Annotated in this window: 56 protein-coding genes and 4 pseudogenes (1 of these 60 cut by a window edge); 36 read left to right on the top strand and 24 right to left on the bottom strand. The window is 69.8% G+C overall.

The annotated features are described in order from the left end of the window. Window positions 1-7 precede the first annotated feature (7 nt). The 4 genes from ACZ5DS_RS07760 to ACZ5DS_RS07745 all read left to right on the top strand — a co-directional run bounded on the left by ACZ5DS_RS07760 (window position 8) and on the right by ACZ5DS_RS07745 (window position 2438). Window positions 8-421, top strand: a complete 414-nt coding sequence (locus ACZ5DS_RS07760) for a hypothetical protein (protein WP_468235006.1) — start codon at window positions 8-10, stop codon at window positions 419-421. Window positions 422-665: 244 nt separating this feature from the next. Further along, window positions 666-1088 carry an SsgA family sporulation/cell division regulator gene (locus tag ACZ5DS_RS07755; RefSeq protein ID WP_468235005.1) on the top strand — a complete coding sequence of 141 codons (423 nt, stop codon included), beginning with the start codon at window positions 666-668 and terminating at the stop codon, window positions 1086-1088. A gap of 40 nt (window positions 1089-1128) precedes the next feature. Beyond that, window positions 1129-1458, top strand: coding sequence for an NIPSNAP family protein (locus ACZ5DS_RS07750; protein ID WP_468235004.1), 330 nt, complete (start codon window positions 1129-1131; stop codon window positions 1456-1458). Window positions 1459-2048: 590 nt separating this feature from the next. Continuing rightward, a complete protein-coding gene (locus ACZ5DS_RS07745; RefSeq protein WP_468235002.1) occupies window positions 2049-2438 on the top strand; it encodes an SsgA family sporulation/cell division regulator in 390 nt (129 codons plus the stop codon). 380 nt (window positions 2439-2818) lie between these two features. Here the strand turns inward: ACZ5DS_RS07745 and ACZ5DS_RS07740 are convergent, their stop codons facing one another. The 5 genes from ACZ5DS_RS07740 to ACZ5DS_RS07720 all read right to left on the bottom strand — a co-directional run bounded on the left by ACZ5DS_RS07740 (window position 2819) and on the right by ACZ5DS_RS07720 (window position 8175). Beyond that, window positions 2819-3166: a hypothetical protein gene (locus ACZ5DS_RS07740; protein ID WP_468235001.1), complete on the bottom strand. Its 348-nt coding sequence runs from the start codon at window positions 3164-3166 to the stop codon at window positions 2819-2821. A gap of 22 nt (window positions 3167-3188) precedes the next feature. Next, window positions 3189-4256, bottom strand: coding sequence for a S1 family peptidase (locus ACZ5DS_RS07735; RefSeq protein ID WP_468235000.1), 1068 nt, complete (start codon window positions 4254-4256; stop codon window positions 3189-3191). Window positions 4257-4896: 640 nt separating this feature from the next. Beyond that, window positions 4897-5493, bottom strand: coding sequence for a TetR/AcrR family transcriptional regulator (locus tag ACZ5DS_RS07730; protein WP_468234999.1), 597 nt, complete (start codon window positions 5491-5493; stop codon window positions 4897-4899). 120 nt (window positions 5494-5613) lie between these two features. Further along, window positions 5614-7122: an MFS transporter gene (locus ACZ5DS_RS07725; protein ID WP_468235125.1), complete on the bottom strand. Its 1509-nt coding sequence runs from the start codon at window positions 7120-7122 to the stop codon at window positions 5614-5616. 399 nt (window positions 7123-7521) lie between these two features. Further along, window positions 7522-8175 (bottom strand): TetR/AcrR family transcriptional regulator, encoded by a 654-nt coding sequence (locus tag ACZ5DS_RS07720; protein WP_468234997.1) that lies wholly within the window; start codon window positions 8173-8175, stop codon window positions 7522-7524. 250 nt (window positions 8176-8425) lie between these two features. Between ACZ5DS_RS07720 and ACZ5DS_RS07715 the strand changes: the two genes are divergently transcribed. The 3 genes from ACZ5DS_RS07715 (at window position 8426) to ACZ5DS_RS07705 (ending at window position 13613) form a co-directional block, all read left to right on the top strand. Further along, window positions 8426-11647: a bifunctional cytochrome P450/NADPH--P450 reductase gene (locus ACZ5DS_RS07715; RefSeq protein ID WP_468234996.1), complete on the top strand. Its 3222-nt coding sequence runs from the start codon at window positions 8426-8428 to the stop codon at window positions 11645-11647. 160 nt (window positions 11648-11807) lie between these two features. Beyond that, window positions 11808-12854: a zinc-binding dehydrogenase gene (locus ACZ5DS_RS07710; RefSeq protein WP_468234995.1), complete on the top strand. Its 1047-nt coding sequence runs from the start codon at window positions 11808-11810 to the stop codon at window positions 12852-12854. A gap of 108 nt (window positions 12855-12962) precedes the next feature. Next, window positions 12963-13613: a TetR/AcrR family transcriptional regulator gene (locus ACZ5DS_RS07705; protein ID WP_468234993.1), complete on the top strand. Its 651-nt coding sequence runs from the start codon at window positions 12963-12965 to the stop codon at window positions 13611-13613. On the opposite strand, the gene ACZ5DS_RS07700 is transcribed toward ACZ5DS_RS07705, so the two are convergent. Continuing rightward, window positions 13579-14217, bottom strand: a complete 639-nt coding sequence (locus ACZ5DS_RS07700; RefSeq protein ID WP_468234992.1) for a TetR/AcrR family transcriptional regulator — start codon at window positions 14215-14217, stop codon at window positions 13579-13581. The genes ACZ5DS_RS07705 and ACZ5DS_RS07700 overlap by 35 nt on opposite strands. 138 nt (window positions 14218-14355) lie before the next feature. Between ACZ5DS_RS07700 and ACZ5DS_RS07695 the strand changes: the two genes are divergently transcribed. The 6 genes from ACZ5DS_RS07695 to ACZ5DS_RS07670 all read left to right on the top strand — a co-directional run bounded on the left by ACZ5DS_RS07695 (window position 14356) and on the right by ACZ5DS_RS07670 (window position 21205). Continuing rightward, entirely contained in the window at window positions 14356-15501 is a 1146-nt protein-coding gene (locus tag ACZ5DS_RS07695; protein WP_468234991.1) for a VOC family protein, read from the top strand. Further along, the gene (locus tag ACZ5DS_RS07690) at window positions 15498-16436 is read left to right on the top strand and encodes a fumarylacetoacetate hydrolase family protein (RefSeq protein WP_468234989.1); all 939 of its coding nucleotides are present in this window, start codon (window positions 15498-15500) and stop codon (window positions 16434-16436) included. The genes ACZ5DS_RS07695 and ACZ5DS_RS07690 overlap by 4 nt, the downstream gene beginning before the upstream one ends. Beyond that, window positions 16433-18034 (top strand): bifunctional 3-(3-hydroxy-phenyl)propionate/3-hydroxycinnamic acid hydroxylase MhpA, encoded by a 1602-nt coding sequence (gene mhpA / locus ACZ5DS_RS07685; protein ID WP_468234988.1) that lies wholly within the window; start codon window positions 16433-16435, stop codon window positions 18032-18034. Before ACZ5DS_RS07690 ends, mhpA begins: the two co-directional genes overlap by 4 nt. A 16-nt stretch (window positions 18035-18050) precedes the next feature. Then, window positions 18051-20084: an acetoacetate--CoA ligase gene (locus ACZ5DS_RS07680; protein ID WP_468234987.1), complete on the top strand. Its 2034-nt coding sequence runs from the start codon at window positions 18051-18053 to the stop codon at window positions 20082-20084. Then, window positions 20081-20428, top strand: a complete 348-nt coding sequence (locus tag ACZ5DS_RS07675) for a DoxX family protein (RefSeq protein WP_468234985.1) — start codon at window positions 20081-20083, stop codon at window positions 20426-20428. Before ACZ5DS_RS07680 ends, ACZ5DS_RS07675 begins: the two co-directional genes overlap by 4 nt. 72 nt (window positions 20429-20500) lie before the next feature. Continuing rightward, entirely contained in the window at window positions 20501-21205 is a 705-nt protein-coding gene (locus ACZ5DS_RS07670; RefSeq protein ID WP_468234984.1) for a hypothetical protein, read from the top strand. A gap of 81 nt (window positions 21206-21286) precedes the next feature. Here ACZ5DS_RS07670 and ACZ5DS_RS07665 read toward each other — a convergent pair. Both ACZ5DS_RS07665 and ACZ5DS_RS07660 read right to left on the bottom strand, forming a co-directional pair. Next, window positions 21287-21558: pseudogene (locus ACZ5DS_RS07665) on the bottom strand (4-hydroxy-2-oxovalerate aldolase); the annotation flags it as partial. Between the two features lie 295 nt (window positions 21559-21853). Then, window positions 21854-22174 carry a transposase gene (locus tag ACZ5DS_RS07660; RefSeq protein ID WP_468235123.1) on the bottom strand — a complete coding sequence of 107 codons (321 nt, stop codon included), beginning with the start codon at window positions 22172-22174 and terminating at the stop codon, window positions 21854-21856. A 61-nt stretch (window positions 22175-22235) separates the two neighbouring features. Here ACZ5DS_RS07660 and ACZ5DS_RS07655 point away from each other — a divergent pair, with 61 nt between their 5' ends. Beyond that, entirely contained in the window at window positions 22236-22589 is a 354-nt protein-coding gene (locus ACZ5DS_RS07655; RefSeq protein WP_468234983.1) for a hypothetical protein, read from the top strand. A 287-nt stretch (window positions 22590-22876) separates the two neighbouring features. On the opposite strand, the gene ACZ5DS_RS07650 is transcribed toward ACZ5DS_RS07655, so the two are convergent. The 4 genes and pseudogenes from ACZ5DS_RS07650 to ACZ5DS_RS07635 all read right to left on the bottom strand — a co-directional run bounded on the left by ACZ5DS_RS07650 (window position 22877) and on the right by ACZ5DS_RS07635 (window position 24909). Then, window positions 22877-23446, bottom strand: coding sequence for an HNH endonuclease signature motif containing protein (locus tag ACZ5DS_RS07650; protein WP_468234981.1), 570 nt, complete (start codon window positions 23444-23446; stop codon window positions 22877-22879). A gap of 62 nt (window positions 23447-23508) precedes the next feature. After that, window positions 23509-23997, bottom strand: coding sequence for a GNAT family N-acetyltransferase (locus ACZ5DS_RS07645; RefSeq protein WP_468235122.1), 489 nt, complete (start codon window positions 23995-23997; stop codon window positions 23509-23511). Between the two features lie 135 nt (window positions 23998-24132). Further along, window positions 24133-24594, bottom strand: a pseudogene (locus ACZ5DS_RS07640) (cation transporter); the annotation flags it as partial. Beyond that, window positions 24594-24909 (bottom strand): annotated as a pseudogene (locus tag ACZ5DS_RS07635) (ArsR/SmtB family transcription factor). The pseudogenes ACZ5DS_RS07640 and ACZ5DS_RS07635, both read right to left, overlap by 1 nt. Window positions 24910-25343: 434 nt before the next feature. On the opposite strand from ACZ5DS_RS07635, the gene ACZ5DS_RS07630 reads away from it, so the two are divergent. After that, complete coding sequence (locus tag ACZ5DS_RS07630) at window positions 25344-26918, top strand: S8 family peptidase (protein WP_468234980.1); 1575 nt, start codon at window positions 25344-25346, stop codon at window positions 26916-26918. 326 nt (window positions 26919-27244) lie between these two features. On the opposite strand, the gene ACZ5DS_RS07625 is transcribed toward ACZ5DS_RS07630, so the two are convergent. Further along, window positions 27245-27643 carry an ArsR/SmtB family transcription factor gene (locus ACZ5DS_RS07625; protein WP_468234979.1) on the bottom strand — a complete coding sequence of 133 codons (399 nt, stop codon included), beginning with the start codon at window positions 27641-27643 and terminating at the stop codon, window positions 27245-27247. A gap of 96 nt (window positions 27644-27739) precedes the next feature. Here ACZ5DS_RS07625 and ACZ5DS_RS07620 point away from each other — a divergent pair, with 96 nt between their 5' ends. The 7 genes from ACZ5DS_RS07620 to ACZ5DS_RS07590 all read left to right on the top strand — a co-directional run bounded on the left by ACZ5DS_RS07620 (window position 27740) and on the right by ACZ5DS_RS07590 (window position 33418). Beyond that, entirely contained in the window at window positions 27740-29716 is a 1977-nt protein-coding gene (locus ACZ5DS_RS07620) for a heavy metal translocating P-type ATPase (RefSeq protein WP_468234977.1), read from the top strand. A gap of 206 nt (window positions 29717-29922) precedes the next feature. Continuing rightward, window positions 29923-30399, top strand: a complete 477-nt coding sequence (locus tag ACZ5DS_RS07615; RefSeq protein WP_468234976.1) for a Fur family transcriptional regulator — start codon at window positions 29923-29925, stop codon at window positions 30397-30399. Between the two features lie 8 nt (window positions 30400-30407). After that, complete coding sequence (locus ACZ5DS_RS07610) at window positions 30408-30617, top strand: hypothetical protein (protein ID WP_450868766.1); 210 nt, start codon at window positions 30408-30410, stop codon at window positions 30615-30617. Window positions 30618-30626: 9 nt separating this feature from the next. Continuing rightward, entirely contained in the window at window positions 30627-31649 is a 1023-nt protein-coding gene (locus tag ACZ5DS_RS07605) for a CobW family GTP-binding protein (RefSeq protein WP_468234975.1), read from the top strand. Further along, window positions 31646-32671: a WD40 repeat domain-containing protein gene (locus tag ACZ5DS_RS07600; RefSeq protein WP_468234973.1), complete on the top strand. Its 1026-nt coding sequence runs from the start codon at window positions 31646-31648 to the stop codon at window positions 32669-32671. Before ACZ5DS_RS07605 ends, ACZ5DS_RS07600 begins: the two co-directional genes overlap by 4 nt. Then, complete coding sequence (locus tag ACZ5DS_RS07595) at window positions 32668-33069, top strand: (2Fe-2S) ferredoxin domain-containing protein (RefSeq protein WP_468234972.1); 402 nt, start codon at window positions 32668-32670, stop codon at window positions 33067-33069. The genes ACZ5DS_RS07600 and ACZ5DS_RS07595 overlap by 4 nt, the downstream gene beginning before the upstream one ends. Continuing rightward, complete coding sequence (locus ACZ5DS_RS07590; RefSeq protein ID WP_468234971.1) at window positions 33056-33418, top strand: ArsR/SmtB family transcription factor; 363 nt, start codon at window positions 33056-33058, stop codon at window positions 33416-33418. Before ACZ5DS_RS07595 ends, ACZ5DS_RS07590 begins: the two co-directional genes overlap by 14 nt. Before the next feature lie 24 nt (window positions 33419-33442). On the opposite strand, the gene ACZ5DS_RS07585 is transcribed toward ACZ5DS_RS07590, so the two are convergent. Next, window positions 33443-33823: a hypothetical protein gene (locus tag ACZ5DS_RS07585; protein WP_468234969.1), complete on the bottom strand. Its 381-nt coding sequence runs from the start codon at window positions 33821-33823 to the stop codon at window positions 33443-33445. 162 nt (window positions 33824-33985) lie between these two features. On the opposite strand from ACZ5DS_RS07585, the gene ACZ5DS_RS07580 reads away from it, so the two are divergent. Both ACZ5DS_RS07580 and ACZ5DS_RS07575 read left to right on the top strand, forming a co-directional pair. Further along, complete coding sequence (locus tag ACZ5DS_RS07580) at window positions 33986-34948, top strand: ATP-binding protein (protein ID WP_468234968.1); 963 nt, start codon at window positions 33986-33988, stop codon at window positions 34946-34948. A gap of 44 nt (window positions 34949-34992) precedes the next feature. Beyond that, entirely contained in the window at window positions 34993-35385 is a 393-nt protein-coding gene (locus tag ACZ5DS_RS07575; RefSeq protein ID WP_468234967.1) for an SCO5389 family protein, read from the top strand. Between the two features lie 13 nt (window positions 35386-35398). Here ACZ5DS_RS07575 and ACZ5DS_RS07570 read toward each other — a convergent pair whose 3' ends face one another. The 4 genes from ACZ5DS_RS07570 to ACZ5DS_RS07555 form a co-directional block, all read right to left on the bottom strand. Then, window positions 35399-36163, bottom strand: coding sequence for a class I SAM-dependent methyltransferase (locus tag ACZ5DS_RS07570; RefSeq protein ID WP_468234966.1), 765 nt, complete (start codon window positions 36161-36163; stop codon window positions 35399-35401). A gap of 101 nt (window positions 36164-36264) precedes the next feature. Continuing rightward, window positions 36265-37467 (bottom strand): aminotransferase class V-fold PLP-dependent enzyme, encoded by a 1203-nt coding sequence (locus tag ACZ5DS_RS07565; RefSeq protein WP_468235120.1) that lies wholly within the window; start codon window positions 37465-37467, stop codon window positions 36265-36267. Between the two features lie 11 nt (window positions 37468-37478). Continuing rightward, the gene (locus ACZ5DS_RS07560) at window positions 37479-38798 is read right to left on the bottom strand and encodes a pyridoxal-phosphate dependent enzyme (RefSeq protein ID WP_468234965.1); all 1320 of its coding nucleotides are present in this window, start codon (window positions 38796-38798) and stop codon (window positions 37479-37481) included. Further along, window positions 38795-40261: an alanine racemase gene (locus tag ACZ5DS_RS07555; RefSeq protein WP_468234964.1), complete on the bottom strand. Its 1467-nt coding sequence runs from the start codon at window positions 40259-40261 to the stop codon at window positions 38795-38797. The genes ACZ5DS_RS07560 and ACZ5DS_RS07555 overlap by 4 nt, the downstream gene beginning before the upstream one ends. A gap of 284 nt (window positions 40262-40545) precedes the next feature. On the opposite strand from ACZ5DS_RS07555, the gene ACZ5DS_RS07550 reads away from it, so the two are divergent. Genes ACZ5DS_RS07550 through ACZ5DS_RS07530 form a run of 5 tightly spaced genes read left to right on the top strand, consistent with a single transcriptional unit; the run spans window position 40546 to window position 44710 of the window. Continuing rightward, window positions 40546-41523, top strand: coding sequence for a metal ABC transporter solute-binding protein, Zn/Mn family (locus ACZ5DS_RS07550; RefSeq protein WP_468234962.1), 978 nt, complete (start codon window positions 40546-40548; stop codon window positions 41521-41523). Window positions 41524-41532: 9 nt separating this feature from the next. Next, complete coding sequence (locus ACZ5DS_RS07545; protein ID WP_468234961.1) at window positions 41533-42474, top strand: metal ABC transporter ATP-binding protein; 942 nt, start codon at window positions 41533-41535, stop codon at window positions 42472-42474. Then, window positions 42461-43372: a metal ABC transporter permease gene (locus ACZ5DS_RS07540; protein ID WP_468234960.1), complete on the top strand. Its 912-nt coding sequence runs from the start codon at window positions 42461-42463 to the stop codon at window positions 43370-43372. Before ACZ5DS_RS07545 ends, ACZ5DS_RS07540 begins: the two co-directional genes overlap by 14 nt. Further along, window positions 43369-44238, top strand: a complete 870-nt coding sequence (locus tag ACZ5DS_RS07535) for a metal ABC transporter permease (RefSeq protein ID WP_468234959.1) — start codon at window positions 43369-43371, stop codon at window positions 44236-44238. The genes ACZ5DS_RS07540 and ACZ5DS_RS07535 overlap by 4 nt, the downstream gene beginning before the upstream one ends. Window positions 44239-44251: 13 nt before the next feature. Further along, window positions 44252-44710 carry a Fur family transcriptional regulator gene (locus ACZ5DS_RS07530; RefSeq protein WP_468234957.1) on the top strand — a complete coding sequence of 153 codons (459 nt, stop codon included), beginning with the start codon at window positions 44252-44254 and terminating at the stop codon, window positions 44708-44710. Between the two features lie 34 nt (window positions 44711-44744). On the opposite strand, the gene ACZ5DS_RS07525 is transcribed toward ACZ5DS_RS07530, so the two are convergent. Both ACZ5DS_RS07525 and ACZ5DS_RS07520 read right to left on the bottom strand, forming a co-directional pair. Continuing rightward, on the bottom strand, window positions 44745-45449 hold the full coding sequence (locus ACZ5DS_RS07525; protein WP_468235119.1) for a cation efflux transmembrane domain-containing protein: 705 nt from the start codon (window positions 45447-45449) through the stop codon (window positions 44745-44747). A gap of 20 nt (window positions 45450-45469) precedes the next feature. Continuing rightward, the gene (locus tag ACZ5DS_RS07520; protein WP_468234956.1) at window positions 45470-45805 is read right to left on the bottom strand and encodes an ArsR/SmtB family transcription factor; all 336 of its coding nucleotides are present in this window, start codon (window positions 45803-45805) and stop codon (window positions 45470-45472) included. A 113-nt stretch (window positions 45806-45918) separates the two neighbouring features. Between ACZ5DS_RS07520 and rpmF the strand changes: the two genes are divergently transcribed. The 4 genes from rpmF to infA all read left to right on the top strand — a co-directional run bounded on the left by rpmF (window position 45919) and on the right by infA (window position 48394). Next, window positions 45919-46089, top strand: coding sequence for a 50S ribosomal protein L32 (gene rpmF / locus ACZ5DS_RS07515; RefSeq protein WP_468234955.1), 171 nt, complete (start codon window positions 45919-45921; stop codon window positions 46087-46089). Between the two features lie 6 nt (window positions 46090-46095). Then, window positions 46096-47277 (top strand): GTP-binding protein, encoded by a 1182-nt coding sequence (locus tag ACZ5DS_RS07510; RefSeq protein WP_468234953.1) that lies wholly within the window; start codon window positions 46096-46098, stop codon window positions 47275-47277. Window positions 47278-47384: 107 nt separating this feature from the next. After that, window positions 47385-48104 (top strand): GNAT family N-acetyltransferase, encoded by a 720-nt coding sequence (locus tag ACZ5DS_RS07505; RefSeq protein ID WP_468235118.1) that lies wholly within the window; start codon window positions 47385-47387, stop codon window positions 48102-48104. A gap of 65 nt (window positions 48105-48169) precedes the next feature. Then, window positions 48170-48394 (top strand): translation initiation factor IF-1, encoded by a 225-nt coding sequence (gene infA / locus ACZ5DS_RS07500; RefSeq protein WP_468234951.1) that lies wholly within the window; start codon window positions 48170-48172, stop codon window positions 48392-48394. A gap of 85 nt (window positions 48395-48479) precedes the next feature. Here infA and rpsR read toward each other — a convergent pair whose 3' ends face one another. Both rpsR and ACZ5DS_RS07490 read right to left on the bottom strand, forming a co-directional pair. Continuing rightward, window positions 48480-48722: a 30S ribosomal protein S18 gene (gene rpsR / locus ACZ5DS_RS07495; RefSeq protein ID WP_468234950.1), complete on the bottom strand. Its 243-nt coding sequence runs from the start codon at window positions 48720-48722 to the stop codon at window positions 48480-48482. A 20-nt stretch (window positions 48723-48742) separates the two neighbouring features. Next, window positions 48743-49312, bottom strand: a pseudogene (locus tag ACZ5DS_RS07490) (CobW C-terminal domain-containing protein); the annotation flags it as partial. 95 nt (window positions 49313-49407) lie between these two features. Between ACZ5DS_RS07490 and rpmB the strand changes: the two are divergent. Both rpmB and rpsN read left to right on the top strand, forming a co-directional pair. Beyond that, a complete protein-coding gene (gene rpmB, locus ACZ5DS_RS07485) occupies window positions 49408-49644 on the top strand; it encodes a 50S ribosomal protein L28 (RefSeq protein WP_468234948.1) in 237 nt (78 codons plus the stop codon). Next, the gene (gene rpsN, locus ACZ5DS_RS07480; protein WP_468234947.1) at window positions 49644-49949 is read left to right on the top strand and encodes a 30S ribosomal protein S14; all 306 of its coding nucleotides are present in this window, start codon (window positions 49644-49646) and stop codon (window positions 49947-49949) included. The genes rpmB and rpsN overlap by 1 nt, the downstream gene beginning before the upstream one ends. A 202-nt stretch (window positions 49950-50151) precedes the next feature. Here the strand turns inward: rpsN and ACZ5DS_RS07475 are convergent, their stop codons facing one another. After that, a complete protein-coding gene (locus tag ACZ5DS_RS07475) occupies window positions 50152-52146 on the bottom strand; it encodes a putative Ig domain-containing protein (protein WP_468235117.1) in 1995 nt (664 codons plus the stop codon). A gap of 797 nt (window positions 52147-52943) precedes the next feature. Here ACZ5DS_RS07475 and ACZ5DS_RS07470 point away from each other — a divergent pair. Further along, the gene (locus tag ACZ5DS_RS07470; protein ID WP_468234946.1) at window positions 52944-54524 is read left to right on the top strand and encodes a YibE/F family protein; all 1581 of its coding nucleotides are present in this window, start codon (window positions 52944-52946) and stop codon (window positions 54522-54524) included. A 288-nt stretch (window positions 54525-54812) separates the two neighbouring features. Here ACZ5DS_RS07470 and ACZ5DS_RS07465 read toward each other — a convergent pair whose 3' ends face one another. Beyond that, window positions 54813-55016, bottom strand: the final stretch of a protein-coding gene (locus tag ACZ5DS_RS07465; RefSeq protein ID WP_468234945.1) for an isochorismatase family protein. Its footprint extends 381 nt past the window's final position; only the last 204 of its 585 coding nucleotides appear in the window; the start codon falls outside the window, past its right edge; it ends in the stop codon at window positions 54813-54815.

Genomic DNA, 55016 nt, shown 5'->3' with positions numbered 1-55016 from the left:
AAAGATCATGAACAAGCTTGCGAAGCGCATCGCCCTCACTGTCTCCTCCGTCGCGGTTGCCGGTGCCGCCGTCCTCGGTGCCGGTGGCACCGCTTCGGCCGCGCCCCTTGCGTCCACGCACACCCAGCACCCGACCGACGGGGCCGTGGCCGCTGATTACAGCTGGGACCACGGTGTCGGCTACCTGCTCGAGCGGGGCTACTCCTGCGACGAGACCCGCGGCTGGCACCAGGACCGCCACGGCACCGATTCGACCCGGCACGACTGCGACGGGCTCTACTACCGCGATGGCCACTTCTACCGCTGGGAGGGCGAGGGACACGGCTGGACGTCCGACAGGTCCTACCGCCACGACGGGAACCGCTGCGAGCACGACGGCGGGGGCAGGCACCACCACGACCTGAGCCGCGACGACCGGTGAGACGGGTATCGGCCATGCGCGCAAGCAGTCCCCCTCGGCCCTGTCCCTGCCGACGGCGGAGATCCATCTGGCGGTCCGGGGGCGGCGTCCCCGACTGCCGGCCGAGTGAGTGCAGCGCCACCCATCATGCGGTGCGCCGGTGCCGTCCGGCGCCCGCGCCCTGCTGTACCGCCTCCGCCCGCGCTGCCTCTTCGCCACAGGCCGGAGTGAGGCACCGCCGAGCCATACCCAGGAGCGGAAGCCGATGAAGAAGTCCTTGAGAGCCGTAGAACGGCGGGTGACCGTGCAACTGGTCGTCTCGCACGTCGACTCGTTGCCCCTCTGCGTACGTCTGCGCTATGAGCCCGCTGATCCCTATGTCGTCCGTGCCGCCTTCTTCGTCGACTGTGACGAGCCGGTCGAATGGATCCTGGGGCGGGATCTTCTGGCTGACGGGCTGGAGGGTTCCGCAGGCCACGCGGACGTCCGGATCCGGTCGGCCGCAGGGCGGGGTGACGAGTCGATCTACATCGCCCTCGGGTCTGCCGCAGGCACCGCCTTGCTCGAGGTCCCCGTGCAGGACATCTCGTCCTTCCTTCAGGACACCCAGGCTCTGGTGCCACGGGGTACCGAGTCCGGACTCATCGACTGGGATGCCGAACTGGCACACCTCCTCCCCCAAGGCTGACCGCCCACCATCCATGCTCAGAAGTAAAGGAACCAGTGTCATGTCCCAGTACCAGCTTCGCGTCTACACCCTGCGCAGCTCCGACTCGCTCGCCGCCTACGAGAAGATCTGGGCCCAGCACATTCCCGGTATGGCCAAGCACCGGATCACCACCCACGGCGTCTGGACGGTGCCCGCGGCGCCCGGAAGCGACACTCCCCGGCTGTACGCCCTCGTTTCCTACAAGGACGCCGACGACGTACAGGAGCGGCTGGAGGCATACCTGTCGAGTCCTGAATTCCGCGCGGACATGGAGGGCTTCGACATCAGCCAGATCGTCGGCCTCGACGAGACCCTCCTGACTCCCACCGTGGACTCACCCTTGCGCTGACGGTCGGCCTGCGACGAGTGACGCGGCCAGAAGGGCCGGTATCCGGCGGCCCTGCGATGGTGGTTCCGGTGTCGTCGATGACGACCCACCAGTGGTGGCCCTTGCTGGCATCGATAACGACCCATGAGCAGGGCACCTGTGTGGTCATGTGCGTCTCCTCGGACTCGGACAGCGTGCCGTTCCGGTCCAAGGACGGCTCTGCACTGCGTGACCGGGCCCCGGCAACCAAGGCCGGCGTCGAGGTGGGGACGGCGACGAGTCGGTTCACTACAACCACGACCGGTACAGCGTCGATCGCTGAGGCCAAGGGCGCCCTTTGTCCGGCAACCACCGTTGGCCACATCTCCGTGATGGCCCCGGCCGGCAGTGGCCTCGCCTGCTCCCGTCGGCCGGGCGCCCTCGCGACGGCACGAAGAACTGCTCCTGCGGGTGTCCTCGTGCCGACCGCCACCGGTCCTCGCAGTAACCGCGTCTCTGTACAGCCCCTTTGAATCCGACGACAGCCCTTCCGATGACCCTCCCCGAATGACTCGAAGCACCAGGAGTAAGACCCAATGAAGTCATTGAGAACTGTGATCCAGGGGCTACCTGTGAAGCTTGTTGGCGTGCATGCGACGTCCTTGCCCGTGATCATGAATCTGCGGTACGAGCCGAGTGATCCCTATGTAGTCCATGCCGCATTCACCACCGAGGTCTACAGCGACGAGCCGGTGGAATGGATCATCGGGCGCGATTTGCTGATCGACGGCCTGGAGGGCCCTGCCGGCGAGGGAGACGTTCGCATATGGCCCACCGGCGAGGAGGGCTGCCGCGACTTGTACATCCTTCTCAACCCGCCGTCCGGTACGGCCCTGCTCAAGGCCCCAGCGCAGGAATTCAAGGCGTTCCTGCAGGAAACGGAGGCAGTGGTGCCCCGGGGGGCCGAGCTCGGCCACAGCGAATGCGACCGCTTGCTGGCGCACTTCCTCGCCGAAAGGTGAGTCCTGTCAGGGTGCGACCTGAGGCAGGCACACGGACGTCTGCGCCTCGGTGTTCACCGCCATGATGAGTGGCTGTCCGCAGTCGTGGCGTCGAGGCGGCCGGGCCGAAGCCGGCCTCGGTCAGGATGTTCGCGCGACTCCGCGGCCGACCCGCCCCGGTGAGACCAGCCGCCACGCGGCACCCCGCTACCTGCGTCGCGTCGCCCACCTTCCCGCGCTCCGTAGCTCGCCGCTCATCGGCAGGCTCTGCCGCAGGGACGCACCTGAAGGCGTTTACGTGGTCGTGGTGCGACCTGCAGCGGAAGTCTGTCGGCGGTCTTCGAAAGCTGGTTCTGGATCACTTTCCGTGCCATGGCCACGCAGGGTCACCGCAACCGCGATCATGAACGGCCGTGGGTCATGTGCTCCTCCAAGACCTGTGGTTTCACCAGGTCGAAGGTGTCCTGATCGAAAACGTCGTGGCCAGCGAGGAGTCGGTGGTCGTGCGGGGCCGCGGTGTTGGCGAAGTACTGCGAGATCAGGTACGCGGGCTCAGGCGCGATCGAGCCGTCCTGCAGATCGCTGCCGTCGTCCCCGTCGTCCCAGGCCCAGGGCGTGTGCGCGGCGTTGTCCTCACCGTTGCCGCCCGCGAACGTCCCCCAGGAGGCGTAGGGCGGGTTGGCCGAACGGCGCACCCACAGGCCGCGTGTGACCGCCGCCTTCCGGGCGGCGGTCACGTGCGTCGTCAACGCTCGGGAGAGGGAGGAGGACCTAGTACACGCTGACGCCGTACGCGCTCAGCGCCTCGGTCACCGGCTGGAAGAAGGTCGTACCGCCGGAGGTGCAGTCGCCGCTGCCGCCGGAAGTCAGACCGATCGCCTTGGTGCCGTCGAACAGCGAACCGCCGGAGTCGCCGGGCTCGGCGCAGACGTTGGTCTGGATGAGGCCGTAGACGACGTCGCCGCCACCGTAGTTGACCGTGGCGTTGAGGGCTTGGACGGTCCCGCCGTGCACGCCGGTGGTGGAACCGCTGCGCTTGACCGACTCGCCGACGTAGGCGTTGGCGGCGGACGTGATGTCCTGGCTGGTGCCGTTGTAGAGGTTGACGGTGCCGGGGTGGCTGACGCCGGTGTTGTCGTAGCGGACGATGCCGTAGTCGTTGGTGGGGAAGCTGGAGTCGATGGTCGGGCCTACGTAGGTGCTCAGGCCGGAGTTGGTGTACCAGTTCGGGTAACCGTCGGTGCAGTGACCGGCGGTCAGGAAGTAGTAGGCGCCGCTGCTGCTCCGGACGTTGAAACCGACGGAGCAGCGCCAGCCGGCGTCGGCGTAGATGGCGGTGCCGCCGTTGAGCAGCTTCCTGAAGGTGCCGCTGACTCGTTTGACGGTGACCGCGTCGCCGTAGGAGGCGGTGGCGGACTTGAGCTCGGCAAGGTCGGCGCGCGAGACGTTGCTGTCGGCGCTCACCACGAGTTTGTTGCTCCTGGGGTCGACGACCCAGGCGGTGCCGGGGATGTCGGCAGCCTTGGTGGCGGCGCCGGCCTTGGCCAGCTGCGCTGAGCTGTGGGTGACGAGCCTCGGCACGGCACCGGCCTCGCGGACGGCCTCCGCGGCCTTCCGCGTGGTGACGTTGACCACCACGGACTTGGTCTCGGCGTCGTAGTACGAGCCGGCCGTCGAGGTGGTGCCGAGGGTCTTGGTGAGCGTGGCCGCGGCCTCGGGCGAGGCCTTGGCCGAGGGGGCGGCCTGGGCGGTGGGCGTGGTGAGCGACACCGCGAGGAGCCCGGACGCCAAGGCGATCAGCCCGGAGCGTCTGGCGGTGCGGAGGGTCTTGACCTTCACTCGTTCCTCCTGGGTGGGGACAGGGGAGACCCGTCAGGGCGGCACACGAGCCCTCGCGGACAGCGTGTCCCTGACAAGTTCCGGACGGGAGTATTCCGTGCCCCGCGTTCGGCGAACAAGAAGCCGGGGGCAGAATTTACGCGCGTAACATGTTGGTACGTGCCTGCCGGTCGAAGCGGCAAATCAACTGCTACCGCCAGTAATTGAGGCACAGTCAGGAAACCGTCGGAGAGCTGCGCCGCGTACACGGCGAGTCCGAGGAACTGGCTCTCGGTGGCCTGTGGCGGCGACGACCGGGGTCAGGGGCGGGCCACGGTACCGTGTGCTCGTTTTCGGTCGTTGGCGTCGACTGTCGAATGCGCAGCCGGCCCCCACAGGCCATCGCGGCGCTCTGATCTCACGCCTTTTCGAAGTCCACCGACAGAAGTCTGGCCGCCGTTTGTCCGCTTCGCGCTCGCCCCGCAAGCCCGCTGGTGGACGACGGCCGAGTTGCCTACACCGTCCAGGCGAGCAGAGCATCGGCAAACATGGTCGGCGAAGCCGCTGCGGAAGCAAGGCGTAACCCGCTGCGAAGAATTGAAGGGCGGAGACCTTGTCGGACGGATGGCCTGGCTTGCTTCGCGGCCGCAAGCCGCTACACCTAGGACCAACCCCGCAAAGCGGCGTCCACGACGGCGTTCACGGTGTCGCGCCCCAGGTGGTTCCCGACGAAGAAACGCCCGAAGAACAGCGGCCCGGCGGTGGCCATGCCGAATGTCTCGGGGGTGACGTCGGGCCGGAGCTGGCCGCGCTCGACGGCTGTGGTAACCGCGGGACGCAGGGCGTCGGCGATCTGGTTCAGCAGTGACTCCCGGAGGCGGCGCATACCTTCGTCGTGCCGTGAGCCCCCGAGGACCACGGCAAGGACGGCCCCCGATTGCTCGTCGTCCCAACGCTCGGCGAGCACGTTCAGACGGAAAATGAGCTCCGCTCGCGGATCGTTGCCCGAAGCGGCCCGAAGCTCCTCGGGTACCGGAGGGAGAGGGGGCATGCCGGCCTCCAGCGCGGCCAGGCGGAGGTCGAGAAGGCTCGGCCAGTGCCGGTAGACGGTTGCCCTGCCGACGCCGGCACGAGTCGCAACCGTTTGATGTGTCACGGCCTCCAGCCCACCTTCCGTGAGCAACGCGGTGGCCGCCGCGACCATGGCCTCGCGACTGCGCAATAGACGCGGATCTGTTCGATCTTCCACCTGGTACACCTTCCGCTGGTAGAACTCGAGTCGCTGCCCCTATGGGGCATCCATTGAGCAGGGGAGGGGAGCCGCGAAGACCCTGTTCGCCCCTCTCGAAGGTGGGCCCTCAAGGCGCTGCTTGTCCCGCTACATGTGCACGACGGATGCAGCGTTCTCGTTCTGCTGGGGCACGCCACGGCGGTACAGCAGCACGGTCACCACCAGACCCACCACGAAGACGGCCGCCGACCACCAGTACGCGGTGGAGTAACCCTCGAGACCGGCCTGCGCCAGGACGCCGGGGTCCTTGGGGTCACGGCCGGAGAGGTAGTTGGTGGCGGCGTCGGAGGCCATCGTGCTGAGCAGGGCGACGCCGATGGAACCGCCGACCTGCTGGACGGTGTTGACGGCGGCGGACGCGACCCCTGCGTCGGCCGCGGCCACGCCGGAGGTGGCCAGGCTCATGGCGGGCGCGATGACCGTGCCCAGCCCGATGCCGACGAGCACCAGCTGCGGCAGTACTTGTGTCACGTATTCGCTGTTCAGGTCCAGCGTGGTCATCCAGATCAGCCCAGCGGCCGCAATGGCCATGCCCAGCGGTACCACCGGCTTCGGTCCTATGCGCGCCACCAGGACGTTGTTGGCCACGGCGGAGGCGGACGACGAGGCCACGATCAGGGGCAGGAAGGCGAAGCCGGTGTTCAGAGCGCTGTAACCGAGGCTCTGCTGCAGGTAGTAGGTCAGGAACAGGAACACGCCGAACATGCCCGCGCCGGTGACGAAGAGGGCGGCGAAGGAGGCGCCGCGGTCACGGTCCAGCAAGACCCGCAGGGGCAGCAACGGATACGCCGCCCTGCTCTGCCACCACACGAAGACAGTCACCAGTACGGCGCCGGCCGCCAGCATGCCCCAGGTCGCAACCGAACCCCAGCCGTGCGTCTCGGCATTCGAGAACCCGTAGACCAGGCAGAACAGGCCGGTGGAGACCAGAAGGGCGCCGAGGACATCGAGCTTCGAGGACGTGTCGCGCGGCGTGCGGTGCAGCAGAACCGCGCCACCGACGAACGCCACCCCCGCGAAGACCACGTTGACGTACATGGTCCAGCGCCAGTCCAGGTACTGGGTCAGCACCCCACCGAGGATCAGGCCGATGGCTCCGCCGGCACCGGCGACCGAGCCCGCCACGGTGAAGGCCTTCGCCCGCTCGCGCGGATCGGTGAAGGTGGTCATCAGGAGCGACAGCGCGGACGGTGCCAGCAGGGCGGCGAACAGGCCCTGAACTGCGCGCGCGATGACGAGCATGGCAAAACCGTTCGCCGCGCCTCCCACCATGGAAGCGGCCGCGAAGCCGGCCAGACCCACCAGGAACGTCACCTTCTGCCCGACCAGGTCCGCGACCCGGCCACCCAGCAGCAGCAAGCTGCCGAAGGCCAGCGCATAGGCGGTCACCACCCACTGCCGGTCGGCGCCCGAGAAGCCCAGGTCGTGCTGGGCGGACGGCAGGGCGATGTTCACGATGGTGCCGTCGAGGACACCCATCAGCATCGACAGGGAAATGACCAACAGAATCCACCAGCGACGCCGGTGCGACAGGTCGGGCCCATTCTCAGGTGTGGTCTCGGCGCCGCAAGCAGCGACGGTGGCGTTCTGGGATATGGGGGCAGCCCTCCGGACAGCGGATGGGGGATGGAGGAAGAGAGAAAAGAAGGGATCGAGAGATCGGGTAGGGCTCATCCGGTACGGGGCGCCACTTCGCGCTCACGGGCGGGAGCACTCGGCGGCGTAGCCGCCTCGGTGAACGCGGGTGATTCAGCTCGACGAGGCCGACGGTCTCCCCCTCCAGGAGGGAGACCAGGAACAAGCCAACGACCATGGTCATTTCACGGTTCAGCGTCGGCATACGGCTGCCGTGTAGAGGCTGGATGTGGAACCACCCCGCCGGGCGGTCTCACCCGATGTGACGGGGGGCTCCCGTGTGTCGCAGCCTGAGATCGCCCGACTGCGGGGCGCGCCTCAGGCGGCAGTGCCTGGGCGCAGCGCCTCAGGATGACTGGCTCAGAGGTCGGCGCCCCGGCCGTCCGGATCGCCGGCGAGCCGGCTTTCCAGGCCCGTGATCAGCGTGTCCATCACGAGGCGGAACATGTGGTCCTGGTCAGGGCCTTCAGGGGCCGCACTCGTAGAGCCAGGGTGTGCGTCCGCGGCCCCGTCTTCGTCGGCTTCAGGGCCGTGGGGCTTGAGGGTCGACCACTGGTGGAGAGCGCCGTTGAGTTCGGCGGCGAGGACACCGACGACGACGGCGGCGATCAGCGCGGCGATCTCCGGGGCCTTCGACCGCGGTACCCCGGCGGCCGCCACGATCGCGGTGAGCGCGGTCCAGAACGGGTCGTCGGGCTGGATGAAGTCCGGCTGGTGGCTGAACGAGTAGGCCATCAGCTTGGGGTGACGGTGCGCCAGGGTCCGGAAGTCCGTGGCGAGCAGGCGGATCCGCTCCTGCCAGGGCGCGTCCTCCAGTGTCACGGTGCGGAACTGGGCGCCGACCATTCTCGTCACGCCACGCAGCACGGCTTCCTTGTTCGGCACGTGGTGGTACAGCGACATCGGATTCGCGTCGAGCTCGGTGGCGAGTTTGCGCATGGTGAGCGCCTCGACACCGTCCGCGTCGATGAGCCGCAGGGCGACGGCGTAGATCCCGGCCTCGGTCAGAGGCACGTCTCTCTTCCTCGTTCCCCGCGGAGGACGTCTCACCTTCTTTTCCATACCTCGTACGGTACCAGTTCCGTACGCAGTATGGAAATGAGCCTCATCACGGTCCCACCTGGAGTCCCGGGGTTGCACTCCACTTTCCGTACCGCGTATGGTTCCAATTCCATACGGCGTATGTTTCCGTACGGCGCCACGGCATCGACCTGCGCAGCGCGCCCTTGCCCACCCCCTCCACCCCTCCGCAGAGGAGCAAGACATGACCACGCACTCCGCGAACGACCTTCGCCCCATCCGGTCCCCGCGCGGGATCCCCCTCCTCGGCAACACGCCGCAGATCCCCGACACCAATCCGGTGGAGTACTTCGGTGAGCTGTCCAAGCAGTTCCCCGAGGGCATCTACGGCATGGACATCGCCGGCATCGAGCAGGTCTTCGTCTACGACCCGGACCTGGTGGCCGAGGTCTGCGACGAGACGCGGTTCTTCAAGCAGATCGACAAGACGCCGCTGAGCCATGTGCGGGACTACACGGGGGCGGGCCTGTTCACGGCCCACCAGCACGAAGAGGAATGGGCCATGGCCCACCGGATCCTGCTGCCGGCCTTCAGCCAGCGGGCCATGAAGACCTACTTCGGGCAGATGCTGGAGATCGCCCAGAACCTCGTCGGCAAGTGGGAGCGCCGGGAGGGTCAGCCGGTCAACATCACCGACGACTACACCCGGCTCACCCTGGACACCATCGCCCTGTCCGGCTTCGGCTACCGGTTCAAGTCCTTCGACAAGGAGGAACTGCACCCCTTCCTCAACTCGCTGCTGGAAGCGCTGATCGAGTCGATGCGGCGCTCCCAGGAGCTGCCGATGATGACCAAGCTCCGCAAGGCGGACGACAGGAAGTACCGCCAGAACATCCAGCTGATGCGCGACCTGGTCGAGAGCGTGATCAAGGAGCGCCGCGAGGGGAAGGGCACCGGCGAGGAGGACCTGCTCGGCCTGATGCTGGAGGCCACCGACCCGGAGACCGGCAAGCTGCTGGCGGACGACAACGTCCGCGACCAGGTGGTGACCTTCCTGATCGCCGGTCACGAGACCACCAGTGGCCTGCTGTCGTTCGCCACGTACTCGCTGATGCGCAACCCGCACGTGCTGGCGCAGGCGTACGCCGAGGTGGACCGCCTGCTGCCCGGTGACACGGTCCCGGACTACGACACGATCATGCAGCTGGACGTGATCCCGCGGATCCTGGAGGAGACCCTGCGCCTGTGGGCTCCGATCCCGCTGATCGCCAAGGCGCCCATCGACGACACCGTCATCGGCGACCGGTACGAGCTGAAGAAGGGAACCAGGGCCAACATCCTCATGGGCGCGCTGCACTCCCACCCCAAGGCGTGGGACCGGCCGGAGGAGTTCGACATCGACCGGTGGCTGCCGGAGAACCGCGCCCAGCAGCACCCGCACGCCTACAAGCCGTTCGGCAACGGTGTGCGTGCCTGCATCGGCCGGCAGTTCGCGCTCACCGAGGCCCGCCTGGCGCTTGCGCTCGTGCTGCAGAAGTTCAGGTTCTCCGACACCACCGACTACAAGATGGACGTCCGCGAGGCGCTGACGCGCAAGCCCGGCGACTTCCAGTTGGTCGTCCGTAAGCGTCCGGACCACCAGCGGACCGTCTTCGGCGCCACGGACCTGCAGACCGGCGACACGCAGGCGCAGGCAGCGGTCAGCGGTGTCGGTGTGAACCTGACCGTCGCCTACGGCTCCAGCCTCGGCTCGTGCGAGGACCTGGCCCGCACCATCGCCGACCGCGGCGAGCGCTCCGGCTTCGGCACCACCCTCGTCAGCCTGGACGAGCTGGGTGACAACCTGCCCTCCGAGGGCCTGCTCGCCGTCGTCGCCGCCAGCTACAACGGCAAGGCCCCCGACAACGCCCAGCGCTTCGACGACCTGCTGGCCGCCGGACTGCCTGAGGGTTCACTGTCGAACGTGCGGTACGCGCTGCTGGGCGCCGGAAACACCCAGTGGGTGGCCACCTACCAGGCATTCCCCAAGCGGATCGAGGAAGGTCTGCTGGCGGCCGGCGCCACCCCCATCGTCGAGCGCGGCATCGCGGACGCCGCCGGTGACTTCGACGGCATGGCCACGCGGTGGATGGACAACCTGTGGGCCACCCTTGCTGAGGAGTACGCCGCCGACACCTCCCAGGCGAGCGGCCCCCGTTACCAGGTCCAGCTGCTCACCGAGTCCGACGTGCGTCCCGCCATCGTCTCCGAGCAGGCGTACCCGCTCACCGTGGTGGCCAACGAGGAGCTCGTGGCCGACGCGACCGGCCTGTGGGACTTCAGTATCGAGCCGCCGCGCCCGTCCGCGAAGTCCATCACTTTCGAGCTGCCCGAGGGCGTCACCTACGACACCGGCAACCACCTGGCCGTCTTCGCCAAGAACGAACTCGCCCTGGTGGAGCGTGCGCTGAGGCGGCTCGGCGTCGACTACGACCAGGTGCTCCGGCTCGACCAGCCGGCCGGTGGCCGCACGCATCTGCCGGTCGGCACCCCGGTCACCGCCGGCATCCTGCTCACCGAGTTCCTGGAGCTGCAGGACGTGGCCACCCGGTCCCAGATCCAGACGCTGGCCGAGTACACCGAGTGCCCGTGGACGCGGCCGCAGCTCCAGGCGTACACCGCCGACACCCAGGAGGCCGAGGAGCGCTACCAGAAGGAGATCCTCGGCAAGCGCATCTCGGTGCTGGGCCTGCTGGAGCGCTTCGAGGCGATCGAGCTGCCGCTGGCGGTGTTCCTGGAGATGACGGGCCCCATCCGCCCGCGCTTCTACTCCATCTCCTCCGCCCCGTCGGCCAACCCGCGCCATGTGCGCCTGACCGTCGGCCTGCTGGAGGGCCCGGCCCTGTCCGGCGACGGCCAGTACCGCGGCACCTGCTCCTCCTACATCGCCGGCCTCGAGCCCGGGGACGTCGTCTACGGCTACGTCCGCGTGCCCTCCCCGACGTTCGCCCCGCCCGCCGACCCCGCCACGCCGCTGATCCTCATCGGCCCCGGCACCGGCATCGCGCCGCTGCGCGGCTTCCTGGAGGAGCGGGCGACACAGCACGCGAACGGCACTCAGGTGGGCCTGTCCCAGGTGTTCGTCGGCTGCCGCCACCCGGAGCACGACTACTTCTACAAGCAGGAGATGCAGGACTGGGAGCAGGCCGGGATCGCGCAGATCCACACCGCCTTCTCCGCGGTGACCGGCCACCCGGCCCGGTTCGTGCAGAACGCCATCGCCCATGCCGCCGACGCGGTGTGGCAGGCCATCGAGGACGGCGCGTACATCTACGTCTGCGGTGACGGCCGCCGCATGGCCCCCGCCGTCCGCGAGGCGCTCGCCGCCATCCACCGCCAGAAGACCGGCAGCGACGACGAGAGGGCCCAGCAGTGGCTCGCCCAGCTCGAAGCGGACGAGCGCTACCAGCAGGACGTCTTCGCCTGACTGTCGCATGCCGTCAAGGCGCGTCGGCCCCCAGCCGCCGGGAGGCGTGCGGACGTCCTGCCTCCCCCGCACGCCTCCCGGCCCCACCAGCCATTCAGACACCCCATGGCACCCATGGCTCGAACCACGGGGCCGTGCCGCTCACAGAAAGCAGATCACCATGGACACCATGCTCGCCGGACGCTTCCACCTGGACAGCAAGAAGTTCGCCGTGGAAGAGGTCCCGATCCCCGTGCCGGGCCCGGGCGAGGTCCTCATCGAGGTCAAGGCCGCCGGCGTCTGCCTCTCCGACGTCCACCTGCTCGACGGCTCCCTGGTCCCGCTGTTCGCCACCTCCGACACCATCACCGTCGGCCACGAGGTCTCCGGTGTGATCCACACGCTCGGCCCCGACCTCAAGCGCGGCCTGCCCGTCGGCACCCGCGTCACCCTGGAGGCCGGCAAGAGCTGCGGCACGTGCGCCGGGTGCGTGCGCCACCGCCCCTGCACCCAGATGCTCACCGCCGGCATCGACTACGACGGCGGCTGGGCCGAGTACGTCGTCGCCCGGGAGGACACCCTCATCCCCATCCCCGACAGCCTCCCCTTCGACCAGGCCGCGATCATCCCCGACGCGGTCTCCACCCCCTACGCCGCCGTCGTCGCCACCGCGGGCGTCCGTGCCGCCCAGTCCGTCGGCGTCTGGGGCGTGGGCGGGGTCGGCGCGCACAACGTACGCCTCGCCCGCCTGGTCGGCGCCGCCCCGATCATCGCGGTCGACCCGCTGCCCAGCGCACGCGAGCGCGCCCTGGCCTTCGGCGCGGACCTCGCGCTCGACCCGGCAGCCCCCGACTTCGCCGACCAGGTCCGCGCGGCCACCGGCGGACGCGGCCTGGACTTCGCCTTCGACTGCGCCGGCGTCCCCGCCGTCCGCGACCAGGCCGCCTCCGTGCTCGGCCTGGGCGGCTCCCTGATCCTGGTGGGTATCACGCCCCGGCCACTGACCATCACCGAGGGCCTGACCTTCAACTACCTGCAGAAGCAGGTGCGCGGTCACTACGGCGGCTTCCCCGAGTCCGTCTCCGAGCTGGTGCAGCTGACCGCGGCCGGACGCCTCGACCTGGCCCCGTCCATCACCGACCACATCCCGCTCATCGAGGCCGCCGACGCCGTCCACCGACTGGAGAACAAGATCGGCGACCCGATTCGCCTCATCCTCGTCCCCTGACGCCCGTCAGCAGGACGACAAGCCACCCTGGGCAGGGGTGAGTGGGCGCCGGTGCGTGAGGGAGCACCGGCGCCCACGGCTTTCCGGCAACCGTGGAGAGACAGAACCATGCAGACGACCGACACCCCGGGCCGTACTGTGCAGCGCAAGGATGCTCACTCCAACCGCAGACGCATCCTCGCGGCCGCCCGGCGGAAACTGCGGGAGGACCCGGACGCGAGCCTCGACAGCATCTCTCAGGCGGCCGGCATCGCCCGGCGCACCCTCTACGGACACTTCCCCAGCCGGCATGCGCTGATCGCCGACCTGACACAGGAAGCAGGCCATGAACTCCGGCAGGCGTTCGCCAGAGCCCGTACCGCGGATGCCGACCCGGTCGAGGCGATGACACGGATGGTGCTGGCGGCATGGACGGCGGGCGACCACTACCGCATGCTCATCACCTTGGGTCGGCGCCATCTGGGAGAGGACGAGATCCGCACCACCCTGGCACCGGCCCGCGCAGAAGCCGTCGCAACCCTATGGTGCGGTCAGCGTGAAGGCGTCTTCGCGGACCACCTTCCAGCACCCGTCCTCGCCCAAGCACTGGAGGCACTCATGCTGGCCCTCGCCGAGGAGAACGCCGCATGCCCGTGGGCGGACCCCACTGGTGAGGCCGCGGCAACCGCGTTCCTCGTCGCCGCCGGCGTAGCACCACAGAGGGCCGCGCTTCAGGTGCAGGAGGTCATCGGGCGAGACCGGGCAGCGGGCGACGGGTGACCTCGTGCGCGTCGTCCGCAGCGAGGCCGAGCATGCGCAGGACCATCTCGGCCAGGTCGGAGGCGGCCTCGTCGCCGTCGAGGTCCGGGCGGTCCAGCCGGAGAGCCACCAGGGACAGCAGGGTGCCACCCAGGGCGGACAGGGCGGTGGCCGCGTTGCCGCAGGTGAAACGACCTGAGGCGATGCCGATCTCCAGGTCGCGCAGGGCGCGTGGGGCGAGGCCGCGGTCGGCGTGGATGTGCGCCAGGCCGCGGTCGCGCAGGATCCGCATGAGTTCCGGGTGGGAGTCGGCCATCCGGGCGGTGAGCCGGAAACCGGCCGCGACCAGCTCGGCCGGGTCGTCGATGCCTTCCACGCACGCGTCGATGACCTGCCCGAACTCCTCCAGGGCGTCCGTCACCGCCGCGTCGAACAGCTCCGTCTTCGACTCGAAGTGGTTGTAGAAGGACCCGAAGCCGACATCGGCGCGCTCGGCGATGGCCTGGATGCTCGCGCTCGTGTCCCCGGTTTCCGCAAGGATCTGCCGGGCCGCGCGAACGAGCGCCTGGCGGGTCTCGGCACGGCGTCGCTCGAAGCGGTTCTTGGGCGGGGCTGACGTCGGCATACGGCCCAGTGTAACCGCCGCAGCGATGACACTGCCATTACTGATGAGATCCTCAATTATTTGGGCTGCACCTATTGACGACGAGAAACGGCAGAGTTGATGATTTCCTCATTACGGCAGTGTTGCTTGGAGGACACCATGTCCCACATCCCCGTTGACAAGGGCGGTCCTCTGACGCCCCACCAAGACCTCCACAGTGAGCAGGGCGCCCTGCGCGGTGAACACCCCGGACGAGCCCGGAATCCGGTGATCAAGGTGGCGGATCTGGCCTGGCTGGAGTTCGAGAAGCCGGACCTGGACCGGGCCGAGGTGTTTGCCCGTGACTTCGGATTCGCCGTCGCCGCCCGCACCGAGCGGGAACTGTGGCTGCGCGGCACCTTCGCGGGCTCCCCCTGCATGGTCATCCGCTCCGGGTCGGCATCCCGCTTCATCGGGCCGGCGTTCCGCGCGGCCGAACGGGGCGATCTGGACCGGCTCGCCCGCGCGACCGGTAGTGAGGTCCGGGACATCGACGTACCCGGCGGCGGACAGTCGGTCACCCTGCTCGATCCCTCCGGCTTCCCGGTCCGGGTCGTGCACTGCGTCCAGCAGCTGCCCGCCCTGCCCGAGCAGCAGCCGCTGATCCTCAACACCGGCGTCGAAGGCCGCCGTACGAACGCCACCCAGCGCCCGCCCCGCGAGCCGTCGCGTATTCAGCGGCTCGGGCACGTGGTGCTGGAGACACGGGTGTTCATGCGAGCCCTGAACTGGTACCTGGACACCCTCGGAATGATCGTGTCCGACTTCCTGTTCCTGGACGGGCAGCGCCGGCGCGGGCCGACCATGGCCTTCATCCGCTGTGACCAGGACAGCACGCCCGTGGACCACCACACCCTCGCCCTGCACCTCGGGCCCGGCACCGGCTATGTCCACTCCGCCTACCAGGTCACCGACCTCGACGCGATCGCCGCCGGCGGGGAGTACCTGGCCGAGCGCGGCTATCGGCGCAGCTGGGGGATCGGCCGGCACATCCAGGGCAGCCAGCTCTTCGACTACTGGCGCGACCCCGACCGCTTCATGCTGGAGCACTTCGCCGACGGCGACCTGTTCTCCTGCGATCTCGAACCCGGATGGGCGCCTATGTCGGCGAGCGGTCTCGCGCAGTGGGGGCCGCCGGTCACCCGCGACTTCCTGGGCGCCAACCCGTCCCCCGCCAAGCTCCGCGAGGTCATGACGGCCCTGCGCGGCGACAACGAACTCGACCCCGCACGCCTGCTGGGCCTGATGAAAGCGATGAGCTCATGAGCACCAACGTTCTGCGCACCACCGACGGCTGGTGGGCCGTCCGGGACGAGCGCGCCGTCCGCATCGAGACCAAGGCGGTCACCACCGCCGAGCTGATCGCCGACCGGGACGCGGTCCGCGACGCCGCCGCCTCCGGCGCCAGCGGCACACCCGTCGCCGACCTCGTGGCGCTGCCTCCGGTCACCACCCCGTGCCGGGTGGTCGCCCAGATGGTCAACTACCGCAGCCACGCCAAGGATTCGGGGTTCACCGGCGACATCCCGCCCACCTTCTTCCGCAAGGCGTCGGGCTCGGTCAGCGGTCCGCACGAGCCGATCATCCGCCCCGCGCACGTGAAGTTCCTCGACTACGAGGTGGAACTCGGCCTCGTCATGGGCGCGCCGCTGCCCGTCGGCACCGTCGTCGAAGAGCAGGACCTCCCCCGCCACGTCGCCGGCCTCGTCCTCACCAACGACGTCAGCGCCCGCGACGTCCAGCTGACCAAGACCCAGTTCTACGAGAGCAAGTCCTACCCGACCTTCACCCCGACCGGTCCCTACCTGGCCCTGCTGGAGGACGAGGACTTCGCCCATCTGCTGAACCTGCGACTGCGGCTGAACGTCAACGGAGTACCGCGCCAGGACCGCACCCTCGCCGACATGATCGTACGACCGGCGCAGGCGCTCACCCTGCTCGCCCGCTTCCAGGCCCTCGACCCGGGCGACCTGCTACTCACCGGCACACCCGGCGGCACCGCCCTGAAGGCCCCGCCCAAGCCGGTCGAGAAGATCGCTGCCCTGCTGCCGCCCGCACTGAAGTGGAAGGCGTTCTTCAAGGGCCAGGCCAAGAACCCCCACTACCTGCAGAACGGTGACCTCGTCACCGCCACCATCGCCACCCCCGACGGGCGCATCGACCTGGGTGAGCAGCGGACCGCTGTGGCGGACGCGACGTGAGCGCCGCATCCCGGAGGCCGGTGGTCATCATCGGTGCGGGACCCGTCGGAGTCACGGCCGCGCTCCTGCTCGCCCGGTACGGGGTGCGCAGCCTGCTCCTCGAACGTCACCGGGACGTCTACCCCCTGCCGCGTGCCGTCGTCGTGGACGACGAGGTTCGCCGGATCCTGCAGAGCGTCGGTGTCCACGAGGAGTTCGCCGCCCTCGCCCGGCCGGCGCCCGGGTTGCGGCTGCTGGACGCCCGGCGCCGCGTGATCGCCGAGTTCCCGCGGTCCCTGCACGGCCACCACGGCTTCCCCCAGACCAGCATGTTCGACCAGCCGGAGCTGGAACGGCTGCTGCGCGACGCCCTGGCCCGTCGCCCCGAGTGCGAGCTGCGGGGCGGGGTGGAGGTCGTGTCCGTCAACCAGGACACCGACGGAACGGCTCCGGTCCGGGTCACCTTCCGCAGCGACGGCAGCGACGAGGACGAGCACGTGTGGGCCGACGCCGTCCTCGGCTGCGACGGCGCCGGCAGCCTCACCCGCGACGCCATCGGCGCCGTGTGGGAGGACCTGCACTTCGAGGAGAGCTGGCGGGTCATCGACGTACGCACCAGCCTCCCGGTGCGCACTTGGGAAGGCGCCGAGCAGATCTGCTGCCCCACCCGGCCGGCCACCTTCATGCGGGTCGGCGAGGACCGCTACCGCTGGGAGTTCCGGCTGGACGACGACGAGTGCCTGGACGGCCCGCAGGGGCGGGAGCAGCTGCACGAGCTGGTCGCCCCCTGGGTCGACCTGCCGTCCGCTGCCCACGGGGGCGACGACTTCGAGGTGATCCGGCAGGCGCGGTACACCTTCCGGGCCCGCCTCGCCGACCGGTGGCGCCGGGGACGCGTCTTCCTGCTGGGCGACGCGGCCCACCTCACCCCGCCCTTCATCGGGCAGGGCCTGTGCGCAGGACTGCGCGACGCCCGCAACCTCACCTGGAAACTCGCCCGCGTCCTTCAGCAGGGCGCGGACGACCGTCTGCTGGACACCTACCAGCAGGAGCGCAAGCCGCACGCCCGCCACGTGATCCGTGTAGCGGTCGCCGTCGGCTGGGCCATGACCGGGGGGCAGGACCGCGGTGCGGCCCTCCGACGGGCCGTGGTGGGCGCGGTATGCCGCGTCCCCGGCGTGACCGCGGCGGTGAGCCGCGACCTCAGCCCCGCACTGACGGCCAATCCGCTGGTACGGCGCCGCCCCCGGCTGACCGGCCGTTCACTGGCCGGCACCTTCTGCCCACAACCCTCTGTGCTGTACGACGGCAGGCGAGAGCGCCTCGACGACACCCTCGGGGACTCCTTCGCCCTGCTGACCGCTGTGCCGCCCACCCCGCGCATGACGGGCGTGGCCACGGCCCTGGACGCCTCCGTGATCCATGTCGACGACCTGGACGACGACGGCACCCTGGCCGCCTGGCTGGCACGCGGCCGGGCCGACGCCGCCCTGCTGCGCCCCGACCGCGTCGTACTGGACACCGTCCCCACCGGCACCGGCCACTTCACGGACGCCGCCGCCTGGGCTCCCCTGCTGCACACGGCCCGCCGCCCCGCCGAAGCCCCGCCCGCACCCTGACGAGGAACACCACACCATGACCACCCCGCACGCCACGCCTTGTCCGGAGCCCTTCCTTCCGCCCGACCCCGAAGCGGCCGTCGGCAGCCGCATCGCGGACTTCGCCCGCTGGGCCGCCCGGCACCAGGGCGCCGACGGCGTCCAGGACCCCACCGACTACCAGGCCCTGCACCACTGGTCCGTCACCGACCTGGAAGGCTTCTGGGCCGCGGTGTGGGAGTACTTCGACATCGACGCCGCCACACCGTACGAGCGGGTGCTGGCCGAGGAGACCATGCCCGGCGTCCGCTGGTTCCCCGGCGCCACCCTCAACTACGCCCACCACGCCCTGCGCAACCTGCACCCGGACGCACCCGCGATCACCGCGCTGGACGAGACGGGAGCCGCCTACGAGATCACGGGACGACAGCTGCGCGCCCGGGTCGCCTCGGTCGCCGCCACACTGCGCGACCTGGGCGTCGGACAGGGCGACCGGGTGGTCGGCTACCTGCCCAACACCCCCCACGCCGTCATCGCCTTCCTCGCCACCGCAAGTCTTGGCGCGGTGTGGTCGGTGTGCGGCCAGGACTACGCGCCCAAGGCTGCGGCCGACCGTTTCACCCAGCTGGAACCGACGGTGCTCGTCACGGCCGACGGCTACCTCTTCAACGGCACCCGCCACGACCGCCGCGCCGCATCGCTCGAACTTGCCGGTGCCCTTCCCACACTGAAGGCCACCGTGCTCGTGGATCACCTGGGGCTCGCCTGGCCCGAGACTCGGCACCCGCAGCTGACGGTGCCCTGGGAGGACGCGGCCACCCGCACCGAGTACCTCGCCATCACGCCGGTCCCGTTCGACCACCCGCTGTGGATCGTCTTCTCCTCCGGCACCACCGGCCTGCCCAAAGGCATCGTCCACGGCCACGGCGGCGTCCTGCTGGAGCATTTCAAGACCCTCGGCCTGCACTGCGACCTGGGCGTCGGGGACCGCCTGCTGTGGTACACCACCACCCACTGGATGATGTGGAACCTCGTCGTCTCCACCCTGCTGACCGGCGCCACCACCTGCACCTACGACGGCAGCCCCGCACCGCAGGCGCGCCCGGACATCCTGTGGCAGCTGGCGGCCCGCCACAAGGTCACCGTCTTCGGCACCAGCCCCCAGTACCTGCTGGCCATGGCCAAACTGGGCATCGAACCCTCCGTGCACGACCTGTCGGCCGTCCGCGCCATCGGCAGCACCGGCTCCACCCTGCCCGCATCCACCTACCCGTGGGTCCGCGACCACGTGGGCGCCGGTATCCAGTTGGCCTCCACCAGCGGCGGCACCGACGTCGTCTCCGCCTTCGCCGGAAGCGCACCCACCACCCCGGTATGGGCGGGTGAGCTGTCGGCCCCCAACCTCGGCGTGGCGCTCGCGGCGTACGACGGCGCGGGACGGCCGGTCGTCGACCAGGTCGGCGAACTGGTCGTCACCCGCCCGATGCCCTCCATGCCGCTGTACTTCTGGAACGACCCCGACGGCACCCGCTACCGCGACGCCTACTTCACCGCCTACCCGGGCGTGTGGCGGCACGGCGACTGGATCACGATCACGGGTCACGGCTCGGTGATCGTGCACGGCCGCTCCGACGCCACCCTCAACCGCAACGGCGTGCGCCTGGGCAGCGCCGACATCCACGACATCGTCGAACGCCTCCCCGAGATCACCGAAGCCCTCGTCATCGGCGCGGAGGAATCCGACGGCGGCTACTGGATGCCGCTCTTCGTCGTCCTCGCGGACGGGCACGTCCTGGACGATGCCCTGCGCGAGAAAATCCGCGACGCGATCCGCACCGGCGCCTCACCCCGCCACGTCCCCGACGAGATCCTCGCCGTACCGGCCATCCCGCACACCAGGACCGGCAAGAAACTTGAGGTCCCGGTGAAGCGCCTGCTCCAGGGGGCGCCCGCCGAGCAGGTCCTCAATCCCTCCGCGGTCGACAACCCCGACCTGATCGCCTACTTCGCCGGCCTGGGAGCCAAACGCCGCCAGGCCCCTTGTCCGCACACCCCCGAGGGCGTCTCGTGATCCTCTCCACCTCGCTGACCTGTCTCATCGCGTTGATCTTCGCCTTGCTGGGCGCGGCCAAGATTCTGGCCCTGGGTCCGATGCCCGAGCTGGCCGCCCACGCCGGCTTCACCACCGCGGCCTACCGGGTCATCGGCGGGCTGGAGCTGGCGGGCGCCATCGGCGTGGCCCTCGGCCCGGTCGTACCGCTGTGCGGCGGGCTGGCCGGTATCGGGCTGCTGATGCTGCTCGCCGGTGCCGTGACGACGCACGTACGCAAGGGCGACGGGCTGACCAAGCTCCTCCCCGCGGTGACATGCGCGGCCCTGGTCGCCTGGTATCTCGTACTCCTCGCCGGCCTCTGACCCGTTCCGGGAGACTGTCGGCGGCCACTCGTCCTGTTAGCGAGCCCACGGCGGGGCTGGCAGACTGACTCTGTGGTTCCGCTGATGGTCGCGGCGGATCAGATCGCGTCCTCATCGCTTACCGGCGCCAGTGTGGTGTCAGTCTGCGCACTGCTCTTCACCGTCGCGTCGTTCTGGTGGCTCAACGCCCGACAGGGACGCCTGCAGGCGTGGGAACCTCATTCCTTCGCGGCCATCGTCCACGGTTCCACGGCACGCCTACGACTGCCGCTCGTCCTGCACAACACCGGTCCCAAACCGATCGTCGTGCAGGACCTCATCCTGACCTTCCCCGATGAGCCCGCCTCTCATCTGCCACTCCTGTGGGTGTCCTCCCCGTCCCGGCTCCAACCGGGGCCGGACGAGGAGGCGAAGTTGCCCGCCGGATTCGTCGTGTCCGGCAGAGAAGCGCAACAACTCTTCCTCGAGTTCGAGGCACCGTTTTCCGGATTCCTCCCGGAGGCCCGTGACTACAAGGCCCAGATACAGGTGCGGGTCGGCCACCGCAAGGGTTGGCGGCCCCTGCTGACGTTCAGCTTGAGGGCCGCCAACATCATCGATCCAGGTCGCTACACCGTCTACAACAACGCACCGGTCGAGCTGACGAAGGAAGACCAGAGGAGAGCGGATGCCGCGCTCCTCGAACTGCTGGAAGAGCACGGGGACGACTCCCCTCCGGGCGGCAGGAGACAAGGAGACCCTCCGAATGACGAAGGTGACGCCGACACGAACCGCTGATATCGCCGTCCGTCCTCTGACGTGGACAGCGGTGGCACCGGCCCCGCCGGGCCACCACAGCCACCGCACCGATCACTCGCGTCAGTCGACGCAACCGGCCGCCGCGAGGTCGAGCGCAATGTCCGTGATCATGCCCGCCTGGCCGCCGACCATCCTGCGCCGGCCGGTTTCGATAGGGATCGCCCGGGTGTCCAGGCCGTGACGGCGCGCCGCGGCAACGGCGTGCCGGAGGAACCCGGAGTACACGCCCGCGTACCCGAGGGCGAGCATCTCGCGGTCCACCCGCACCTCGCGGGCCTGCAGGGGGGCGGACGATGTCGGTCGGCAGCGTCCATCAGGCAGAACAGGTCGCAGCTTCCGCGAATGAACAGCCTGCGGACGAGAAGCCCGTGCGCCCCTCGGCGGGGGCAGGCATAGCCTCAGACACCTCCAGGGGCGTTCGGCTTTGCGGGGGCGAAGGCTATGACTGTTGTCGCCAAGGGCCCCGGCCGGATTTGCCGTAAGACGTGCGTCATCACTGTGCCCTCGTGTCGAGTGCTCGGTGGAGGAGAACCCGAGGGGCAACGGTGCCGACGCCGGGGCTGCAGCACACCCGCCCGGAAGCCCCCGCCGGCCGCGTCTGCAGGGGCTTGCCGTCGAACGCCTCTCTCACACGCCCCTATAACGGGGGATCGGTAGGTACCGTTCTGAGCAGGTTGAAGACCTCTCGGGCGGCATGTCGATTGAGGCATCGGATGATCTCAGCCCGGTCTTGCCCTCTTGGGTACGGCGTTTGTAGCACGCCTGGGTGCGGGGATCGACGCGCAGCCGGGTGAACACGATGCGGTGCAGGGCAGCGTTGGCCTGCCGGTCGCCGCCATGGTTGAGCCGGCGCGAGGTACGACGGCAGGAGGAGCACTCGATGGGACTGACTCCGCACCAAGCGGCAAAGGACGCTTCGGTGCTCAGCCGCTCGGGACTGCCCCCCATGGTGATCAAGAGAGTGACGGCCTGTCCGGGCCGATACCCACCGGTATGAGCAGCTGCGTGCGTGGCGTTCGACGAGCCGGGTCAGGCGCTGGCTCAGCTCATCGATCTGCCCGGTGAGCTGTTCGATGCGCTCGGCGAGCATGCGCAGGGTCATACGGGTGACCTGGGCTATGACCAGGACAGCCTTGAGCTGATTGATGGCCTGGGTGCGGTGCGAGCCTTGACCGCGGAATCCTTGGCGAGTTTGAACAACCGGGCGCTGTGCGCCGGACCGTCGCCCGTTTTGGCCCTGGCCCGGGCGCGGCCATTGAGCACGTCCCGCGCAGCAGCCTGCGCGTCGAGCGGGTCCGACTTCCCGAGCAGACGGCGAGCGGTGCGGTCGGGCCGGTTCACCTCATACACCTGGACCTGCTGAGCAGCAGGTAACGGGACAGGACCCCTCCGAAGGTGCCGGTGCCCTCCACACCGGCCCGGCGCACCTTACCCAGCTTGCGGGCCCGGGCGAGCAGCCGACGGTAGCCGGTCGCTGTGGCCGGAAAAGCCACAAGGGCCCAGGCCAACCTGGACCGTCGTACGCATGTCCGGCGGCCAAGCCCGCGTGATCCCTGCGCCGCTCCAGCAGTAGACGCAGCACTTCCGGCGCACGTGTCCCGAGCGGGCGCGTCGCTGCTGCCCGAGGCACGCGGCCTCGGGCAGTCGGCTTCAGTCCCGGCCCTTGCCCCGCAGCGCTTGGTGACGTCGCAGAGCCACCGCCCGGAGCCGCTCCCTCAGCTCATCCTGGTCTGCGCCACGAGTCTTGTCGGCATGGCAATTAGGGCAGAGGGCAATCATCGCGCTCGGGTAGTCGCGCCCACCTGCCGCATGGTTGTCGATGTGATCGACTTCGAGGAGCGGTTCTCCCGTCGTCGTGCGATACGGCAGATCCGGCAGAAGACACTCCGGGTTCTCACAACGGCCTTCGCTGCGCCTGAGAACTGCCCGTCTCGCGCCGTCGTCCCGTTCACGGCGCTCTGTCGTCGTCTCACGGCGGACCTCGTGCCCGCCCGCTGCTTCACACTCCAACAGTGTGTCGCATGCGGCGTTGTAGGCAGCCTCTGTTTTCTCCAAGCCGAAAGCATCAGTCGTCCCGCTCCTTGAGGGCACGACGGCATCGTCGACAACCAGTACGCTCTTCACCCCGACGCCAAATCTCCCGATCGCACCAGCACGCATTCGGGACATGGCCATTCTGCGGATCGTCCCGGCGGCTGCTTCGCTGATCGGCTCGTCCAACGGCTCTGCATGCCGGCCACCATGCAAGCGAAGCCGGGTGCCCTGCAAACCGGCAAACCGCGTCATTCCGAAGACACGCGAAACTCGAATTCGGGACGGTCCCACGGCACGGCGGGCGGATTCGCGAGCGCGGTCCCGATCCGCACTGCACCTGCGCGGTGGTAGAAGTCCTCGGCGGGCAGATGCGACACGACCTTGACACGGTCGAGCCCGGCGGCACGGGCCTCGGACTGCATGTGCGCGACGAGCAGCCGTCCAATACCCCGTCCTTGCGCTTCGTCAGCGACGAACAGCAGGTCGAGCTCCGGTGGAGCGAGGACGAGCGAGTAGAACCCGAGGACCCGGCCTCCATGCTCGTCGGCGCCGACGGCCACAAAGGCGCGGTGGGCCTCGATGTAATCAGGCCCGACTCGGTAGCCCGCGACTGCGGCTGCGTACTTACCCGCGTAGGCGCCTGAGCCACGCACGAGCCGCGTGAGCCGTTTGGCATCCCGCGCAACGGCCCTCCGTATCGTGATCGGCTGGCTGATCGGGGAAGTGCGTGAACTCATCGGGAGAGTATTTCGCACCGGGGCGTGCCGCCGTGCGGCGGGTCGGCTGCTCGGGCAGGATTCCTGCACCGCTCCCGGGGACCGCCTGCCCAGGCCCCGATCGACCACGTCACTGCCGCCGCATCGACCGCCCGGGGCGACCGCCGAGGCAAAGCCGAGTTCCCGGCCGGGCCGGCGCGGAGCTGGGCCGCGGACAGCAACGGCATGACCGCCAGGGGCAGGGCGGCGAGGGCGACGCCGGGGATGGAGCGTTCCTCCTCGCCGGTGCCGACCAAGGCGCGGACGGCGTCGACGCTGAGACAGGCGGCGAGCGCGAAGAAGGACACCGTGATGATCCGCAGGCTGGTCTTCTCGCGGGCCTGGCGCACCGCGTGGTCGGCCGCGGAGAACTGCCTGGCAAGCGGCAGCCGATGAGACGTCGATGACGGAGTCCAGGCCGAAGCCGATCAGCGCGGTGGAAGTGGCGAGAGCGCCGGCGGTGACGGCGACGATCGCCTCGATCACGTTGTAGGTGAGCGTCGCGGCCACAAGGAGGCGTATGCGGCGGGCGAGGAAATCGCGGCGTGCCGGGGGCGGTTCGAGGTATGTCGCGGTCATCAGCAGCACCCCTGGCCGTCGGCATCGGCGCATGTCCGGTCCGTCTTGATGGCCACCACGACGGTGCGCAGGTCGTCCAGCGCGTGATCGACTCGTTCGTCGGCCAGCTCGTAGCGGGTGCGACGTCCATCGGGGATGGCCACGACCAGGCCGCAGCCGCGCAGGCAGGCAGGCAAGGTGGTTCGACAGCCGGGTGCGGGAGATCCCGAGCGCATGGGCGAGATCGGCTGGGCAGGCCGGAGCTTCGCGCAGGGCGAGCAGGATACGACAGCAGATCGGGTCGGCGAGCGCGCGGCCGAACCGGGCAGGGCGCAGCGGTCCTTGCGGCGTACCTCCTGCGCCTCGGCCGGTTCATCGAGACCGGTCCGAACGCTGGTGACGCACCGAAGGGGTCAGCGGTGGGCCGTGCCGGCGCACCTTCGCTTGCGGCCTCGCGAGGTGGGAGGCGGGACTGGAGACCGTGCCGACCGCGGTCGGTCATCAACAAGCGACTGTCACCAGCACTTTCCCCACACACACCAACCGATGGGGTGTCATGTCCGGTGTGACACGTCTGTTACGTCTACGCAGAGCCCTTGTGCGATTCCTTTAGAGGGCTCAATCTTTCGACTGACGCACAGGAGAAGCACAGGCGAGGGCCCGATGGAAGTCCCTGAACTTGACATGCTCACGACCGATTAACTCGCCGTGTCGTTTCGGTGCCCGCACTACCCCCACTAGCGCACCACCGATTGAGGAGGATCCCTCAGATGGCAGTGATGCGTCATTCCAGGCGAAGACTGGCCGCGATCAGCGCGACGGCCACCGCGATGCTCGTCGCAGGCCTCGTCTCCGCCGTCCCCGCCGACGCGGCTCCAGCCGCTCCCGAAGGCCGCATCCAGTACGAGGGGGCGGCGAACTCCGTCGCCGGCAGCTACCTCGTGACCCTGAAGGCGAACGCGGCGAAGGCCGGCTCCGCCGAGGGCCGGGCCCTGGCCAAGCGCTACGGCGCCACGATCGAGCGCACGTACCGCAAGGCCCTGAACGGCTATGCGATCGAGGCGTCCAAGGCGGAGGCAAAACGATTCGCCGCCGACCCGGCCGTCGCGTCCGTCGTCCAGAACCGCACCTTTCACATCGACGCGACCCAGACCAACCCGCCCTCCTGGGGCCTGGACCGCATCGACCAGAAGAACCTCCCGCTGGACAGCAAGTACACCTACCCGGACTCGGCCGGGCAGGGCGTGACGGCGTACATCATCGACACCGGTGTCCGCATCACGCACACAGACTTCGGCGGGCGCGCCTCCTACGGCTACGACGCCGTCGACAACGACAACACCGCCCAGGACGGCAACGGCCACGGCACACACGTCGCCGGCACCGTCGCCGGAAACTCCTACGGCGTCGCCAAGAAGGCGAAGATCGTCGCCGTGCGCGTGCTGAACAACTCCGGCTCCGGCACCACCGCCCAGGTCGTCGCAGGTATCGACTGGGTCGCCCAGAACCACTCGGGCCCGTCCGTCGCCAACATGTCCCTCGGCGGCGGCGCCGACAGCGCTCTCGACACCGCAGTCCGCAACGCCATCGCCTCCGGTGTCACGTTCGCGGTCGCGGCGGGCAACGACAGCGCCAACGCCTCCAACTACTCCCCCGCGCGGGTGAGCGAGGCCATCACGGTCGGCTCGACCACCTCCAGCGACGCTCGCTCCAGCTTCTCCAACTACGGCTCCATCCTGGACATCTTCGCGCCGGGCTCCTCGATCACCTCGGCCTGGAACAGCAGCGACACCGCCACCAACACCATCTCCGGTACGTCGATGGCGACACCGCACGTCACCGGAGCAGCAGCTGTCTACCTGGCCGACCACCCCGGCTCCACCCCCGCGCAGGTCGCCTCGGGACTCGTCGCCGCCGCCTCCACCGGCGTCGTCGGCAACCCCGGCACGGGCTCACCCAACCGCCTGCTGAACGTCGGCGGCGGCACGACGACCCCGCCCGGCCCGCGCTTCGAGAACACCACCGACTACGCGATCAACGACAACTCGACCGTGGAGTCCCCGGTCACGGTCAGCGGAGTGACGGGCAACGCGCCCGCCGCCCTCGCCGTCGAGGTCCACATCGTCCACACCTACATAGGCGACCTCCAGGTCCAGCTGATCGCCCCCGACGGCACGGCCTACACCCTCAAGGCGTATGGCACCGGCGGCAGTTCGGACGACATCAACACCACGTACTCGGTCAACGCCTCCTCCGAGGTGGCCAACGGCACGTGGAAGCTGAGGGTCAGCGACAACGCGGCCCTGGACACCGGGAAGATCGACTCCTGGGCGCTCCAGTTCTGACGTTCACCCCGTGAAAACCTCGTCCTCGCGTCGAACGGCACCGGGTCAGTGACCCAGCCCGCCGCGAGGACGAGGCGTGCCTCCCGCGCTGCGGTTGTGAACCCGGTGGCCCTCCCTGCGCCGACGGTCGCCGGAAGCTCAACCGGTCCGGCTGGCCAACGGGCGGATGCGGGCGTCAGCAGCCGAGGGCGAGTCCCCGCCTCCTTGGCGATGCGCGTCACACGATGCGTCATTGGGGTATCGAAGGCGTGAGCGCCCGCGGGGCCCCAGATACTCCAGCAGGCATCGCCCTCTCAGCCGAGTTGTGCCGCCCGCCGCGCCTCTGATCAACGGCTCACGCCGAGCGTGGCCTCCTCCGCCGGGTCCGCGTCCGCGGCATCGCTGAGTCCGAGCCGCAGGTGCTCGATGTGGTAGACGGCCTGGTCGAGGAGTTCGGCGACGTGGTTGTCGTAGAGCGCGTAGATCACCGAGCGGCCCTGGCGTCGGCCGACGACCAGGCCGAGGTTGCGCAGCAGGCGCAGCTGGTGGGAGCAGGCGGACTGTTCCATGCCGACCTCGGTGGCGAGTTCGGTGGCGGGGCACGGACCCTCCCGCAGGCGGGAGAGGATCAGCAGCCGGGAGGGGGTGGCCAGGGCCTGAAGGGTGGTGGCCACCCGGTCGGCGCTGTCCGCGTCCAGGCGCGTGCGCGGGACGGGGTTGTCGGCGGGAGCTGCTCCATGGCCCATGGTGGCCATCATACAAGCAACACTTGAAGAGGTCTTCATATGTACCTGTATGGTGGTCGAGTCGAACCGTCCTGCCCTCCCGAAGGGTTCTTCGTCATGTCTTCCACCCTGACCGAGCGGCCCGCGCCCGCCGCGACCTCGCGCCCGGACGCCCCCTCCCGGCGGCGAACCCGGGTCTTCGCACTGCCCGAGGCCCGTTGGGCCGCGGCGGCCACAGTGCTGTTCCTGCTCGCACTCCCGCTGCAGCTGACCGGCGCACCCGCCGGGATGTGGGGATCGCTGTACGGGCTCGCCTACGTTGCGGGCGGTTGGGAGCCGGCGCTGGCCGGACTGCAGGCGCTGCGGGAGAAGACCCTCGACGTCGACCTGCTGATGATCGTGGCCACACTCGGGGCGGCAGCCGTCGGACAGGTCATGGACGGCGCCCTGCTGATCGTCATCTTCGCCACCTCCGGCGCCCTGGAGGCCCTGGCCACCGCCCGCACCGCCGAATCGGTTCGCGGACTGCTCGACCTCGCCCCGGCCACCGCGACCCGGCTGCACGACGACGGTACCGAGGAGACCGTGCCCACCGCCGGGCTCGCCGTCGGGGACACGGTCCTGGTGCGGCCCGGCGAGCGGATCGGCGCCGACGGGCGGGTGCTGGACGGGGCGAGCGAGGTGGACCAGGCCACCATCACGGGCGAGCCGCTGCCCGTGGCGAAGGAACCGGGCGACGAGGTGTTCGCGGGCACCCTCAACGACACCGGCGCACTGCGGATCAAGGTCGAGCGGGACGCCTCGGACTCGGTGATCGCCCGGATCGTGCAGATGGTCGAGGAGGCGTCGGAGACGAAGGCGCCGACCCAGTTGTTCATCGAGAAGGTCGAACAGCGCTACTCCATCGGCATGGTGGCGGCCACGCTCGCCGTGTTCGCCGTGCCGCTCGCGTTCGGCGCCGCGCTGACCGGGTCGTTGCTGCGGGCCATGACCTTCATGATCGTCGCCTCGCCGTGTGCGGTCGTCCTGGCGACCATGCCGCCGCTGCTGTCCGCGATCGCCAACGCCGGACGGCACGGTGTCCTCGTGAAGTCGGCCGTAGTGATGGAGCGCCTCGGCCAGATCGATACGGTCGCTCTGGACAAGACCGGCACGCTCACCGAGGGCACCCCGCGCGTGACCGACGTCCGTCCGCTGTCCGGATCCGGGCTGACGGAGGGAGAGTTGCTGCGGCTCGCCGCGGCGGCCGAGCACCCCAGCGAGCATCCGCTGGCCCGCGCCGTCGTGAACGCCGCCCGTGCCCGTGGTCTCGCCCTGCCCGTCGCGGAGGACTTCACCTCCACCCCAGGCGCCGGAGTCACCGCCACCGTGAACGGCCGCGAGATCGCGGTCGGCTCCCCCGCCCGACTGCTGTCCGGTGCCGAGGGCGCGCACACCGCCGTCGCCGCCGAAATGGAGGACGGCGGGCGTACCGCGGTCCTGGTGGTGGCCGACGGCACGCCGGCCGGGGTTCTGGGCATCGCCGACCGACTGCGGCCGGACGCCGCCGCCACCATCTCATCGCTCACCTCACTCGCCGGAACGCCGCCGACGCTGGTCACCGGTGACAATCCCCGCGCCGCCGCCCACCTGGCGGCCGAGGTCGGCATCACCGACGTCCGCGCCGGACTGCTCCCGCAGGACAAGGTGGCCGCGGTCAGGGAACTGGAGCAGGCCGGCCGCAAGGTCCTGGTCGTGGGGGACGGCGTCAACGACGCGCCCGCCCTGGCCGCCGCCCACACCGGCATCGCCATGGGCCGAGCCGGCTCTGACCTGGCCCTGGAGACCGCCGACGCGGTGATCGTGCGCGACGAGCTGGCCACCGTGCCCGCCGTCATCGCCCTCTCCCGCCGGGCCCGCCGCCTGGTGGTGCAGAACCTGGCCATCGCCGCCCTGTTCATCTCCGGCCTGGTCGTCTGGGACCTCACCGCCGCCCTCCCCCTGCCCCTCGGCGTCCTCGGCCACGAGGGCTCGACCGTCATCGTCGGCCTCAACGGCCTGCGGCTCCTGCGCGAGGCCGCCTGGACCCGGGCCCGCACGGAGGGCCAGCCCTGACTCGCCCAGCCCCACGGCCCGCCGTACCCGCGCAGGTGCGGCGGGCCGTTGCCGTCTGATTGCTCCGGCAGCACTGCTGAACCCGGGCGATGCCACCCACCCACACATGACCGGGCGTTCATATGGACATGGATTTCATTTCCATCTACGGTGGAGCGTGCCGACCCGGCACAAGCCATAGGGGGTGATGCGCCATGGGCGGCCGGATGACCCGACAACGCAAGGCCGTCACGCGCGCACTCGCGGGCTGCCAGGACTTCGTCTCGGCCCAGGAGTTGTACGCCCTTCTGGTGTCCGGCGATCACGCGATCGGCCTGACCACCGTCTACCGCGCCCTGCGCGAGCTGGAGGCGGACGGCGGCGTCGATGTCGTACGCGACGAGGCCGGCGGGCGGCTCTACCGGCTGCGCCCCGCCGACGGACACCGCCACTACCTGATGTGCCGCGACTGCGGTCGCAGCCGGCCGGTGGACTCCGAGGTCGTCGAGGAGTGGGCGGGCCGGATCGCCGCCGACACCGGCTTCACCGCGGTCGAGCACACCGTCGAACTCACCGGCGTCTGCGCCGACTGTCTGGCCCGCACAGACGGAGGCCGGCCGTCCGGGAACGAAGGAGAAGAACCCCCATGCCACTGGGATCGCGCCCCGGGCCCCCGGGGCCCAGTCCACAGTTGCGCGAGCTGAAGGAGACCGTGCGCACTCTCCTCGATCTCGACGACGACACCGCCGTCCTGATCCGCCAGCTCGCCTGTACCGAACCGGGCTGCCCGCCGCTGGAAACGGTCGTCGTCGTGCTGCCGATGGAGGGCGACGCCCGCCGCTGGACCCTGCACCGCCCCGCCGACCAGATCACCGAGGACGACCTGCGAGCCGCCCTGCTCGCCGCTGAACAGCACGACTAGGAGACCGACTTGACCACCCCCGTAACCGAAGAGCCACGCGATGAACGGGTCCCCGTCACCGTCCTGACCGGCTTCCTCGGCTCCGGCAAGACCACCCTCCTCAACCGCATCCTCACCGAGAACCACGGCCTGAGGATCGCCGTCATCGAGAACGAGTTCGGCGAGGTCGGCATCGACGACGCCCTCGTCCTCGACGCCGAGGAGGAGATCTTCGAGATGAACAACGGCTGCATCTGCTGCACCGTGCGCGGAGATCTGATCCGCATCCTGGGCGCGCTGATGCGGCGCCGCGAGAAGTTCGACCACATCCTCATCGAGACCACCGGCCTCGCCGACCCCGCGCCCGTCGCGCAGACCTTCTTCATGGACGACGAGATCGCCGCCCAGCTGCGGCTGGACGCCATCGTCACGCTCGTCGACGCCGCCCACGTGCTCCAGCACCTGGACGAGATCAAGCCGGAGGGCGTGGAGAACGAGGCCGTCGAGCAGATCGCCTTCGCCGACCGCGTCGTCCTCAACAAGACCGACCTGGCCGACGAGGAAACCATCGGACAGGTCGTGCGCCGCATCCGGGCCATCAACGGCGGAGTGCGGATCATCCCCGCGAAGCACGCGCGCATCAATCTGCACGAAGTGCTGGACGTGGGCGCGTTCGACCTCGAGCGGGTACTCGCCGACGATCCCGCCTTCCTCACCGAGACCGAGCACCAGCACGACACCACCGTCACCTCGGTCGGCATCGAGTTGGCGGGCGAGCTCGACGAGGACCGTCTCAACACCTGGCTCGGCACCCTGCTGCGCACCAAGGGCGTCGACCTCTTCCGCTCCAAGGGCATCCTGGCCATCGCCGGAGCGCCCAAGCAGTACGTCTTCCAGGGCGTCCACATGCTGTTGGACGGCACCTTCGGACGCGACTGGTGCGAGGGCGAACCCCGCACGAACAAGCTGGTGTTCATCGGCCGCAACCTCGACCGCGAGGCCCTCGAACGCGGTTTCGCCGACTGCCTGGCCACGGCGGGAGCGGCCGCGTGAGTACGACGGTTCAGTCCCCGCTCGCCTGGGAGGCCGGCGTCGACGATGCACCCGTCGCGCTCAGTGCACGAGGTGATCTGGTCGCCGTCGCGGGGGCCGAGGGGGCCGTGAAGGTTCTCGACGCGGCGATGGGCGCCGAGATCGGGGCGTTCGAGGTTCCCGGAGGTGCACTCGCGGTCGCGCTCTCCCCGGATGCCGGGCACGTGGTGGCGACCGGACCGATGGGGTACGCGCTGTGGCGCCGCTCCGACGGGCGCACGACGGTGCGGGAGTCCGGCGCCTGGTCGGCGGCCGCCGCCTGGGCCGACGGCACCCGGGTCGCGGTCGCCTCTGGCCGCCGCGCACTCGTACTCGACGCGGACGGCGGCGAGTTGTGGCGTACTGAGCCCGCTGCGTCGACCGTCACCGACCTCGCCTGGATGCGGCAGGGGCGGCGCCTGGCCGTGGCCGCGTACGGGGCCGTGCGCTGCCACGAGCGGCACACCGAGAAACCGGTCGCCACCTACCCCTACGTCGGCTCGCACCTCGCACTCGCCGTCGCACCCACCGGGAGGTGGATCTGCAGCGGCAACCAGGACGCCTCCATCCATATCTGGAGGGCGCGAGACGGCGGCGAACTCACCATGTCCGGCTACCCGGAGAAGGTCTCCCGGCTCGCCTTCGACGACACCGGCTTCTGGCTGGCCGCCGACGGCGCACCGGACGTGACCGTGTGGGACTTCTCCGGCAAGGGCCCGGAGGGCACCGCACCGCGTTCGCTCCGCTGCCACGAGACGGTGACCGCGCTGGCCTGGCGGCCGGGCGCGGCCGGGCATCTGGCGAGCGGCGGCGCCGACGGCACCGTAGCCCTGTGGCACGCCACGGCCGGGCGGCCCCAGGCGCGCCTGCGGCCCGTGCGTGAACTGGACGGCACGGGCGCGGCGGTCGCCGCACTGGCCTGGGCAGGCCCGCACCTGCTGGCCGTCGCGTGGCGGGACGGCCGGATCCGGACGTACGGCGTGCCGTCCCGGACCGCGCTGTGAACCGGTCCGTCATCCGGGCGGCCGCTCCCCGCCCCTGCACGCTCGTCGTGTGCCGGGGCTGCTGCTGCGGCAATCCGCGCAAGCACCCCGGCACCGACCACGCCTGGCAACTGGACCGACTGCGCGCCGGCGCGGCGGAACACGGCTTCCAGGTCCGTACGACGGACTGCCTCGGCCCCTGTGACCAGGCCAACGTCATCGTCGTCCAGCCCTCAACCGCCGGGCGCCGGGCCGGAGGCCGCGCGGTCTGGGTGGGCTTCGCCCTGGACGACGACAGCACCGACGACCTGCTGCGCTGGGCGCAGGCGGGCGGACCCGGCATCGCCGAACCGCCCGCCACCCTGGCCCTCCAGCTGATCCGCCCACCGCGCGAGGCCCGCGCCCGTGCACGCCGATGACCTCGACGCCGGCGGCCGCGACGTCCTCGCGGCCGCCCGGCTCGACGAAGCCACCGCCGCCTCCGTCGCCACGACACTCCAAGCCCTCGCCACACCGTCCCGCCTGCTGATCCTCACCACCCTGCGGCAACGCCCCTACCCCGTCGGCGAACTCGCCCGCGCCGTCGGCATGGAACAATCTGCCGTCTCCCACCAACTGCGCCTGCTGCGCGCCCTCGGCCTGGTCACCGGCCGTCGCGACGGCCGCCGCATCGTCTACAGCCTCTACGACGACCACGTCGCCCAGCTCCTCGACCAGGCCGTCCATCACATCGAGCACCTGCGCCTCGGCGTACGCGACCTCGGCTGACGCACAGCATCCAGGAACAGTTCGTCAGTTGAGATGTGCCACCTGCTGCGGCGCCGGGGCCGCGCGCAGCCGATCGGGCAGCGAGCCGTCGTCGGGCATCCCGGCCCGCAGCCACGCCCCGACCACCTCGGCGTCGGCTTCCGTCACCAACGGGCCAAGGCGTACGGCGACCCCACGGGGTGTGCGGTCGACCCCGCACGGCTGCACGGCGGCATGCAGGCCCCGGCCGCTCCGACAGTGCAGCATCTTCCCCAGGCAACCGGTGGAGACCATGACCCCGTGTGGGCAGCCTCGGACCGCGCGCCGCAGGCCGTCCATCAGCCGTCCGGTCGCGGCGGCGTCACATGAGCCGCAGACGACAAGGGTGAAAGGGCGGCCCCGACGGCCGCCTGCGGCATCGCTCATCTCCGCGTCTCCTCCGTATGGGTCAAAGAGTCTCCTGTTTGCGCCAGAGGCAGCCCAACTCGCGTGGGAAGCGAGCAAGTTGGGAAACGAGCGATTTGACACCGCCCTCTCGCACCCCAAGCATATGCTCATGAAATCCATTTCCAATAGAGGTGGCTAGCCATGCGTGTCGCATTCGTCGGCAAAGGCGGCAGCGGCAAGACGACGCTGTCCGCGCTCTTCTCCCGTCATCTGGCGCGTTCGGGCGCGCCGGTCGTCGCCATCGACGGCGACATCAACCAGCACCTGGCGTACGCCCTTGGCCTCGACGAGGACGAGCTGTTCACCGCCCCGCCGCTCAGCGCGCGCACCGGCGAGATCAAGGACTACCTGCGGGGCACGAACCCGCGGATCCCGTCCCGCGACGCCATGGTCAAGACGACACCGCCGGGCCGCGGCTCCCGGCTGTTGCGCCTGCTGGGCGACGACGAGATCCACGGCCACCACGTGCAGGAGGTCGGCGGCGTACCGCTGATGGTGACCGGCGCCTTCGGCGAGAGCGACCTCGGCGTGGCGTGCTACCACTCCAAGCTCGGCGCGGTCGAGCTCTACCTCAACCACCTGATCGATGGCTCCGGTGAGTACGTCGTCGTCGACATGACCGCCGGCGCCGACGCCTTCGCCTCGGGTCTGTTCACCCGTTTCGACATGACGTTCCTGGTCGTCGAACCGACCCGCAAAAGCCTCTCCGTCTACCGCCAGTACCGCGACCACGCCGCCGAGTTCGGCATCCCGGTCGCCGTCGTCGGCAACAAGGTCACCGGCGAGGACGACCTGGCCTTCCTGCGCGGCCACGTCGGCGTGGATCTGATCGCCCACTGCGAGCAGTCGTCGTACGTGCGCGCCCAGGAGCAGGGCCGCGACGGTCACGGCGAGCTGGAGCCCCACAACGCCCGCGCACTGGACCGGCTGCGCGCAGCTGTGGATGCCCGCACCAAGGACTGGGCCGCCTTCCAGAAGCACGCCGTCGACTTCCATCTGCGCAACGCCGCCGCCTGGGCCAACGAGGCCACCGGCCAGGACCTCGCCACCCAGGTCGACCCGGACTTCCGGCACGGCCCCGCAGCACTGACCGCCTTCGCCTGACGCCACCCCCTCAAGAACAGAACCACAGAACAGGACAGCCCTTCATGTCGCTCGATGTCTCCCCGCAGCTGCTCGCCGAAGCCGAGAACGGCGAGGTGCGGGAGCAGGACTTCGTGGAAACGGTGCGCACCTCCCTGCCGTACGCCTACGACCTCATCGCCCGCCTGGCTGAGGAACTGCGGTCCGGCACGCCGGAGTTCGCCGACAACCAGACCCCGCCGCCCTCCGAGAAGGAGCGCGGCCAGCTCCTGCGCGCCCTGTCCAGCGACGCGATCCGGGGCAGCCTGGAACGGCACTTCGGCATCGCCCTCGCCTTCCAGAACTGCCACCGGGTCGCCGCCTTCCGCCCCGAGGCGCGCGGCGGCGCCACCCACACCCGCTTCACCTCCCTGCGCGCCCAGATCCTCAACCAGTCACCGGAGTTCCGGGACTGCTGAGCCCTTCGCGGGGTCAGCGGATCGCGACGACGACGTGGCTGTCGCCGTACTGCCAGACGGCGCCGGCCCGTCCGAACCCCGCCTGACGCAGCAGGTGGATGTGGCCGGACAGGGGCAGCCGGGCCGTACAGCCGGTTCCGGTCACCGGCTGCCGGCTGCGGCGTTCGGCGAGGAGGTCGGCCAGTTCGGGGTCCTCGGCGACCGCCGACCACCAGGAGGTCCAGTCCTCGTGGGCGAAGGCGCGCCGCCGCTCGGCCCGGCGGCGGCCGACACACGCTGCCAGCTCGGCCAGCACGGCATCGCCCTGCGGGAAGTGGTCGCCGTTGACGAGGACGCCGCCAGGCCGCAGCAGCCTGGCGAGTTCCCGGTAGACCCGGTCCAGCGTGCGCGGGTCCAGGTAGTGCAGGGCGGTCGTCGACACGACGGCGTCCAGCGGGCGGTCCAGGGCCAGGGCCTGCGTCCAGCCGTCCTCGCCGATCGTGGCGTCGAGGTAGCGGGCCGCGTCGGCGTGGTGGCTGCGGGCCAGTTCCAGCAGCAAGGGGTCCCGGTCCACCGCCACGATCTCCGCCGCCGGCAGCCGCCGGGCCAGTCGCGCCGCCAGCGAGCCCGGTCCGCAGCCGAGGTCGACGATCAGGGGCCGGCTCGTGCGTCCCGCGGTGATGTGCTCGACGACATCGGCGATCACCGTGAAGCGGTCCTCGCGGTCGACGGCGTACCGCTGCTGCTGGAGTTCCCAGCGTTCCACCCATTTCTCGGCCGCCGCCAGGCTCAGCCCCATCGCTCGCGCCACCTTGCCGTCTCGCACCTGCGTCCCCTCTGGGACTCCTCGCCCGGACCCTACAGGTGGAAACGGTTTCCATTACGGGTTTTGGTGCGCTGTCACCCGAGGGTGGCAAGAACATCCAGCAGCCGGTCGATCTCCTCCACGGTGTTGTAGACGTGGAAGCTCACCCGCACCGACTCTCGGCCCTCCCCCGCGGCGCCCTGACAGTGGTGGTCGCAGCGGACCATGAAGCCGTGGCTGAAGAGGATGAAGCCGAGGTCACCGGAACCGATGTCGCGGTGCCGGAAGGCGACGATGCCCTGACGCTGCTGAACGGGAGAGTCCACGGCAAGGCTGGTCTGGCAGCCGAGGACCTCGTAGGAGTCCAGTCGGCGCAGTCCGTCCGTGAGGCGGGCCGCCAGTGCGACCGTCCAGCGTCCGATACGGTCCGTACCCGCGCCGTCCAGCCAGTCCAGCGCAGCGGCCAGGGAGGCGATGCCGACCGTGTTGGGGGTGCCGGACCAGCCGCCCGGGCTGAAGGCCGGGCCACGTGCCTGGCGGGCCCAGACCGCTCCCGTGCCGGGCAGGGCCAGGGCCTTGTGCCCCGAGAAGACGACGAAGTCGACGTCCAGGCCGGCCACGGAGACCGGGAGATGACCGACGCTCTGGGCGGCGTCCAGGCAGATGACCGCGTCCGGGCCGACCGCCTGCCGGATGCGGTGGATGTTCATGTTCCCGCCGTAGACGTGGTGGACATGGGTGGCGGCGACGAACCTGGTGCGCGGACCGGCGAGGTGCGCGAGAGCGGTGTGGTCGTAGTCGCCGGATGCCTGCTGGTAGGGCATCGGCAGGACGCGGACGTGCACGCCCTGGCGGGCCAGCTGCTCATGGACTTCCAGCCAGGGCTCGATGTTGGCCCGGTGATCGGCGGCGGGTACGACGATCTCGTCGCCGTCCGTGAGGAACCCGGGGAGCCAGTCGCGGGCGATGGTGCGCAGCCCCTCGGTGGCGCCGCTGGTGAAACGCACGGCGGACCGCTCCGGTGCAGGGTCGTCCAGAAACCGCCGGACGCGGTCGCGGGTCTGCTCGACCAGGGCGGTGGTGCGGTTGGCCCACGGGTAGGTGCCGCGCCCGGCGTTGGCGTTGGCCGTGGTGAGGTAGGTCTGCACGGCGTCGAGGACCGCTCGGGGCTTCTGGGAGGTGGCCGCGCTGTCGAGGTACGCCAGGTCCGGGTGCCCGGTGACGATCGGGAACTGGGTCCGCAGCGTGCGCTGCCACTCCCTCAACTCCGCTATGACGGCTGTGCTGTCGGCGCACATGGCCATGGCGTTCAGTCCCGTACCAGGGGCGCGCCCGCGTCCCGCCAGGCGATGATGCCGCCGGCCAGACTGCGGACGTCCGGGTGTCCCATCCGGGTCAGCAGGGCGGCGTAGCGGGCGGACTTCTCGCCGACCGGGCAGGCCAGCAGCACGGGGTGGCTGCGGCTGAAGGGCAGGCCGCCGTGGAGGAGTTCTTCGAAGAGTTCGTCGACGATGTTGACCGATCCGTCGATGTGCAGGGCGGCGTAGGCGAAGGGGCTGCGCAGGTCGACGACGAGGGGGCCGTCGGAGGCGATCCACGCCTGGGCGTCGGCGACGCCGATCGCCGGAGCCGCCTGTATCTCGGCCTCGGACAGGTCGGCCGGGGAGGTCGGGCGGCGAGGGCGGCCGAACAGGTCCGGACGGCGCTTGCGTACGTAACTCAGGTAGCTCTCGACCCGGTCGCAGACGATGAAGACGGCCGTCTGCCGCTGCGACACCTCGGCGTCGACGGCTTTCAGCCGGCGCACGGCGCCGAAGTAGGCGGCGCCTCCGGTCGGTCCGGCCAGGATGCCGCACCGGCGGTTCAGCGTCAGCATGCCTTCGATCGCGTCATCGGAGCCGACGGCCTCGATCGTGTCGTAGGTGCCGGGGTCGAAGAGGCCGACCTCGTGTGCCTCGTCGATGGTGCGGATGCCGGGGATGAAGTCGGATTTGGCCGCGACCAGACCGAGGACCCGTACGGCGGGGTCGTGTTCGCGCAGCAGGTGGGCGACGCCCGTGGAGGAACCGGCCGTGCCCACGCAGGCGATGAACCAGTCCGGGGCGCGGCCGTCCAGGTCCTTGACGATCTCCGGGCCGGTGCCGGTGAGGTGGGCCTCGGTGTTGCGCGGATTGAAGTACTGGTCGGTGTGCAGGTAGGCGCTGCCGGGCTCGGACAGGGTCCGGTGGAAGAGAGTCAGGGGATCGTCGGTGGCGGTGGGGTCCAGGCATTCGCTCTGGCCGGGCAGTTCCTCGATCTCCGCACCGAGCAGCAGGAGCAGATCCTTGATCTCCGGGATCCGCATCCGGTTGGTGACGCTCTTGAAGGTCAGGCCGTGCATGCCGGCGAGGACGGCCAGAGCCTTGGCGGTGTTGCCGCTGGACAGCTCGACGACCTGGCTGCCTCGTGCAGCAGCGTCGGCGAGGTGCGGACGGGCCATGTTCCAGGCGGCCCGGTCCTTGACCGACCCGAACGGGTTGAACAGCTCCAGCTTGGCGTACAGGTCGATGTGCGCCAGACCGTGCACGGCCGGGTCGATACGCACGAGCGGGGTGTTGCCGATGGCCTCGGTGATGCTGTCGTACCTCACTGCGCTCCCCCCACAGAAGTGATCGGCCAGTACTCTTCCTCCAGGCACCAGCGCCACGCGCCTCCTTCCTGCCAGGCGGCGACCTTGCGCGCGACCGGCTGTCGCTGGGCGTGCGTGGCGTGGAAGTCCATGCAGTATCCAGCGGTGTTGGCGAACGCCAGCAGGTCCCCCGGCTCCGGGCGGCGGGGCAGGAAGACCGTCCGGCGGGTGACCAGGTCGGTCTCCAGGCAGAGGCTGCCCAAGAGATGGACGGCGACCGGGCCTTCACTGGGCCGGGCCGGATCCCGGGGAACGACGACGGGGTCCACGAGCACCCCGTGCTCCTCCAGGGCCACGTCGTCGGCCTTGGCCGCGAGCCGTACGAGGAGTTCCCCGCCGTCCTCCCGGGTGCGCACCTCCAGCACCTTTGTCAGGGTCAGCCCGCACTGGTCCAGCAGGGCCCGTCCGGGTTCGATGTGCAGGTCGTACAGATGATCCAGGAGGAGCGCGGCCAGGGGGCGGCCGTCGAAGGACGCCGCCGGATGCGCGAGCAGTTCGTCGAGGTAGCGGGGCCCGGCGACCGGACGGTGGGCGGGATACAGGCCCAGCGACCCACGCAGTGTGCCGCCCTCGTTGCGCAGCCCGTAGCCGTGCCCGCACCATGTCAGGGGTGGCCGGGTGCCCAGGACGGCGTGGGTGAGTTCGGTCGTGTACCGCTCCCACTGCTCCCCGTCAGCCAGGTAGTCGGCGCCGAATCCGCCACCGACGTCCACGGCTGCCGGCCGCAGCCCTCGGCTCCTGCACTCCTCCAGCACCCGCAGACAGCCTTCCAGCGCCATCGCTTTCTCGGTGAGGCTGGTCGTGTCCAGGTGATACGCCACGCCTACCGGGTCGACCACGTCACCATGCCGCTCGACCGATTCCAGTAGCGGCTCCAACTCCCGTACGGGCGTGCCGAAACGGCTGCGTCGGCTCAACACCCGCACGCCGGACGTCTCGAAACCCGACAGCCGCAGGAGAACCCGCGTCCGGGCAAGGGCATGCTTGCGTACCAGCGCAGCCAGCTGCTCCAGCTCGTCCCGGCCGTTGACACCGACGGCGACCGAGGTACGCGCGGCCAGCCATATGAACTCCGGACTCTTCGGACCGGTGGCCGTGATGCGGTCGGGGGTGATGCCGGCACCGAGCGCGTGCTGTAACTCGCCCAGCGAGGCGACGTCCACGCCGGCGTCGGTGGCGGCCAGCCGCCGCAACAGGGCACTGGACCGGTTCGCCTTGTGGGCGAAGAACACCTGCCCGGACAGCTGATGCCGCCTGTACACCGACCGGAACTGCTCCACATTGGCGGCGAGCTGATCGGGCACGACCATGTTCAGCGGAGATCCGAGGGCGTCGGTAAGGGTGTGCAGCAGCTCGCCGGACTCCAGCAGCGAGCGCAGCCTCTCACCCAGCCGCGGTGCGAGATACAAGGGCTGCCCGCCCATACCCGGCCCTCCCCCAGCACGTCGGGCCCGGCTCGTCCGGGCACGGCCTCCCACTCCCCGCTGCGCGCCGTAGAACCCTTCCCCTCCTCCAGTCGGTTTACCCCCTGAACCTCCCCGAGTGGGCGGAAAGCGATGGATGGGCGCCGTCGTACGCCCGGTCAACAGATGGCAACGGTTTTCATCTAGCATTGATCTGAAAATCATTTCCATCTAGCGTCGAAGGTGTCGCCATACGGCCGGTGCGTGACCGCCGCGCGCCCGGCATCGCCCGAAGGAGCTCCCGCATGTCCACCGCCCCCGCCTCCCGCTTCGCCCGCCCGTCCACGAGAATCGCGCTCGTCACCGCGACAGCCGCCCTGACGGCCGCGACGGCGACCGCCTGCTCGACCTCCTCCTCGCACACCGGCAACACCGCCGCGACCGGCAGCGCAAGTGGGTCGGGCAAGACGATCCAGGTGGTGGCGGCGGAGAACTTCTGGGGCAGCATCGCCTCCCAGCTCGGCGGCAGTCATGTGAAGGTGACCAGCGTCATCAACAACCCGGATGCCGACCCGCACGACTACGAGCCGACCGCCGCCGACGCCCGCACCGTGGCCGGCGCCCAGTACACGATCGTCAACGGCATCGGCTACGACGCCTGGGCCGACAAGCTGCTGGCCGCCAACCCCGGCAGCGGACGCACCCAGCTCAAGGTCGGCGACCTCGTCGGGATCAAGCCGGGCGGCAACCCGCACAGGTGGTACTCCCCGGACAACGTCCACCAGGTCATCGAGAAGATCACCGCGGACTACAAGAAGATCGACCCGGCCGACGCGGCTTACTTCGACCAGCAGAAGACGACCTTCGAGACCAAGACGCTCGGCGATTACAACAAGCTCATAGCCGACATCAAGGCGAAGTACGCGGGCACGCCGATCGGTGCTTCCGAGTCCATCGTCACGCCGCTCGCCGAGGGCCTGGGGCTGAAGATGCTCACCCCGGAGACGTTCCTGGACGCGATGAGCGAGGGTTCCGACCCCACGGCCAAGGACAAGGCCACCATCGACCAGCAGATCAAGAACAAGCAGATCAAGATCTACGTCTACAACTCCCAGAACTCCACGCCGGACGTGCAGGCGCAGGTCAAGGAGGCCAAGGCCCAGGGCATCCCGGTCGCCACGGTGACCGAGACCCTCACCCCCGCCGGGGCCACCTTCCAGCAGTGGCAGACCACCCAGCTGCAGGGCATCGAGCAGGCCCTGGCCAAGGCCACCGGGAAGTGAACTAGAGCCATGAACCCGATAGCGAAGGCCCGCGAAGCCGTCACACACACGAGCGGGCACACCGTGCCCGGCCGCCGAAGCGGGGGTCACGACACGGCCACAGGAGCGGGAAACGATCCGGTGGTCGCCCTGCGCGGGGCCGCCGTGCGGGTCGGTGGCCGTACGTTGTGGTCGGGGGTGGACCTTCGCATCGGGGCCGGCGAGTTCACCGCCGTGCTCGGCCCCAATGGCGTCGGCAAGTCCACCATGATCAAGGTTCTGCTGGGTGCCCTGCCCGCGGCGGCCGGTGAGGTTCGGGTGCTCGGCACCCGGCCCGGGCAGGCCAACGACCGCATCGGCTACCTGCCGCAGCGGCGCAGCTTCGACGCCAATCTGCGCATCCGCGGTGTCGATGTGGTGCGCATGGGCCTGGACGGTGACCGATGGGGGGTGCCGCTGCCGTTCCCGAGCGCACGTCGGCGGGCCGCCCGTGCGCGGGTGGACGAGGTGATCGAGCTGGTCGGGGCGTCGGTCTACGCACACCGGCCCATCGGGCAGTGTTCCGGCGGCGAGCAGCAGCGGCTGCTGATCGCCCAGGCCCTGGTCCGCAGGCCCGAACTGCTCCTACTCGACGAGCCATTGGACAGCCTCGACCTGCCCAACCAGAGCGCCGTCGCGGCGCTGATCGGGCGCATCTGCCATCACGAGGGTGTCTCGGTGGTCATGGTCGCCCATGACGTGAACCCGATACTCCACCACCTGGACCGGGTGGTGTACCTGGCCGAGGGCGGCGCCGCCACCGGAACCCCAGCGGAGGTCATCACTTCCGAGACACTGACCCGGCTGTACGGCACACCGGTCGAAGTACTGCGGACCTCGGACGGCCGGCTGGTCGTCGTGGGCCAGCCGGAGCCACCCGCCGTGCACACCGACCGGCACAACACTCCGGGGAGCGGTCATGACCCTCGCTGAGACGGCGGCACCGGCCTGGTCGTGGAACCTCCTCGCCGACTTCCAGGACATGTGGTCCTACCCCTTCATGGTCAATGCGTTCCGCGCGGGCGCGGTCGTGGCCGTGGTTTCCGCGATCGTGGGGTGGTTCGTGGTGCTGCGGCGGCAGACGTTCGCCGCGCACACCGTCTCCGCCGTCGCCTTCCCGGGCGCCGCCGGGGCGCTCCTGCTCGGGTTCAGCGCGGTCTACGGCTATTTCACGCTGTGTGTGGCCGCCGCACTGGTCATCGCCGCCCTGCGGGGTGGCGGTGAGCACGAGGAGTCGGCGCTGACCGGGACCGTGCAGGCGTTCCTGCTCGCGTCCGGTTTCCTGTTCACCGCCCTGTACAGAGGGCTGCTGGAGGGGCCGCAGACCATCCTCTTCGGCACCTTCCTGGGGATCACCTCTTCCCAGGTCACCGTGCTGACGGTGGTCGGTGCGGTGGTGCTCGCGGTGCTGGCGCTGATCGGACGGCCGCTGCTGTTCGCGTCCGTCGACCCGCAGGTCGCGGCCGGGCGCGGAGTGCCGGTCCGCGCCCTGTCGGTGGTCTTCCTCGTCCTGCTCGGTGCGGCCACCGCCGAGGCGAGCCAGATCACCGGGACCCTCCTGGTCTTCGCCCTCATGGTGATTCCGGCCGCCACCGCGCAAGTCCTCACCGCCCGCCCGGCGTTGAGTCTGGCCCTGGCCGTCCTGCTGGCCTTCGCCGCGACCTGGCTGGGGCTGACCGCCGCCTACTACTGGCCCTACCCTCTGGGCTTCTTCGTGACGACCATCGCCTTCGCCGGATACCTGCTCGCGTTGGGCCGGCGCTCGCTGCGCGAGGTACCCGCTCGCACCCGAGCCGGGGCCACGCCCGCTTCCAAGGAGGTGGTCGCATGACCGTCCTGCTCGCCGCGTCCCCGTTGTCCCACCCGTTCTTCCTGCACGCCTTCCTCGCCGGTACCGCCATCGCCGCGGCCTGCGGGCTGGTCGGCTACTTCCTGGTGCTGCGGGCCCAGGTCTTCACCGGCGACGCGCTCAGCCATGTCGCCTTCACCGGTGCGATGGCCGCTCTCGCCTTCGGCACCGACCTTCGCCTCGGGCTGTTCACCGCCACCATCGCCATGGCTCTGCTCTTCGGCACCCTCGGCCGCAAGGCGCGACCCGACGACGTGGTCATCGGGAGCGTCTTCTCCTGGATCCTGGGCCTGGGCGCCTTCTTCATCACCCTCTACACGACCTCGCGCAGCACCACCAACGGCACCGCCGGGGTGAGTGTGCTGTTCGGCTCCATCTTCGGCATCTCCTCCAGCAGCGCGGCCGTCGCCGCCCTGGTGGCCGCAGGAGTCGGCCTGCTGGTGGTCCTCATCGCCCGGCCGCTGCTGTTCGCCACGCTCGACGAGGCCGTGGCCGCCGCCCGCGGGGTACCGGTCCGGCTGCTCGGATACGGCTTCCTCGCCCTGGCAGGCATCAGCGCTGCCGAGGCCACCCAGGCAGTCGGTTCCCTGCTCCTGCTCGGCCTGCTCGCCGCTCCCGCGGGCGCCGCGATCCGCCTCACCGACCGCCCCTTCCGGGCACTTGCCCTCTCCTCAGGGCTGGCGGTGCTGGAGATGTGGGCGGGGCTGTTCGCCTCCTACGCGGTGCCGAAGATGCCGCCGAGCTTCGCCATCATGGCCGCCGCCACGGCCGTCTACGCCGCGACCTTCCTGATACGACGCCCGGTCCACGGTCCTCGTACGCGAACCGCCGTCCCCACCCGCACATGAGCGAAGGCACCCGATGGCACCCGACCGCCAGTGCACCCCCACTCCGTCGCACGACGTCACGCTGATCGGCCGCCTCACCCAGCAACGCACCATCGTGGTCGAGGCTCTCATCCGGGCCGACGGCTTCGTCGGCGCCCAGGCCCTCCACAACCAACTCGCCGCCGCCGGCTCACCGGTCGGCCTCTCCACGGTCTACCGCACGCTGGCCGGCCTGGCCGACGTCGGCCGGGCCGACATGGTGCGCGACACCAGCGGTGAACGCCTCTTCCGCTACCGCCCCGGCCCCGAACACCGCCACTACCTCATCTGCACCGAATGCGGCCTGAGCCGACCCGTCGACTCCGGCCCGGTGGAGGAATGGGCCGACACCGTCGCGCAGACCTCCGGGTTCGCGAACGTCCGGCACACGGTGGAGTTGTCCGGGGTGTGCCCGGACTGCGGCCGACGGCTGGCGGCGGACGAGCGCCGGTGAACTCCGGCGCCACTCCCTTCCGGAGTGGTCACCGTCAAGGGCAGCAGTCGCACCCCGGAGCACAACCGCAGGCACCCGCCTTCCGCCCGGGCGCGCCCGGTGCAACGGCCGCCGGTACCGCACAGCACCCCTCCCCACGCCAGGCGTCGCGCCCCTCCTTCACCGCGACCGCGGCGATGACCAGGCCCGCGAGCGGATCGGCCCACGACCAGCCGAACACGGCATTGACGACCAGGCCCACCAGCAGCACCGCCGACAAATAAGTGCACAGCAGGGTCTGCTTGGAGTCGGCCACGGCGGAGGCGGAGCCGAGTTCACGTCCGGCGCGGCGCTGGGCCGCCGACAGGACCGGCATGACCACGAGCGAGAGGGCAGCCAGCACGATCCCAGACAGGGAGCGCGTGGCCTCACCGGTGCCGGTCAGGGCCCGTACGGCATCGACGGTGACGTAGGCGGCGAGCGCGAAGAACGACAGCGCGATGATCCGCAACGCGGTCTTCTCCCGGGCCTCACGCACCGCGTGCTCGCGGGCGGAGAACTGCCAGGCGACGGTGGCGGCCGAGGAGACCTCGATGACGGAGTCGAGGCCGAAGCCGATCAGCGCGGTGGACGAAGCCAGAGTCCCGGCCGTGAGGGCGGCGGCCGCCTCGACGGCGTTGTAGGTGATGGTCGCGGCGACCAGCAGCCGTATCCGCCGGGCAAGCGCGCCGCGCCTGGCCGGGTCGGGGCCGAAGGACATGGATGTCTCTGCGCTCACGGTCAGCAGCACCCCTTGCCGTCGGCGTCGACGCACATCCGATCGCCCTCGACGGCGACCACGGCGGTGCGCAAGTCGTCGAGCGCGTGGCCGAGGCGTTCGTCGGCGAGTTCGTAGCGGGTGCGACGGCCGTCGGGGACGGTGACGACCAGGCCGCAGTCACGCAGGCACGCCAGGTGGTTCGACAGCCTGGTGCGGGAGACGTTCAGTGCGTCGGCAAGGTCGGCGGGATAGGCAGGTGCTTCCCGCAGGGCGAGCAGGATGCGGCAGCGGATCGGATCGGCGAGCACCCGGCCGAACCGGACCAGGACCTCGATGTCGGAGGCAACAGTCAGCACACCGACAACGGTACACAGGTCTCTGAATTCAGGGAAACATGAACCATGCCCACTTCGTAATGGTGTTCATTTTCATGTAGCCTCTACTCGCCATCCCAACCAGGAGGATTCCCATGGCCGTTCCCAAGCGGAAGATGTCCCGCAGCAACACCCGCCACCGCCGCGCCCAGTGGAAGGCGACCACGCCGGCGCTCGTGCCCATCACCGTCGACGGAGTGTCATACCTGGTACCCCAGCGGCTGGCGAAGGCGTACCAGCGCGGCCTCCTGCGCCCCGAGGGCTGAGCGTTGATGCCGCCCGACATCTCCGGCCGACTGCCCGTCACCGTCCTGTCCGGATTCCTCGGCGCGGGCAAGACCACCCTCCTCAACCACGTCCTCGGCAACCGCGAGGGCCTGCGCGTCGCGGTCATCGTCAACGACATGAGCGAGGTCAACATCGACGCCGCCCTGGTGCGGGGCGGCGAGGCGGCCCTGTCGCGCACCGAGGAACGCCTGGTCGAGATGACCAACGGCTGTATCTGCTGCACCCTGCGCGACGACCTGCTTCAGGAGGTCGACCGGCTGGCCCGCGAGGGCCGCTTCGACCACCTGCTCATCGAGTCGTCCGGCATCTCCGAACCCATGCCGGTCGCCGCGACCTTCGCCTTCGCCCGCGACGACGGCGCCACTCTCGGCGACCTGGCCCGCCTGGACACCATGGTCACGGTCGTGGACGCCGCGGGCTTCCTGCCCGAGCTGGCAAGCGGCGACGAACTCGTCGAGCGCGGCCTGGACCAGTACGAGGACGACGAACGCACCGTCAGCGACCTGCTGATGGACCAGATCGAGTTCGCCGACGTCATCGTGCTCAACAAGCTCGACCTCGTCGACGAGGAGTCGGCCGACCGGCTGCGGGCAACGCTCACCCGCCTCAACCCGGCCGCACGTCTCGTCCCGGCCGTCCACGGCCGCGTGAAGGTGGGCGACGTGCTGGGCACCCGGCTGTTCGACCTGGAACGCGCCCAACAGGCCCCCGGCTGGGTGAGGGAACTCAACGGCGACCACGTCCCCGAGACGGAGGAGTACGGGATCTCCTCGACCGTCTTCCGCTCCGAACTGCCCTTCCACCCCGGCCGACTGTGGACGTTCGTGACCGAGGAACTCGACAGCGGCGCATACGGACAGATCCTGCGCTCCAAGGGCTTCTTCACCCTCGCCAGCCGCCCGCACGTAACGGGCCTGTGGTCACAGGCCGGCTCCGTCGCACGCTTCGAGCCCTCAGCCGCACGCGACACCGACAGCGCCGAGTGCCAGGAGCTGGTCTTTATCGGCACACACCTGCACGCGGACGCACTGCACGCGGCACTGACCGACTGCCTCATGGCCGACTGCGAGAGCCTGCCGTCCACGGACCCGTTCCCCGCCTGGGACACCTACGGCATCGACGACACCTGCGATCACGAACACGCCGAACTCGTGGCGGGCGTCTGATGACCCCGGGCCGGGCGGCGAACGCAGCCACGGCGCCGCCCGGCCCGGCATGGGCACCAAGAGCTCCGGATAAATGCGTTGGGCCGACCGACCCCCGCTGATACCGTCTGGGCAGCCGTGAGAGAACGCGAGGAGGTGGCCACGCTTCGCGCCGCCCCGACGGGCGGCTGTTCATCAGCATCGACGCGTGGCACGGCGCGGTCTTCGACCGCATCGCCGACGCGATGCTCGCAGACCTGCCGACACCGCCCTACACCGTCGTCGACGAGGCCGACCACGACTCGAGATCCGCCTGGGAGCGGGCCGGCTTCGCAACCGCACGCCGTGAGTGGGGCTATCTCGTACCCACCGACCCACAGATCACCGGGCTCGGCTCGGTCCGGCCCCCGTCGGGCGTGACGATCGTGCCCGCCGGTCAGGCGGAGGAGGGCCCGCTGCGCGCCCTCGACCGTCTCATCCGCGACGAGGTCGAGGCCGCCGTCGGTTGGCAGACGATGCCGGCAGAGGTGCTGCCCCGCCCGGCGGGGACCACCCTGCTCGCCCCGTCGAAGTACGCGGTAGCAAGGCACGTGGACGAGTACGTGGGACTGGTCCGGGTGGCTCCGCTGACCCGGCAGCCTCGGATCGGGCTGATCGCCGTCCGGGCCGATCGGCACCGCCGCGGCATCGCCCGGGCGCTGCTGGCCCACGCGCTCGGTTCCTTGCACCGCTCCGGGACCGCTTCGGCATGGGCTGAAGTGAACGAGTCCAACGCGGCGGCTACCGCCCTGTTCGAGAGCATCGGTGCCCGGCGCACGGCCGGCACCCTGGAACTCGTCCGCCACTGACGCTCCGTCACACCACACCGAGCGAAGCCGAATACACCGACGCAGAACGAAAGAAGTGAGAGACCATGGCCAAAACAGCAGGGGGCGTAGAAGCCGAAGGCACCGTCATCGAGTGCCTGCGCAATGCCACCTTCAAGGTGGAGCTACAGAACGGGCACACGGTGCTCGCCCACATCAGCGGGAAGATCCGGAAGAACCGAATCAAGATCCTCCCGTACGACCGGGTGCTCGTGGAACTCAGCCCCTACGACCTCACCCGCGGCCGGATCCGCTACCGGTACAGGGCGTAGCGCAAGATGTCGGCACCTTCGAGACCACCGGTATGACAATCAGAAGCTGTGGTGGTTCTGCTGCCTCCGGCGGGTGGCCATCGCTCTATCGGGAGCCGTAGAGAAGGAGCGCCATCTCTCGTGCGTTCTTGATGGCCTGCGCCAGCTGCCGCTGCTGTTGACGCGTCACGCGGGTCACCCGACGGCTGCGGATCTTTCCGCGGTCGGAGATGAACTTCCGCAGCAGATCGGTGTCCTTGTAGTCGATGTAGGTGATGCCGGCGGCGTCGAGCGGGTTGGTGCGCTGACGCTTGGCGGTCTGACGCCGGGTGCTTGTGCGTCGGGTCATGGTGAGGTCGGTGCTCTCTTTCAGGTCACGGGGTCGAGCAAGTCGTCGAATGCGTACGGGAGTTGTTTCCAGCGGTCCCTGCCCGCGGCGTACTCGTCGTCGGTGAGCAGGCACGAGTCGAGCAGGGCCGGCAGACCGTCGCGGTCCAGGCCGGGTGAGGTGAAGGTGAGGTACTGGCAGCGGTCGCCGTGTTCGGGGTGCCAGTCCACGGAGGCGGCGATGCGCCGCTCGGGGGGCACCATCTCCCAGGCGGCGTCGGGCAGGGCGGCCAGCCAGGGGCCGACCGACTCCACGCACAGCGCGCCGCCGGCGGCGTCCCAGGACAGCAGTGTGTCGGGGCGGTCCGCCAGCCAGAACCGCCCACGGCCGCGGGCGGCCGCGCACGTCAGGTCCTCCAGCGCCGCATAGAGGCGCTGCGGGTGGAAGGGTCGTTCGCGCCGCCAGACGAAGGTGCTCACGCCGTGCTCGTCGCACTCCTGCGGCAGCAGCGCGCACGCAGGATGCACGCGGGCGGCGGCCGCTGCCACGTCGAAGCCCGCCAGCAGAGCTGCACCCAGGGCGCCGTCACTCTCCACGCGTACCTTTCGCGCTCGTTACAGGCCATGAACAAACCATACATAGGATTGGTTTTCATTTTCATCAAGGGCTAGTGTGCTGCTGCATCCACCCCCAAGGAGGAACAGCCATGTCCGCCCACTGCCAACTCACTGGCCGTCAGCCCGGCTTCGGGCACCGCATCTCCCGCTCGCACCGGCGCAGCAAGCGCCGCTTCGACCCCAACATCCAGGGCAAGCGCTTCTGGCTGCCGAGCGAAGGCCGCCACGTCCGGCTCACCCTCTCGGCCAAGGGCATCAAGACGGTCGACTCGATCGGCATCGAGGCCGCGGTGGCGCGCATCCGTGCCCGGGGAGGGAAGGTCTGATGGCGAAGAGGAGCAAAATCGCGAAGAATGAGCAGCGGCGCCTCGTCGTGGCCCGCTACGCCGCGCGCCGCGCGGCGTTGAAGGCGATCATCGCGTTCCCCGGAAGCTCCGACGAGGACCGCGCCGCCGCCGAGCGGGAACTGCGCCGACAGCCCCGCGACGCCAGCGCCACCCGCCTGCGCAACCGCGACTCCGTGGACGGACGCCCCCGCGGCTACCTGCGCGCCTTCGGCCTCTCCCGTATCCGGGTCCGCGAGATGGCTCACGCGGGCGAGCTCCCTGGCGTGACCAACAGCAGTTGGTGACCCGGCACGCCAGGGGCTCACAACGGGCGCGCCGGCAACGCAGCCCGAATCTGTACCCGGTTTCGAACACGCCTTCCACCGCTCTGAATAGCGGGCGGCGGCCGGCGGCACCGGCTTGCGGCGTTCTGCAACGACCAGGTGGGTACGGCGTACCCGCACGCGGACGGCTTCCGCGTGCGGGACCCGGGGCCGTACCGGAAGATCAGCTGGTCGTCAGGGCGGTGTCGTCCACGACGAAGCTGGTCTGGAGGGAGGAGTCCTCCACGCCGTTGAACTTCAGGGTGACCGTCGAGCCCGCGAAGGACGACAAGTCGAAGGTCTTCTGCGCATACCCGGAGTTGTGGTTGAGGTTCGAGTAGGTCGCCAGGGTGGTCGAACCGGCGGTCACCGCCAGCTTGTCGTACGCGGTGCTGGTGGTGGTCTCCGAGGTGTCGATGTGCAGGTAGAAGGTGAGCGTGGCCTTGCAGCCGGCCGGGATCGTCACCGACTGGGACAGCGTGTCGGTGTGCGAGGAGCCGTAGCCGTCGAGCCAGGCGTAGTACGAGCCACTGTGGGCCGCCTCACCGGTGTCGTTGACGATCACACCGCTGGTGGCGGTCCAGCCGGTGTTGCCCGACTCGAAGCCTGGGTTGGCCAGCAACTGGGAGGAGGTGCAGCCGCCCCCGCCGGAGCCGACGGTCCAGGTGAAGGAGGTCGAGCCGGTGGCGCCGGTGGTGTCGGTCGCGGTGACCGTGACCTGGTAGGTGCCCGCGGTGGACGCCGTGCCCGAGATCAGACCGGTGGAGCTGTTGATGGACAGACCGGTCGGCAGCCCGGTAGCGCTGTAGGTGAGGGCCGCGCCCGCACTGTCCGTGGCCTTGATCTGCAGGCTGACCGAGCTTCCGGTGGTGGTGGACTGGCTGCCGGGGTTGGTGACGGTCACCGTGTTGCCACCGGTGGAGCCGGAAGTGAAGGCGGTGGTGCCGTTCGGGGTGCCCCAGCCGGTCGGGCCGTCGTAGCCGGTGCCCGCGGTGCAGAAGTACGACGGGGAACAGCTGCCGTTGTTGCCGCTGGTGACGTCGTACAGGTTGCTCGTGTGCTGGTAGGGGTACTTCGCCGGGTAGTCGCTGGAGCCCGGGGTGCCCGCGAGGGCGTAGACGCCGGCGACGATCGGGGCGGAGGCGCTGGTGCCGCCGTAGACCGCCCAGCCGGAGCCGCCGTAGGTGTCGTAGACCGCCACGCCGGTGGCCGGGTCGGCGACCGCGGAGACGTCGGCCTCCATGCGCTTGGAGCAGCCGGTGTCGGTCTGCCAGCTCGGCTTCGGGTCGTACGCCGAGCAGCCGGAGCCGGTGCCCTCGGTGGAGCTGGTGTGCCACACCGACTCGCTCCAGCCGCGGGAGTTGGAGGCGGTGGTGAGCGCGGTGCCGCCGACGGCGGTCACGTACTGGGAGGTCGCCGGGTACTCGGCGCCGTAGGCGGAGTCGCCCGAGGAGACGGTGATCGCGACGCCCGGGTGCTTGAAGTACGAGGTGTCGTCGCTGGTCTGGGAGGAATCCTCGCCGCCGCCCCAGCTGTTGGAGACGAACTTGGCGCCTAGTGCCACGGCCTCGTTCTCGGCGGTGCCGAGGTCGGCCATGGTGGGCGCGTTGGCCTCGACCAGGATGATGTTGCAGTTCGGGCAGACCGCGCTGACCATGTCGATGTCGAGGGCCTCTTCACCGGCCCAGCCGCTGTCGTTGGTCGGCAGCTGGGTGGTGGAGCCTGTCTGGCTGACCTGCTTGAAGCAGCCGTTGGCCTTGGTGCAGGCGGACAGGCCGTAGGTGGAGCGGTAGGTGGCCAGGTCCGACTCGGCGTTGGGGTCGTTGTAGGCGTCCACGATGCCGACGGTCATGCCCGAACCGGCCGTGGTGGGCAGGTTGTAGGCGCTGTGCAGGTTGGCCGGGGAGAGGCCCGAGGGTGCCGCGGCGGCGAGCGCTGAGGCGAGGCGCTGCTTGATGTCGGTGCGGCGCTGGGCGAAACAGGACGCGTGCCCCGGCTCGGCGGTGGCGCACAGGTGCTGGGTCGGCACCTTCTGGCCGGCCTTGCCGGTCGAATGGTAGGTCTGCCGCTCGGGGGCGGTCAGCGCCTTGTCGTTCTGCGTGACCTTGGAGGTCTGCGGGTGGGCCGCGGCAGGCTGAGCGCCGGCCGTCGGTGCGGCGGTGAATCCGGCGACGGTCAGAGTGAGGGCGGGGAAGGCGACGGCGACGAATCTTCACAGACTCCGTCTCCGCCCGCTCGGGCGTGACTCACGCATGGGTACTGCCTCCGGTAAGACGTGGGGTATCGCACTGGATGGGCAGGCCCGTGATTGCGCGTAGCGGCGGCAGGACCGCGCAGTCATGAGCATGACACTCCTGCATGCCGAGTGGGCGTGACATGACAGGGCGAGGGGAACGTAGACCGGAACCGGTCCTACCGGGCAGTACCGGGCCGAATTCTTTGCTTCTCCATAGAATGCGGTTGGCCCCCTCATGGGGGCCCACGCGTGCTGGGCCCAGCGCCAGCCCCGGTGGGTCTCGATGGCCTCTTCCGTGGTGGGGGCTCATCCTGCTGGTCAGCCTGAAGTCCCCTCCGGGACCGCATAGCAACCGCAAACGCTCCCTTCACCGTCGCCCAGCTCCTACGACACCCTCGACGAGCCAAATGACGTCAGCCGGCCGCGCACCGCCGCGCCGCCTATGGCCACCTGCGTTTGGAACGCACCGAAGGGGCTCTCCAGCCTCGGGCGCGAAAGGACCTACGGCCCGAGCACGCCCCTTCGCGCCAATGGCAACGGGAGTTTCGCGGCACACACCGGGGGCGGTGCGGAAAACGCGGCCGGTGAAGAGGTTCATGATCCAGACATAGGGAGAAGCACGCTCGATCTTCTGACGATGCTCGGGCTGAGACCACGGCACAACCGTTCCCGTACTCTTCCTCGGAGCCGCCGCGCAGGACCGGCTCCGGAGGGGCACGGACAACCGCGAGGGAGACGGCATGGGAACCGCTGACCCGCAGAGTGCCGGAGACTGGAACCGGGTCGGCGACCCGCCCCGACCCAGAGGTGGTCGTGCGAGCGAGTACGGCCACGACCATGGGTACGGGAATCCTCCTGAGTCGATACCTCACCCCGGCTACGGACCCGATGCCGGCGCAGGCCGCCTCCCCTCTCAGGCGGTAGGCCACGGGCACGCACCAGTGACCGGTGCCGGACATGGCTCCGGTCACGGCCCCGAAGCGGGAGCCGGCGGTCACGGACACGCGCACACCCACGGCCACAGTCACAACCACGGGCCCACGGCGCCGGTCTCCCAGCACCTGCGCAAGGTCATCGCAGCGATCCTGATCCCCTTCACCGCCGCCGTCGTGGTGGGACTCGTCGTGCTGTGGCCGGGAGGAGCCCCGCCACACAAGCGCACCGGTGTCGGCTTCGACCAGCAGACCCAGCAGGCCACGGTCACCAAAGTCGTCGAGGTGAGCTGCAAGTCGGTGAACGCCTCCGGCGAAACCCCCACCGGCGACACCTCCACCGCCGAGGGCAACTCGGCCGCGCAAGAGGCGAACGGGACCTGCCACAAGGCCACGATCCGCGTCGACACCGGCAAGGACAAAGGCCGTACGTTCACCGAGATCGTGCAGCCCGACCAGGCGCGACAACTGCACCAAGGCGAGAAGGTCGTCGCCGCATACGAGCCCTCCGCACCCAAGGACCTGCAGTACTCGGTCACCGACGTCAACCGCCGCTTCCCGATGGGCCTGCTGGCCGGGATCTTCGCCCTCGCCGTCGTGGTGGTGGGCCGACTGCGCGGCGTGATGGCACTCGTGGCGCTGGCCATCAGCTTCATGGTGCTCAATTTCTTCATCCTGCCGGCGATCCTGCAGGGCTCGAACCCGCTGCTCGTGGCCGTGATCGGGTCGAGCGCGATCATGCTGATCACCCTGTACATGTGCCACGGCCTGTCCGCCCGCACATCGGTGGCGGTACTCGGCACGTTGGCCTCACTGGCGCTGATCGGCATCCTCGGCTCACAGTTCATCGACTGGGCCGTGCTCACCGGCAACACCGACGACCAAACCGGCCTGATCCACGGCCTCTACCCGAAGCTCGACATGAGCGGCCTGCTGCTCGCCGGCGTCATCATCGGCTCGCTAGGCGTCCTTGACGACGTGACCGTGACCCAGACGTCCGCCGTCTGGGAGCTGCACGACGCCAACCCGACAATGGGCTGGCGCGGACTGTACCGGGCAGGCATCCGCATCGGCCGCGACCACATCGCCTCCGTGGTCAACACACTCGTCCTCGCCTACGCGGGAGCCGCGCTGCCCCTGTTGCTCCTCTTCTCCATCGCGCAGAGCGGCGTTGCCACGGTCGCCAACAGCGAGCTGGTGGCCGAAGAGATCGTGCGCACGCTGGTCGGGTCGATCGGCCTGGTCGCCTCAGTCCCGGTCACCACGCTCCTCGCCGCCCTGGTCGTCTCGGCAGACCGGCCCGGTCCGCAGACGGACACGGCCACAGCGGGCACGCCGGCTACTGGCCGAGCACCTGCCGGCCGGGGCGGACGTCGGCGGAAGCGTTGAGAACGAACTCCGCAAGGCGCGCCCACAACTGCACTTCTCCGGTCTCCGCCCAGGGCTACGACCTTGTGCGTCGCAGGGACTTCCCCTGCAGTGTTGCCGATCGGCAGCACAGCCCGTGTCGTCGCCGCCTCACTCCTCCGCGTCCTCGAGACGGCGAGCCGGCAGCCCCGCCGGACCAGACCGGCGGGGCTTCGTCGTGCTGTCAGGTGTCACGCGCGAATCTAACGTCCGGGCATGGGATAGGGCGCCCGGACGGGGGTTTCCGGGCGCCCTGGTTCTGGGGGTGGGTTACTTCAGGTCGGCGACGGAGGGAACGACGACGCCGTACAGCTCCGTGATGGTGGCCAGGGCGCCCTCGTGGATCTGGGCGGCGCTGATGTGCTGCTGGCCTGCGGCAGTGGTGGGGAGTGCGCGGGTGGCGCTGGCGCCGGCTACGACAGTGGGGCGGTGGCCGTTGAGGAAGGCACCCTGGGCGGTGAACAGGACGCACAT

Source organism: Streptomyces sp. NPDC031100 (assembly GCF_055570785.1).
Note: the sequence above shows the minus strand (reverse complement) of the source record. Positions and strands in the feature narration are given on the sequence as shown.

Excerpts from the sequence above, each read along its gene's own strand:
- ACZ5DS_RS07760 (WP_468235006.1), top strand. The coding sequence starts at position 8 with ATGAACAAGCTTGCGAAGCGCATCGCCCTCACTGTCTCCTCCGTCGCG.
- ACZ5DS_RS07755 (WP_468235005.1), top strand. The coding sequence starts at position 666 with ATGAAGAAGTCCTTGAGAGCCGTAGAACGGCGGGTGACCGTGCAACTG.
- ACZ5DS_RS07750 (WP_468235004.1), top strand. The coding sequence starts at position 1,129 with ATGTCCCAGTACCAGCTTCGCGTCTACACCCTGCGCAGCTCCGACTCG.
- ACZ5DS_RS07715 (WP_468234996.1), top strand. The coding sequence starts at position 8,426 with ATGACCACGCACTCCGCGAACGACCTTCGCCCCATCCGGTCCCCGCGC.
- ACZ5DS_RS07710 (WP_468234995.1), top strand. The coding sequence starts at position 11,808 with ATGGACACCATGCTCGCCGGACGCTTCCACCTGGACAGCAAGAAGTTC.
- ACZ5DS_RS07705 (WP_468234993.1), top strand. The coding sequence starts at position 12,963 with ATGCAGACGACCGACACCCCGGGCCGTACTGTGCAGCGCAAGGATGCT.
- ACZ5DS_RS07700 (WP_468234992.1), bottom strand. The coding sequence starts at position 14,217 with ATGCCGACGTCAGCCCCGCCCAAGAACCGCTTCGAGCGACGCCGTGCC.
- ACZ5DS_RS07695 (WP_468234991.1), top strand. The coding sequence starts at position 14,356 with ATGTCCCACATCCCCGTTGACAAGGGCGGTCCTCTGACGCCCCACCAA.
- ACZ5DS_RS07690 (WP_468234989.1), top strand. The coding sequence starts at position 15,498 with ATGAGCACCAACGTTCTGCGCACCACCGACGGCTGGTGGGCCGTCCGG.
- ACZ5DS_RS07680 (WP_468234987.1), top strand. The coding sequence starts at position 18,051 with ATGACCACCCCGCACGCCACGCCTTGTCCGGAGCCCTTCCTTCCGCCC.
- ACZ5DS_RS07660 (WP_468235123.1), bottom strand. The coding sequence starts at position 22,174 with ATGGGGGGCAGTCCCGAGCGGCTGAGCACCGAAGCGTCCTTTGCCGCT.
- ACZ5DS_RS07645 (WP_468235122.1), bottom strand. The coding sequence starts at position 23,997 with ATGAGTTCACGCACTTCCCCGATCAGCCAGCCGATCACGATACGGAGG.
- ACZ5DS_RS07630 (WP_468234980.1), top strand. The coding sequence starts at position 25,344 with ATGGCAGTGATGCGTCATTCCAGGCGAAGACTGGCCGCGATCAGCGCG.
- ACZ5DS_RS07625 (WP_468234979.1), bottom strand. The coding sequence starts at position 27,643 with ATGGGCCATGGAGCAGCTCCCGCCGACAACCCCGTCCCGCGCACGCGC.
- ACZ5DS_RS07620 (WP_468234977.1), top strand. The coding sequence starts at position 27,740 with ATGTCTTCCACCCTGACCGAGCGGCCCGCGCCCGCCGCGACCTCGCGC.
- ACZ5DS_RS07615 (WP_468234976.1), top strand. The coding sequence starts at position 29,923 with ATGACCCGACAACGCAAGGCCGTCACGCGCGCACTCGCGGGCTGCCAG.
- ACZ5DS_RS07585 (WP_468234969.1), bottom strand. The coding sequence starts at position 33,823 with ATGAGCGATGCCGCAGGCGGCCGTCGGGGCCGCCCTTTCACCCTTGTC.
- ACZ5DS_RS07580 (WP_468234968.1), top strand. The coding sequence starts at position 33,986 with ATGCGTGTCGCATTCGTCGGCAAAGGCGGCAGCGGCAAGACGACGCTG.
- ACZ5DS_RS07575 (WP_468234967.1), top strand. The coding sequence starts at position 34,993 with ATGTCGCTCGATGTCTCCCCGCAGCTGCTCGCCGAAGCCGAGAACGGC.
- ACZ5DS_RS07570 (WP_468234966.1), bottom strand. The coding sequence starts at position 36,163 with ATGGGGCTGAGCCTGGCGGCGGCCGAGAAATGGGTGGAACGCTGGGAA.
- ACZ5DS_RS07565 (WP_468235120.1), bottom strand. The coding sequence starts at position 37,467 with ATGTGCGCCGACAGCACAGCCGTCATAGCGGAGTTGAGGGAGTGGCAG.
- ACZ5DS_RS07555 (WP_468234964.1), bottom strand. The coding sequence starts at position 40,261 with ATGGGCGGGCAGCCCTTGTATCTCGCACCGCGGCTGGGTGAGAGGCTG.
- ACZ5DS_RS07550 (WP_468234962.1), top strand. The coding sequence starts at position 40,546 with ATGTCCACCGCCCCCGCCTCCCGCTTCGCCCGCCCGTCCACGAGAATC.
- ACZ5DS_RS07545 (WP_468234961.1), top strand. The coding sequence starts at position 41,533 with ATGAACCCGATAGCGAAGGCCCGCGAAGCCGTCACACACACGAGCGGG.
- ACZ5DS_RS07540 (WP_468234960.1), top strand. The coding sequence starts at position 42,461 with ATGACCCTCGCTGAGACGGCGGCACCGGCCTGGTCGTGGAACCTCCTC.
- ACZ5DS_RS07535 (WP_468234959.1), top strand. The coding sequence starts at position 43,369 with ATGACCGTCCTGCTCGCCGCGTCCCCGTTGTCCCACCCGTTCTTCCTG.
- ACZ5DS_RS07530 (WP_468234957.1), top strand. The coding sequence starts at position 44,252 with ATGGCACCCGACCGCCAGTGCACCCCCACTCCGTCGCACGACGTCACG.
- ACZ5DS_RS07525 (WP_468235119.1), bottom strand. The coding sequence starts at position 45,449 with ATGTCCTTCGGCCCCGACCCGGCCAGGCGCGGCGCGCTTGCCCGGCGG.
- rpmF (WP_468234955.1), top strand. The coding sequence starts at position 45,919 with ATGGCCGTTCCCAAGCGGAAGATGTCCCGCAGCAACACCCGCCACCGC.
- ACZ5DS_RS07510 (WP_468234953.1), top strand. The coding sequence starts at position 46,096 with ATGCCGCCCGACATCTCCGGCCGACTGCCCGTCACCGTCCTGTCCGGA.
- infA (WP_468234951.1), top strand. The coding sequence starts at position 48,170 with ATGGCCAAAACAGCAGGGGGCGTAGAAGCCGAAGGCACCGTCATCGAG.
- rpsR (WP_468234950.1), bottom strand. The coding sequence starts at position 48,722 with ATGACCCGACGCACAAGCACCCGGCGTCAGACCGCCAAGCGTCAGCGC.
- rpmB (WP_468234948.1), top strand. The coding sequence starts at position 49,408 with ATGTCCGCCCACTGCCAACTCACTGGCCGTCAGCCCGGCTTCGGGCAC.
- rpsN (WP_468234947.1), top strand. The coding sequence starts at position 49,644 with ATGGCGAAGAGGAGCAAAATCGCGAAGAATGAGCAGCGGCGCCTCGTC.
- ACZ5DS_RS07470 (WP_468234946.1), top strand. The coding sequence starts at position 52,944 with ATGGGAACCGCTGACCCGCAGAGTGCCGGAGACTGGAACCGGGTCGGC.